Origin of the sequence: Bradyrhizobium sp. RD5-C2 (assembly GCF_019972155.1) — a bacterium.
GTDB lineage: Bacteria > Pseudomonadota > Alphaproteobacteria > Rhizobiales > Xanthobacteraceae > Bradyrhizobium.
In genome coordinates this window covers 530-58,200 of record NZ_BOVL01000022.1, presented here as the reverse complement: position 1 = coordinate 58,200, position 57,671 = coordinate 530, and the positions used below count along the sequence as shown (strand labels likewise).

At 65.2% G+C, this 57,671-nt stretch carries 49 protein-coding genes (1 of these 49 cut by a window edge); 26 read left to right on the top strand and 23 right to left on the bottom strand.

Annotated features, from left to right (window positions below; genetic code table 11):
- The 3 genes from BraRD5C2_RS29075 to BraRD5C2_RS29065 form a co-directional block, all read left to right on the top strand.
- A protein-coding gene (locus BraRD5C2_RS29075; protein WP_223974502.1) for a xanthine dehydrogenase family protein molybdopterin-binding subunit crosses the window boundary here: on the top strand, positions 1 to 940 show its end. It extends 1,400 nt beyond the left edge of the window; the window shows 940 of its 2,340 coding nt (coding positions 1,401-2,340); the start codon falls outside the window, past its left edge; its stop codon occupies positions 938 to 940.
- A 13-nt stretch (positions 941 to 953) separates the two neighbouring features.
- Complete coding sequence (locus BraRD5C2_RS29070) at positions 954 to 1,754, top strand: FAD binding domain-containing protein (protein ID WP_223974500.1); 801 nt, start codon at positions 954 to 956, stop codon at positions 1,752 to 1,754.
- A gap of 248 nt (positions 1,755 to 2,002) precedes the next feature.
- Positions 2,003 to 3,115 carry a CaiB/BaiF CoA transferase family protein gene (locus tag BraRD5C2_RS29065; RefSeq protein ID WP_223974498.1) on the top strand — a complete coding sequence of 371 codons (1,113 nt, stop codon included), beginning with the start codon at positions 2,003 to 2,005 and terminating at the stop codon, positions 3,113 to 3,115.
- 172 nt (positions 3,116 to 3,287) lie between these two features.
- Here BraRD5C2_RS29065 and hppD read toward each other — a convergent pair whose 3' ends face one another.
- Complete coding sequence (hppD, locus tag BraRD5C2_RS29060) at positions 3,288 to 4,406, bottom strand: 4-hydroxyphenylpyruvate dioxygenase (RefSeq protein WP_223974496.1); 1,119 nt, start codon at positions 4,404 to 4,406, stop codon at positions 3,288 to 3,290.
- A gap of 123 nt (positions 4,407 to 4,529) precedes the next feature.
- On the opposite strand from hppD, the gene BraRD5C2_RS29055 reads away from it, so the two are divergent.
- Positions 4,530 to 5,006, top strand: a complete 477-nt coding sequence (locus BraRD5C2_RS29055) for an Lrp/AsnC family transcriptional regulator (protein WP_223974494.1) — start codon at positions 4,530 to 4,532, stop codon at positions 5,004 to 5,006.
- Between the two features lie 86 nt (positions 5,007 to 5,092).
- Positions 5,093 to 5,404: a DUF1272 domain-containing protein gene (locus BraRD5C2_RS29050; protein ID WP_223974492.1), complete on the top strand. Its 312-nt coding sequence runs from the start codon at positions 5,093 to 5,095 to the stop codon at positions 5,402 to 5,404.
- Between the two features lie 104 nt (positions 5,405 to 5,508).
- Here BraRD5C2_RS29050 and fahA read toward each other — a convergent pair whose 3' ends face one another.
- The 5 genes from fahA to BraRD5C2_RS29025 all read right to left on the bottom strand — a co-directional run bounded on the left by fahA (position 5,509) and on the right by BraRD5C2_RS29025 (position 11,161).
- Positions 5,509 to 6,780 carry a fumarylacetoacetase gene (gene fahA, locus BraRD5C2_RS29045; RefSeq protein WP_223974490.1) on the bottom strand — a complete coding sequence of 424 codons (1,272 nt, stop codon included), beginning with the start codon at positions 6,778 to 6,780 and terminating at the stop codon, positions 5,509 to 5,511.
- Positions 6,781 to 6,966: 186 nt separating this feature from the next.
- Positions 6,967 to 8,313: a homogentisate 1,2-dioxygenase gene (gene hmgA / locus BraRD5C2_RS29040; RefSeq protein WP_223974488.1), complete on the bottom strand. Its 1,347-nt coding sequence runs from the start codon at positions 8,311 to 8,313 to the stop codon at positions 6,967 to 6,969.
- Between the two features lie 2 nt (positions 8,314 to 8,315).
- A complete protein-coding gene (locus BraRD5C2_RS29035; RefSeq protein ID WP_223974486.1) occupies positions 8,316 to 9,269 on the bottom strand; it encodes an MBL fold metallo-hydrolase in 954 nt (317 codons plus the stop codon).
- Positions 9,270 to 9,297: 28 nt separating this feature from the next.
- Positions 9,298 to 9,525, bottom strand: a complete 228-nt coding sequence (locus BraRD5C2_RS29030; RefSeq protein ID WP_223974485.1) for a DUF2783 domain-containing protein — start codon at positions 9,523 to 9,525, stop codon at positions 9,298 to 9,300.
- Between the two features lie 10 nt (positions 9,526 to 9,535).
- Positions 9,536 to 11,161: an FAD-dependent oxidoreductase gene (locus BraRD5C2_RS29025; protein WP_223974484.1), complete on the bottom strand. Its 1,626-nt coding sequence runs from the start codon at positions 11,159 to 11,161 to the stop codon at positions 9,536 to 9,538.
- A 176-nt stretch (positions 11,162 to 11,337) separates the two neighbouring features.
- Between BraRD5C2_RS29025 and BraRD5C2_RS29020 the strand changes: the two genes are divergently transcribed.
- Entirely contained in the window at positions 11,338 to 11,898 is a 561-nt protein-coding gene (locus tag BraRD5C2_RS29020; RefSeq protein ID WP_223974483.1) for a MarR family winged helix-turn-helix transcriptional regulator, read from the top strand.
- 286 nt (positions 11,899 to 12,184) lie between these two features.
- Here the strand turns inward: BraRD5C2_RS29020 and BraRD5C2_RS29015 are convergent, their stop codons facing one another.
- Positions 12,185 to 13,120, bottom strand: coding sequence for an NAD(P)-dependent oxidoreductase (locus tag BraRD5C2_RS29015; RefSeq protein WP_223974964.1), 936 nt, complete (start codon positions 13,118 to 13,120; stop codon positions 12,185 to 12,187).
- A gap of 8 nt (positions 13,121 to 13,128) precedes the next feature.
- Positions 13,129 to 13,935 carry an N-acyl homoserine lactonase family protein gene (locus BraRD5C2_RS29010; RefSeq protein WP_223974482.1) on the bottom strand — a complete coding sequence of 269 codons (807 nt, stop codon included), beginning with the start codon at positions 13,933 to 13,935 and terminating at the stop codon, positions 13,129 to 13,131.
- A 380-nt stretch (positions 13,936 to 14,315) separates the two neighbouring features.
- Between BraRD5C2_RS29010 and BraRD5C2_RS29005 the strand changes: the two genes are divergently transcribed.
- The 4 genes from BraRD5C2_RS29005 (at position 14,316) to BraRD5C2_RS28990 (ending at position 21,033) form a co-directional block, all read left to right on the top strand.
- Complete coding sequence (locus tag BraRD5C2_RS29005; RefSeq protein WP_223974481.1) at positions 14,316 to 15,908, top strand: caspase family protein; 1,593 nt, start codon at positions 14,316 to 14,318, stop codon at positions 15,906 to 15,908.
- A 142-nt stretch (positions 15,909 to 16,050) separates the two neighbouring features.
- Entirely contained in the window at positions 16,051 to 16,698 is a 648-nt protein-coding gene (locus BraRD5C2_RS29000; RefSeq protein ID WP_223974480.1) for an OmpA family protein, read from the top strand.
- Between the two features lie 254 nt (positions 16,699 to 16,952).
- Positions 16,953 to 17,870 (top strand): efflux RND transporter periplasmic adaptor subunit, encoded by a 918-nt coding sequence (locus tag BraRD5C2_RS28995; protein ID WP_223974478.1) that lies wholly within the window; start codon positions 16,953 to 16,955, stop codon positions 17,868 to 17,870.
- A gap of 13 nt (positions 17,871 to 17,883) precedes the next feature.
- Positions 17,884 to 21,033 carry an efflux RND transporter permease subunit gene (locus BraRD5C2_RS28990; RefSeq protein ID WP_223974476.1) on the top strand — a complete coding sequence of 1,050 codons (3,150 nt, stop codon included), beginning with the start codon at positions 17,884 to 17,886 and terminating at the stop codon, positions 21,031 to 21,033.
- A gap of 388 nt (positions 21,034 to 21,421) precedes the next feature.
- Here the strand turns inward: BraRD5C2_RS28990 and BraRD5C2_RS28985 are convergent, their stop codons facing one another.
- Genes BraRD5C2_RS28985 through BraRD5C2_RS28965 form a run of 5 tightly spaced genes read right to left on the bottom strand, consistent with a single transcriptional unit; the run spans position 21,422 to position 27,190 of the window.
- A complete protein-coding gene (locus BraRD5C2_RS28985; RefSeq protein WP_223974475.1) occupies positions 21,422 to 22,057 on the bottom strand; it encodes a pyridoxamine 5'-phosphate oxidase family protein in 636 nt (211 codons plus the stop codon).
- Positions 22,058 to 22,081: 24 nt separating this feature from the next.
- Positions 22,082 to 23,785: a dipeptide ABC transporter ATP-binding protein gene (locus BraRD5C2_RS28980; protein WP_223974474.1), complete on the bottom strand. Its 1,704-nt coding sequence runs from the start codon at positions 23,783 to 23,785 to the stop codon at positions 22,082 to 22,084.
- The gene (locus BraRD5C2_RS28975) at positions 23,782 to 24,615 is read right to left on the bottom strand and encodes an ABC transporter permease (RefSeq protein ID WP_223974473.1); all 834 of its coding nucleotides are present in this window, start codon (positions 24,613 to 24,615) and stop codon (positions 23,782 to 23,784) included. The genes BraRD5C2_RS28980 and BraRD5C2_RS28975 overlap by 4 nt, the downstream gene beginning before the upstream one ends.
- Positions 24,615 to 25,616: an ABC transporter permease gene (locus BraRD5C2_RS28970; protein ID WP_223974472.1), complete on the bottom strand. Its 1,002-nt coding sequence runs from the start codon at positions 25,614 to 25,616 to the stop codon at positions 24,615 to 24,617. Before BraRD5C2_RS28970 ends, BraRD5C2_RS28975 begins: the two co-directional genes overlap by 1 nt.
- Positions 25,613 to 27,190, bottom strand: a complete 1,578-nt coding sequence (locus BraRD5C2_RS28965; RefSeq protein ID WP_223974471.1) for an ABC transporter substrate-binding protein — start codon at positions 27,188 to 27,190, stop codon at positions 25,613 to 25,615. The genes BraRD5C2_RS28970 and BraRD5C2_RS28965 overlap by 4 nt, the downstream gene beginning before the upstream one ends.
- A gap of 228 nt (positions 27,191 to 27,418) precedes the next feature.
- Between BraRD5C2_RS28965 and BraRD5C2_RS28960 the strand changes: the two genes are divergently transcribed.
- A complete protein-coding gene (locus tag BraRD5C2_RS28960) occupies positions 27,419 to 28,237 on the top strand; it encodes an AraC family transcriptional regulator (protein WP_223974470.1) in 819 nt (272 codons plus the stop codon).
- Positions 28,238 to 28,481: 244 nt separating this feature from the next.
- On the opposite strand, the gene BraRD5C2_RS28955 is transcribed toward BraRD5C2_RS28960, so the two are convergent.
- Positions 28,482 to 29,156, bottom strand: coding sequence for a Crp/Fnr family transcriptional regulator (locus tag BraRD5C2_RS28955; protein WP_097675829.1), 675 nt, complete (start codon positions 29,154 to 29,156; stop codon positions 28,482 to 28,484).
- A 211-nt stretch (positions 29,157 to 29,367) separates the two neighbouring features.
- On the opposite strand from BraRD5C2_RS28955, the gene BraRD5C2_RS28950 reads away from it, so the two are divergent.
- The 6 genes from BraRD5C2_RS28950 (at position 29,368) to BraRD5C2_RS28925 (ending at position 37,255) form a co-directional block, all read left to right on the top strand.
- Complete coding sequence (locus BraRD5C2_RS28950) at positions 29,368 to 31,434, top strand: AsmA family protein (protein ID WP_223974469.1); 2,067 nt, start codon at positions 29,368 to 29,370, stop codon at positions 31,432 to 31,434.
- Positions 31,435 to 31,571: 137 nt separating this feature from the next.
- Positions 31,572 to 34,019 carry an adenylate/guanylate cyclase domain-containing protein gene (locus tag BraRD5C2_RS28945; protein WP_223974468.1) on the top strand — a complete coding sequence of 816 codons (2,448 nt, stop codon included), beginning with the start codon at positions 31,572 to 31,574 and terminating at the stop codon, positions 34,017 to 34,019.
- A gap of 214 nt (positions 34,020 to 34,233) precedes the next feature.
- The gene (locus tag BraRD5C2_RS28940) at positions 34,234 to 34,443 is read left to right on the top strand and encodes a cold-shock protein (protein ID WP_029084280.1); all 210 of its coding nucleotides are present in this window, start codon (positions 34,234 to 34,236) and stop codon (positions 34,441 to 34,443) included.
- Between the two features lie 226 nt (positions 34,444 to 34,669).
- Positions 34,670 to 34,915, top strand: coding sequence for a hypothetical protein (locus BraRD5C2_RS28935; RefSeq protein WP_223974466.1), 246 nt, complete (start codon positions 34,670 to 34,672; stop codon positions 34,913 to 34,915).
- 545 nt (positions 34,916 to 35,460) lie between these two features.
- Positions 35,461 to 36,369 (top strand): alpha/beta fold hydrolase, encoded by a 909-nt coding sequence (locus tag BraRD5C2_RS28930; RefSeq protein ID WP_223974464.1) that lies wholly within the window; start codon positions 35,461 to 35,463, stop codon positions 36,367 to 36,369.
- Between the two features lie 7 nt (positions 36,370 to 36,376).
- On the top strand, positions 36,377 to 37,255 hold the full coding sequence (locus tag BraRD5C2_RS28925) for an efflux RND transporter periplasmic adaptor subunit (RefSeq protein ID WP_223974462.1): 879 nt from the start codon (positions 36,377 to 36,379) through the stop codon (positions 37,253 to 37,255).
- A gap of 186 nt (positions 37,256 to 37,441) precedes the next feature.
- Here the strand turns inward: BraRD5C2_RS28925 and BraRD5C2_RS28920 are convergent, their stop codons facing one another.
- Positions 37,442 to 38,296: a caspase family protein gene (locus BraRD5C2_RS28920; protein WP_223974461.1), complete on the bottom strand. Its 855-nt coding sequence runs from the start codon at positions 38,294 to 38,296 to the stop codon at positions 37,442 to 37,444.
- Positions 38,297 to 38,666: 370 nt separating this feature from the next.
- Between BraRD5C2_RS28920 and BraRD5C2_RS28915 the strand changes: the two genes are divergently transcribed.
- The 8 genes from BraRD5C2_RS28915 to BraRD5C2_RS28880 all read left to right on the top strand — a co-directional run bounded on the left by BraRD5C2_RS28915 (position 38,667) and on the right by BraRD5C2_RS28880 (position 50,311).
- Positions 38,667 to 40,394, top strand: coding sequence for a hypothetical protein (locus BraRD5C2_RS28915; protein ID WP_223974460.1), 1,728 nt, complete (start codon positions 38,667 to 38,669; stop codon positions 40,392 to 40,394).
- Positions 40,395 to 40,658: 264 nt separating this feature from the next.
- The gene (locus BraRD5C2_RS28910; protein WP_223974459.1) at positions 40,659 to 41,384 is read left to right on the top strand and encodes a thermonuclease family protein; all 726 of its coding nucleotides are present in this window, start codon (positions 40,659 to 40,661) and stop codon (positions 41,382 to 41,384) included.
- A gap of 210 nt (positions 41,385 to 41,594) precedes the next feature.
- The gene (locus tag BraRD5C2_RS28905; RefSeq protein WP_223974458.1) at positions 41,595 to 42,431 is read left to right on the top strand and encodes an LssY C-terminal domain-containing protein; all 837 of its coding nucleotides are present in this window, start codon (positions 41,595 to 41,597) and stop codon (positions 42,429 to 42,431) included.
- Positions 42,432 to 42,567: 136 nt separating this feature from the next.
- Positions 42,568 to 43,752 (top strand): pyridoxal-phosphate-dependent aminotransferase family protein, encoded by a 1,185-nt coding sequence (locus tag BraRD5C2_RS28900; protein ID WP_223974457.1) that lies wholly within the window; start codon positions 42,568 to 42,570, stop codon positions 43,750 to 43,752.
- 262 nt (positions 43,753 to 44,014) lie between these two features.
- Positions 44,015 to 45,067, top strand: coding sequence for an ABC transporter ATP-binding protein (locus tag BraRD5C2_RS28895; protein WP_223974962.1), 1,053 nt, complete (start codon positions 44,015 to 44,017; stop codon positions 45,065 to 45,067).
- 23 nt (positions 45,068 to 45,090) lie between these two features.
- A complete protein-coding gene (locus BraRD5C2_RS28890; RefSeq protein WP_223974456.1) occupies positions 45,091 to 46,155 on the top strand; it encodes an ABC transporter substrate-binding protein in 1,065 nt (354 codons plus the stop codon).
- A 163-nt stretch (positions 46,156 to 46,318) separates the two neighbouring features.
- On the top strand, positions 46,319 to 48,034 hold the full coding sequence (locus tag BraRD5C2_RS28885) for an ABC transporter permease (RefSeq protein ID WP_223974454.1): 1,716 nt from the start codon (positions 46,319 to 46,321) through the stop codon (positions 48,032 to 48,034).
- Between the two features lie 168 nt (positions 48,035 to 48,202).
- Positions 48,203 to 50,311 carry a S9 family peptidase gene (locus BraRD5C2_RS28880; RefSeq protein ID WP_223974453.1) on the top strand — a complete coding sequence of 703 codons (2,109 nt, stop codon included), beginning with the start codon at positions 48,203 to 48,205 and terminating at the stop codon, positions 50,309 to 50,311.
- Between the two features lie 207 nt (positions 50,312 to 50,518).
- Here BraRD5C2_RS28880 and BraRD5C2_RS28875 read toward each other — a convergent pair whose 3' ends face one another.
- The 3 genes from BraRD5C2_RS28875 to BraRD5C2_RS28865 form a co-directional block, all read right to left on the bottom strand.
- Positions 50,519 to 51,238 (bottom strand): ribonuclease activity regulator RraA, encoded by a 720-nt coding sequence (locus BraRD5C2_RS28875; RefSeq protein WP_092121813.1) that lies wholly within the window; start codon positions 51,236 to 51,238, stop codon positions 50,519 to 50,521.
- 132 nt (positions 51,239 to 51,370) lie between these two features.
- Positions 51,371 to 53,110: an L-arabinonate dehydratase gene (gene araD / locus BraRD5C2_RS28870; protein ID WP_223974452.1), complete on the bottom strand. Its 1,740-nt coding sequence runs from the start codon at positions 53,108 to 53,110 to the stop codon at positions 51,371 to 51,373.
- Positions 53,111 to 53,363: 253 nt separating this feature from the next.
- On the bottom strand, positions 53,364 to 53,996 hold the full coding sequence (locus BraRD5C2_RS28865; protein WP_092121810.1) for a response regulator transcription factor: 633 nt from the start codon (positions 53,994 to 53,996) through the stop codon (positions 53,364 to 53,366).
- Positions 53,997 to 54,150: 154 nt separating this feature from the next.
- On the opposite strand from BraRD5C2_RS28865, the gene BraRD5C2_RS28860 reads away from it, so the two are divergent.
- Positions 54,151 to 54,453, top strand: coding sequence for a hypothetical protein (locus BraRD5C2_RS28860; RefSeq protein ID WP_223974451.1), 303 nt, complete (start codon positions 54,151 to 54,153; stop codon positions 54,451 to 54,453).
- Between the two features lie 174 nt (positions 54,454 to 54,627).
- Here BraRD5C2_RS28860 and BraRD5C2_RS28855 read toward each other — a convergent pair whose 3' ends face one another.
- The 5 genes from BraRD5C2_RS28855 to BraRD5C2_RS28835 all read right to left on the bottom strand — a co-directional run.
- On the bottom strand, positions 54,628 to 54,945 hold the full coding sequence (locus BraRD5C2_RS28855; RefSeq protein ID WP_223974450.1) for a PilZ domain-containing protein: 318 nt from the start codon (positions 54,943 to 54,945) through the stop codon (positions 54,628 to 54,630).
- A 3-nt stretch (positions 54,946 to 54,948) separates the two neighbouring features.
- The gene (locus BraRD5C2_RS28850) at positions 54,949 to 55,806 is read right to left on the bottom strand and encodes a CheR family methyltransferase (RefSeq protein ID WP_223974449.1); all 858 of its coding nucleotides are present in this window, start codon (positions 55,804 to 55,806) and stop codon (positions 54,949 to 54,951) included.
- Between the two features lie 35 nt (positions 55,807 to 55,841).
- Positions 55,842 to 56,231 carry a response regulator gene (locus tag BraRD5C2_RS28845; protein ID WP_223974447.1) on the bottom strand — a complete coding sequence of 130 codons (390 nt, stop codon included), beginning with the start codon at positions 56,229 to 56,231 and terminating at the stop codon, positions 55,842 to 55,844.
- Positions 56,232 to 56,274: 43 nt separating this feature from the next.
- Positions 56,275 to 56,748, bottom strand: coding sequence for a chemotaxis protein CheW (locus BraRD5C2_RS28840; RefSeq protein WP_223974446.1), 474 nt, complete (start codon positions 56,746 to 56,748; stop codon positions 56,275 to 56,277).
- Between the two features lie 22 nt (positions 56,749 to 56,770).
- Positions 56,771 to 57,671, bottom strand: a 901-nt coding sequence (locus tag BraRD5C2_RS28835; protein ID WP_223974445.1) for a response regulator, incomplete at its 5' end; no start/stop codon positions are given.

Here is a 57,671-nt window from a genome sequence, read left to right as displayed (position 1 = left end):
CGCGCCGTCGAAGGCGGTCGGCAGTCTCGGCGCCGGCGTCGGTCTGTGGGAATCGGCGGAGATCCGCGTCAACCCGGTCGGCACCATCGAGGTGCTCACCGGCTCGCACAGCCACGGCCAGGGCCACGAGACGACGTTCTGCCAGATCATCGCCGAGCGGCTCGGCGTGCCGATCAGCCAGGTCTCGATCGTCCATGGCGACACCGACAAGGTGCAGTTCGGCATGGGCACCTACGGCTCGCGCTCGATCGCGGTCGGCGGTGCGGCGATCGTGAAGGCGATGGAGAAGGTCGAAGCCAAGGCCAAGAAGATCGCGGCGCATGCGCTCGAGGCTTCCGAGAGCGACATCGTGATCGAGAACGGCGAGTTCAAGGTCACCGGCACCGACAAGGCGATCGCGCTGCCGATGGTCGCACTCGCGGCCTACACCGCGCACAACCTGCCCGACGGCATGGAGCCCGGCCTGAAGGAGACGGCGTTCTACGACCCGACCAACTTCACCTTCCCGGCCGGCGCCTATATCTGCGAGCTCGAGGTCGATCCCGGCACCGGCAAGACCACCTTCGTCGACTTCGTGGCGGCGGACGATTTCGGCCGGCTGATCAACCCGATGATTGTCGAGGGCCAGGTCCATGGCGGCCTTGCGCAGGGCATCGGCCAGGCGCTGCTCGAGGGCGCGGTCTATGACGACACCGGTCAGCTCGTGACCGCGTCGTTTATGGACTACACCATGCCGCGTGCCGACGACCTGCCGTCGTTCCAGCTCTCCCACACCACGACGCTGTGTCCGGGCAACCCGCTCGGCGTCAAGGGCTGCGGCGAAGCCGGCGCGATCGGCGCCTCTGCTGCCGTGATCAACGCGATCACGGACGCCATCGGCAACAACAAGCTGGAAATGCCGGCGACGCCCGATCGCGTCTGGCACGCCATTCACGGTTGAGGGAGGAAGAGCCATGTACGAGACCACTTATCACCGCGCTTCCTCGATCGACGATGCTGTGGCGCAATTCGCCAAGGGCACGGAGTCCAAGTTCCTGTCCGGCGGACAGACCTTGCTCCCCGTGATGAAGCAGCGCCTTGCTGCCCCATCCGATGTGATCGACGTCGCCAAGATCAAGGACATGATCGGCATCGACGTGTCCGGCGACACCGTCACCATCAAGGCCGCGACCACGCATTACGACGTGGCGCAGAGCGACGCCGTGCAGAAGGCGATCCCTGCGCTTGCCCATCTGGCGTCGATGATCGGCGATCCCGCCGTGCGTCATCGCGGCACAATCGGCGGCTCGCTCGCCAACAACGACCCGGCGGCGGATTATCCGGCGGCGGTGCTGGCGCTCGGCGCGACGGTCAAGACCAACAAGCGCTCGATCGCGGCGGATGACTACTTCAAGGGCCTGTTCACGACGGCGCTCGAGGATGGCGAGATGATCACCGCGGTCTCGTTCCCGATTCCGGCCAAGGCGGGTTATGCCAAGTTTCCGAACCCGGCCTCGCGCTTCGCCCTGACTGGCGTGTTCGTCGCCAAGACCAAGTCGGGTGACGTCCGCGTCACCGCGACCGGTGCGTCGCAAAGCGGCGTCATGCGGGTGGCGCCGATCGAGCAGGCGTTGAAGGCGAACTGGGCGGCCTCGGCGCTCGACAGCGTCACGATTCCGGCGAGCGGCCTGCTCGCCGACATCCACGGCTCGGCGGACTATCGTGCCAACCTGATCAAGGTGATGGGACAGCGGGCGGTGACTGCCGCCGGCTGATAGCGCCTAAACACAAGTCGAGCGGCGGCGCGCAGCGATGCGCGCCGTTCGCGTTTTGCAGGCACCTCGTTTTACCGGCGCTTCCTGGCAAAAGACGCTTGCCTCATCGCGCGTTCGGCGAGACAATTTAGCTAATCAGCTAATTAAAAATACCGTCCCACGGACGGCTGGGGGAACGCATGACATTCGGCACCAAGCCAGCCGTAAGCACCTCAGCCGCTTAACGCCCACAACGAACGGATAACAACGTGCTCGATAAACCCGCCTCCCAAACCGCTGCCCGCACCTCGGGCCCGCTCGCCGGCTTCCGCATTGTCGAATTCGCCGGCATCGGCCCCGGCCCGTTCGCCTGCATGCTGCTCGCCGACATGGGTGCCGAGGTCATCACCCTCGATCGGGTCGGCGCGGGCAAGAATTTGAAGGCGGTGGCAACCCGCGGCCGCAAGGTCATCGAGCTCGACCTCAAGAACAAGGCGGCGATCGCTGAAGTGCTCGACCTGCTCAGCCATGCCGATGCGCTGATCGAAGGTTTTCGTCCGGGCGTGATGGAACGCCTCGGCCTCGGCCCCGATGTCGTGCTCGCACGCAATCCGAGGCTGGTCTTCGGCCGCATGACCGGCTGGGGCCAGGAAGGCCCGCTGGCCAACGCCGCCGGCCACGACATCAACTACATCTCGATCACAGGCGCGCTGGCCGCGATCGGCACCAAGGAGAAGCCGGTGCCGCCGCTCAATTTGGTCGGCGATTTCGGCGGCGGTGCGCTCTATCTCGTGGTCGGCGTGCTCGCTGCGCTGCTGGAAGCGCAGAAGTCCGGCAAGGGCCAGGCGGTCGACACCGCGATGTGCGACGGCGCGGCCTCGCTGATGTCGATGTTCTACGACATGGCGGCGCAGGGCCGCTGGAGCGGCGGCCGCGACCAGAACTTCCTGGACGGCGGCGCGCATTTCTACGGCGTCTACGAATGCTCCTGCGGCAACTTCATCTCGATCGGCTCGATCGAGCCGCAGTTCTATGCGCTGCTGCGCAAGCATGCCGACCTGACCGACGCCGACTTCGACGCCCAGATGGACCGCAAGGCCTGGCCGGCGCTGAAGGCGAAGCTGGAGAAGGTGTTCAAGAACAAGTCGCGCGCCGACTGGTGCACAATCATGGAAGGCACCGACATCTGCTTCGCCCCGATCCTGACCATGGAAGAGGCTCCGAAGCATCCGCACATGGCGGCGCGCCAGGTGTTCGTCGAGCGTCACGGCGTCACCCAGCCCGCCCCCGCGCCGCGCTTCTCGCGCACGCCGTCCGCGATCCGCGAGCCGGAGTTGGCGAGCATCGGTGACGTGACGAGTGCGTGGAAGGCGGGGAAGTAGCTCCGTCGTCCCGGCGAAGGCCGGGACCCATAACCACGAAACGTGGTTATGACGCGCGATCTTTCCGCGGGACTACCATCCCGCATGCTCGATCAATTCCGCGGTATGGGTCCCGGCGTTCGCCGGGACGACACCTGTTGGCGGTACGCTAGCGCGGCACGCTACGCTGTGCCTACGCCGCGTGATCGACCTTGAGCACGCCGCGGCGGATCTGGTCTTCCTCGATCGATTCGAACAGCGCCTTGAAGTTGCCTTCGCCGAAACCGTCGTCGCCCTTGCGCTGGATGAATTCGAAGAAGATCGGCCCGATCGCGTTCGCTGAGAAGATCTGCAGCAGCACCTTGGTCTGGCCGCCATCGACCACGCCCTCGCCGTCGATCAGGATGCCGTTGGTCTTGAGCCTCGCGGTGTCCTCGCCATGCTGCGGCAGGCGGGCATCGATCCGCTCGAAATAGGTCTCGGGCGGCGACGGCATGAACGGCAGGCCGTCGGCGCGCAGCGTCTCGACCGTCGAATGGATATCGCGCGCGCCGCAGGCGATGTGCTGGATGCCCTCGCCGCGATAGATGTTGAGATATTCCTCGATCTGTCCGGAATCGCCGGCATCCTCGTTGATCGGAATCCGGATCTTGCCGTCAGGGCTGGTCAACGCGCGGGAGAACAGGCCGGACGCGCGGCCCTCGATGTCGAAGAAGCGGATCTGGCGGAAGTTGAACAGCTTGGCATAGAAGCCGGTCCAGACATCCATCCGACCGCGATGGACGTTGTGGGTGAGGTGATCGACGTAATAGAGGCCGGAGCCCGCGGGGCGCGGGTTGGCGGCGCCCAACCACTCAAATTCGGCATCATAGGCCGAGCCCTTGGCGCCGTAGCGGTCGACGAAATAGAGCAGGCTGCCGCCGATGCCCTTGATCGCGGGCACATCGAGCGTCTTCTCCGCGGACGACACCTCCGCCGGCTCGGCGCCGAGCGCGATCGCGCGCTCATAGGCATGCTTCGCATCGACCACGCGGAACGCCATCGACGGCGCGCAAGGGCCGTGCGCGGCGACGAAGTTGAAGCCGTGAGTGCTCGGCTCTTCGTTGACGAGATAGTTGATGTCGCCCTGACGATAGACCGTGATCTTCTTGGTCTTGTGGTGGGCGACCGCGACAAAACCCATCAGCTTGAACAGGGCATGCAGCTCGCCGGGGTTGGGGTGGGCATATTCGACGAACTCGAAACCGTCGGTGCCCATCGGGTTCTCAACGCTGATTTCGGCCGGCGGCGCATCGTGCGGAAACGGACCCATGACGGTAACTCCCTGATTTGTCTGGAGATCAGTTTCCGTCACCTGCTGCGCAACGTGCGTGCAAAATAGCCCCTGATTTGCTAGAATTGCGCACGATCCGTGCATGAAATGGACCATTCGCGCATGCCAGACGTCGATGCCTTCGACCTTAAAATGCTCGCCGCGCTGCAAGACGACGGCCGGCTGACCAACCAGCAACTCGCCGACCTGGTCGGGCTCTCCGCCTCGCAATGCTCGCGGCGGCGGATGCGGCTGGAGGAGGAGAAGGTGATCGCGGGCTACCACGCCGACCTCGCCGGCGAGGCGCTTGGCTTCGGCCTGATCGCCTTCATCCACATCACGCTTGCGACCCACTCGCCCGACAACGCGAAGCGGTTTCGCGAACTGGTCAACCGCGTCGACGACATCCAGGAAGCCTATGCGCTGACCGGCGATGCCGATTACGTGCTCAAGGTGATGCTGCGCGACCTCAAGAGCCTGTCCGACATCGTCAACAACGTGCTGATGCCGCACCAGAGCGTCGCGCATGTGCGCTCCTCGATCGTGCTCGACCGCCTGAAGGAGAGCACCAGGCTGCCGTTGAAGGCTCTGCAAACCTGAGCTGGCGCAAATCGAGGGAAATCCGTCATTCGCTTTCCCCGCCCGATTTGCGATCATTCCTCCAACATCCCGCAAGAGAGACGACCATGGCGCTGCAGCTGCGACCGAACTGCGAGTATTGCGACAAGGACCTGCCACCGAGCGCGCTGGAGGCGCGGATATGTTCGTACGAATGCACGTTCTGTGCGGACTGCGCAGAGACCAAGCTCGGCAATGTCTGCCCGAACTGCGGCGGCGGCTTCGCACCGCGGCCGATCCGCCCGGCCAAGCCGTGGCGCCCCGGCGTCTGCACCGTGAACCAGCCGCCGTCAGACAAGCGGGTGCATCTGAAATACAGCCTCGAGGACTGCGCGGCGAACACGGCGCGGCTGAGGGATGTCAGGCCGGAGGAGCGGTGAGTTTCCGCTCGTCATTGCGAGCGAAGCGAAGCAATCCATCCTCTCTATTCGGGGATAGATGGATTGCGTCGTCGCTTCGCTCCTCGCAATGACGGAGAAACAACTTACTCCGCTGCGACGATCGTACCTTCGACCTCGCCAAAGCCGACGCGGTAGCCGTCGCCCTGGCACCAGCCTCGCATGACCAGCGAGTCGCCGTTTTCGAGGAACGAGCGCGTCACACCGCTGCCAAGCTCGACCGGCTCGGTGCCGTTCCAGCTGATTTCCAGGAGGCTGCCGCGCTGGTGCTTTTCGGGACCGGAGATCGTGCCGCTGCCTAAGAGGTCGCCGACGTTCATCGCGCAGCCGCTGGAGGCGTGGTGCACCAGCTGCTGCACCGACGACCAGTACATGTATTTGAAGTTGGTGCTGCAGATTGTCTTCGCTTCGTTCATCGCACCGGCGCGCAAGCTCACATCGAGCTGCATGTCGTAATTGTTCGGCTGGGTCTGCTTCAGGTACGCCAGCGGCTCCGGCTGCTGCGCCGGGCCCTGCATGCGGAACGGCTCCAGCGCCTCGCGCGTCACCACCCACGGGCTGATCGAGGTCGCGAACGCCTTGGCCTGGAACGGCCCGAGCGGCACGTACTCCCACTGCTGGATGTCGCGCGCGCTCCAGTCGTTGAGGATGACGAAGCCGAAGATCATTTCTTCAGCCTGCTTCTCGGTCAGCATCTCGCCCATCGCTGACGCCTGGCCAACCACGACGCCCATCTCGAGCTCGAAGTCGAGCCGCTTGCAGGCGCCGAAGCTCGGCACGTCTGCGGTCGGCGGCTTCAGCTGCCCGCGCGGCCGCCGCACCTTGGTGCCTCCAACCACCACGGTCGAGGCGCGGCCGTTGTAGCCGATCGGCATGTGCAGCCAGTTCGGCTGCAGCGCATTGTCCTTGCCGCGGAACATGACGCCGACATTGGTGGCGTGCTCCTTCGACGAATAGAAATCGGTGTAGCCCGAGACGGCGAACGGCATGTGCAGCCTAACGTCAGCCATCGGTACCAGCGCCCGCGCCCGCAACTCCCTGTTGTCGCGCAGCTCCGGATGATCGGCGCGCAACAGCTCGCTGATCCGCGCCCGCGTCGCCGACCACACCTTCGGCCCGAGCGCCATGAACGCGTTGAGCGACGGCTGCGAGAACACGCCGAGCGGCCCAACATCGAGCCGCGAGTCCTGCTCGAGCTCCCAGAGGTCGAGCACATAGTCGCCGATCGCAACGCCGACACGCGGCGCAAGGCCGTCCTTCGACGAGAACACGCCATACGGCAGGTTCTGGATCGGGAAGTCGGAGGTCGGCGCGACGTCGATGAAGGAGCGGAGTTTTGGGTCGTTGGGGTGGGTCATCGTTTTCTCGATGCAATGATGGTGGTGCCACTTTCGCCACCCTCCCCTGGAGGGGAGGGTCGGCTCGCATGGAGCGAAGGGTGGGGTGATCCCTCCACTCGGGTACTGCCTCAAGGGAGAGACTGTCACCCCACCCCGCCGCTCATTTCATTCGCGTCGACCCTCCCCCTCCAGGGGAGGGTAAGGTCACGGCTTGGTCGGGTCGAACTTCTTCTCCAACCCCTTCCAGCAATCCGAGTAATCGTCCTGCAGCGTCGATGACGTCGCGGCGTGCTGCGTCACGCGCTGCGGGTAGCGGGTCTCGAACATGAAGGCCATCGTGCCGGTCAGCTTCACCGGCTTCAGCTCGCTGTTGCTCGCGTGCTCGAAGGCTTCGCGGTCGGGACCGTGCGGCAGCATCATGTTGTGCAGGCTGATGCCGCCCGGCACGAAGCCCTGCGGCTTGGCGTCGTAGACACCGTAGATCAGGCCCATGAACTCCGACATGATGTTCATGTGGTACCACGGCGGACGGAAGGTGTTGTCGGCCACCATCCAGCGCTCGGGGAAGATCACGAAGTCGATGTTCGCGGTGCCCGCGGTCTCCGACGGCGACGTCAATACCGTGAAGATCGATGGATCGGGATGATCGAACGCGATCGCCCCGACCGGCGAGAAGGTGCGCAGGTCGTATTTATAGGGCGCGTAATTGCCGTGCCAGGCGACGACGTCGATCGGCGAATGCGGCAATGTGGTCTTGAACAGCGCGCCGCCCCACTTCACGTAGAGTTCGGTCGGAGTGTCCTTGTCCTCGTAGGCAGCTACCGGCGTCAGGAAGTCGCGCGAATTCGCCAGGCAATTGGCGCCGATCGGGCCGCGCTCCGGCAGTGTGAAGGCGCCGCCGTAGTTCTCGCAGAGATAGCCGCGCGCGGGGCCATTCGGAATCTCGACGCGGAATTTCACGCCGCGCGGGATCACCACGATCTCGCCCGGCTCGGCATCGATGCGGCCGAATTCGGTGACGAGGCGCAGATTGCCCTGCTGCAGCACAAACATCATCTCGCCGTCGGCATTGTAGAAATGCTGATCGACCATCGATTTGGTGATGAGATAGATGTGCGCCGCCATGCCGGCCTGCGTATTGGCGTCGCCGGCTGTGGTCATGGTCTGCACGCCCTGCAGGAAGGTCATGTCTTGCTTCGGGATCGGCGCGGGATCCCAGCGCAGTTGCGCGATCGGCATGTCGTATTCGTGGCAAGGCGCGGTGCGCCACAGCCCGCTATCTGCCTTGGCGAAGCGGCCGGAGTGCCGCACGGATGGACGGATGCGGTACAACCATGAGCGCTCATTGGTGCCGCGCGGCGCCGTGAACGGCGAGCCCGACAGCTGCTCGGCATAGAGCCCATAGGCGCAGCGCTGCGGCGAGTTGCGCCCCATCGGCAGCGCGCCGGGCAGTGCCTCGGTCTCAAAGCTGTTGCCGAAGCCGGACATGTAGCCCGGCGTGACTTGCCCCGAGCTGCGAACGATCTGATCAGGCGAGGTGTTGATGTTCATCGCTATCCTCCTTGCAGGGCGGCCCACATTTCCTGGTCGCGCTTGTCGGTCCAGATCACGGGATCGTCGATCCCGGACGCTTCGTCGTAGGCACGCGAAACATTGAACGGCAGGCAGTGCTCGTAGATCGCGAATTTCGAGAACTTCGGATCCATCACCTCACGCGTCGCCGCCATTGATTCCTTCAGGCTGCGGCCCTTGGCGACGGAGGATTCGGCGGCGCCGTAGAGCGTGGTGACGAAATCGCGGGTCATCGCGATGGCATCGCGCCCGGTCTCGAGGCCCTTCAGCGCATCGCCGCGGCCCGGCGCGATCGCCTTCGGATTGAAGGCGCGGATCTCGTTCAAGGTCATCGGCCATTCGCGCAGATGCGCATCGCCGCAATAGCAGGCCGAGTGATATTCGATCAGGTCGCCGGAGAACATCACCTCGGCATCCGGCACCCAGGCGACGATATCGCCCGAAGTGTGGCCGGCGCCGAGCTGCATCAGCCGCACCTCGCGCTTGCCGAGATAGATCGACATCTCGCCCTCGAAGGTCAGCGTCGGCCAGGTCAGTCCGGGAATGCTCGCGGCATCCTGGAACAGCCGCGGGAAGCGGCCGTATTCGGAATCCCAATCCTGCTGGCCGCGCTCCTGGATCAGCCGGTGCGTCTCCTGCGAGGCGACGATGCCCTGTGCGTGATAGGCCGAGGCGCCGAGCACGCGCACCGCGTGATAATGCGACAACACGACGTACTTGATCGGCTTGTCGGTGACGGTCTTGACCCGCTCGATCACCTTGTTGGCCATCGCGGGCGTCGCCTGCGCGTCGAACACCAGGCAGCCGTCCTCGCCGACGATAACGGCGGTGTTGGGATCGCCCTCGGCGGTGAAGGCGTAGAGATCGGTGCCGATCTCGGAGAAGGTGACTTTCTTTTCCGCGAGATCCGTGGTCGATGCGAAACCTTTGGCCATCAGTTCAATCCTGTCCGTTTGATCAGTGCTATTGTTGTTGCTGTTGTTGCTGCTGGCTCGCGTCCAGCGTCCGCCGCTTCGCCAGCGTAATCGCCTCGCGCAGCACGTCGAGATCGCCGATGTGGTTGGCGAGCACCAGAACCAGCGCGGCATCGAGATCGGCGCTCTGCGCCTCGGTGAGCCCGCGATGCGCCTCGACGATGGCGCGGAAGGCGTCATCGGGCTTTGCAAAGTTCGAACTGGTCGACAGCGCCATCGCAAAATCCTCAGTTCAGGCCGGCGGCGCGCGCCAGCGCCGCATCGAGTGTCGGCCGCGCGGCGTTCCGGAAGCGCGCCGCGACATAGCCGTCCGGCCGCAGCAGATAGGCGGTGCCGGGCTCGGCGTCGTAGCGCTTGCCGGCAAGGCCCTGCGCGTCGACCAACCCGCCCTCGCCGCCAACGCGGATCGTGCCGACGCCGTCAGGGACATCGACAGCCGCGCCATTGCCAAACTCCAGCAGCGTGAAACGCGTTCCCTGCCTGATAAAAACGTCGGTCAGATAGCTGGAACCGCCGCCCTGCTCGGTCACCGGCGCGTCCAGCATCGAGGCGCCCGGCCGCGGGCCGCCGCGCCAGCTGTCGCGGTCGCCGCTCGACAGCGGCGTGTCGTAGACCGACGGCACCGACAGCCGGCCGCCATTGACCATGCGTTTGCCGAACTCGGTGTCCTTGGCGAGCGAGAGCACCGCTTCGCGGAGCCGCGCCTCCTGCCGCGTCACCGGCGCCATGAAATCGGTCGAGCGGGTGGACTCGCGGATGTTCTCATCCGCCGCCGCACTGCGCTCGATGTGATAGGTCTCCAGCAGGCCCTCCGGCGACAGCCGGCGCAGCACGCGGTCGAGCTTCCACGCCAGATTCTCCGCGTCCTCGAGCCCGGAATTGGCGCCGCGCGCACCGAACGGCGAGACCTGGTGCGCGGAATCGCCGGCGAAGATCACGCGGCCGTGGATGAATTTTGCCATCCGGCGGCACTGGAACTTGTACAGCGAGATCCATTCGAACTCGAACTTGTCATGCCCGAGCATGCGCTCGATCCGCGGCCGGACATTCTCGGGCTGCTTCTCGGCCACCGGATCGGCATCCGGATTGAGCTGCAGATCGATCCGCCAGATGTCGTCCGGCTGCTTGTGCAGCAGCGCCGAGCGCCCCGCATGGAACGGCGGATCGAACCAGAACCAGCGCTCGGTCGGGAACGCCGCGGTCATCTTGACGTCGGCGATCAGGAACTGGTCCTCGAACACCTGCCCCGCAAAATCCGCACCGACCATCTGCCGCAGCGAGGAACGGGCGCCGTCGCAAGCCACGACGAAGGAGGCGTGTACCTGGTACGCGCCTTCCGGGGTCGCGATGGTCAACGCGACGCCATCGTTGCGGCTCTCCAGCGCGATCACCTTGTTGCGCCAGCGCAGATCGATTTCAGGCAGCTGCTCGACCCGGTCGACCAGATAGGCCTCGGCGTAGAACTGCTGCAGATTGATGAAGGCGGGCCGCTTGTGGCCCTCTTCGGGCAGCAAATTGAACTGGTAGAGCTGCGAGGCGCCGTGAAAAATCTTGCCGACGCTCCACACCACGCCCTTCTCGACCATGCGGTCGCCGACGCCGAGGCGATCCCAGAATTCCAGCGAGCGTTTCGAGAAGCAGATCGCGCGCGAGCCTTCGCCGATCCGGTCGGCATCGTCGAGCAGCACCACGCGCTGGCCGCGCTGCGCAAGATCGATCGCGAGCGACAGCCCCACCGGCCCGGCGCCGACCACCACGACCGGGTACTCCGCCACATTGGCGCCCGACCGCTCCTGGTCGGGATGACGGCGATAGCCGAACTGGGTTTTGGCCTGTGCCGTGTTGGCTGCCATTGCTTGACCCTGGATGTTCCCTGGCGCCGGCCCTTGTCCGTGGCTCGGACTGCGGCTTGTGTGACCGGCTTGCGACAAGACCTTGCGGGCCGGCCGCGACCTTGCTAAATTAGTCTCACTTGCAACTATCTTAAACTCCCAGTCGGGCTCGCCGTCAACTCAAATTGGAGGAATTTTTGGCCAGGACCTCTGCAAGCCAGCCTCCGATGCGGCCGCGCAGCGCCGTGGAAGCGGATGCGCGCGACAATACCGCGCCGACCAAAAAGCGCCTCGACCTCTTCCACTTCATGCCGTTCCGCCTGAACCGGCTGGCGGCCGAGGTGTCCTCGGCGCTATCGAGCGAATATCAGGCGCGTTACGGCCTCGATATTCCCGAGTGGCGCGTGCTCGCGACGCTCGGTTTCCGCAATGATCCCTGCAGCGCGCAATACATCGCGCATTGCACCCGCACGCATAAATCCACCATCAGCCGCGCGGTGTCGGCGCTGATGGAGCGCGAGATCGTGGAGCGCGTCGAGAACGCCGACGACCGCCGCGAATTCCGCCTGCGACTGACCAGGAAGGGCCAGGCGCTGTATGAAGAGCTGATCCCGCGCCTGCTGCGCAAGGAGCAGGAGATCCTGTCCTGCCTGTCCGCACAGGAGCGCCGCGATCTCGCGCGCCTGCTCGGCAAGGTCGAGACCAGCCTCGAGCTGGTGCAGACCAGCGAAGAAGCCGACGCCAAGGACGTGTATTAGGCTCACTCAACCCGTCATCCTGAGGAGCGCGTAGCGCGTCTCGAAGGATGCACGGCCCGGCTGGTGGCCGTCGACCCTTCGAGACGCGCGCAAGAGCGCGCTCCTCCAGCGACAACGGCGATGCCGTTGCGCGGGGGTGACGGTGTGGAATGTTTGCCCGCGGCTCCCTCCGATTTCATTCCGGGGCGCGCGCAGCACGAGCCCGGAATCCATCGAGCCGCATTACTCGTGGTGGAATGGATTCCGGGCTCTCGCTTCGCGAGCCCCGGAATGACGATGGAGGGATTTACGCCCCGCCGATATGCTTCGCGATCACAGGGAAATAATTATCCTTCGATCCCTTGTCGATCGCCTCCTGTAGCACGGTGCCGATCAGCTCCGCGCCGCGGATCTTGATGCCGGCGTCGGCGGCGAGCTCCAGCGCGTAGGACAGATCCTTCAGCGCATATTCGGTCGAGAACGCGCGCTCCGGAAACACGCCGGGCACGATCGCCTTCATGCCGTGGTTGCGCAGCGCAAAGCTGTCGGCCGAGCCCTTCGACAGGGTTTCCAGCAAGAGCTTCGGATCGACGCCATTGTGCTTCGCCACCGCAACCGCCTCAGCCAGCGCGTTCACGGTCTCGAACAGCACCATGTTGTTGAGGATCTTGGTCACCTGCCCTGCGCCGACCTCGCCGCAATTGGTGACGTCGGTGGCAAAGCAGCGGATCAAGGGCTCGATCGCGGCATAGAGCACGGGCACCGCACCGACCATCACGCTGAGCGTGCCGTCCTGCGCCGCCTGCCGGGTGCGCGCGATCGGCGCGTCGGCCCAGGCCGCGCCCTTGGCTTGCAACTGCCCGGCGAAGTCGCGGGTCTGGCTGACCGAAGACGTACCGAGATCGACCACGACCTGGCCGGCCCTCGCATTCTTCAGGATGCCGTCACCCTCGAACACCGCGCGCACATGTTTCGCGCTCGGCAGGCAGAGGAACAGCACGTCGCTCTGCTTGATGACATCGGCGACCGTTTCAGCCACATCGGCGCCGTCAGCGCGTAGTCGTTGCAGCGGCTCAGCCGCGAGGTCGAACACCACGACGCGCTTGCAGCTCTTCTTGACCAGGTTGCGGCAAATCGGCTCACCCATCACGCCGAGGCCGATGAATCCGAGAGTCTTGTATGCAGTCATATCGCTTCTTCTTTTTGACGTTTCTTGAGGTGTTGCAGATACGCCTTGCCCGATCGGCGAGGCTATTTCGCGAACGATCGCGACGGCGCCAGATGCAGCGCGAACGCATCGACCTTGTCGCTGGCGCGCGGATAGATCTCGCTGACGATCGGATCGTGGCCTGGAATGAAGCGGTCGGGATGACCGGCAAGCCGCTCGACGGTCTCCCAGCCCTGCGCCATGTCGCCGACATTGTAGACGATCGGGAACGGGCTCTTCTTGTGCAGGTTCGCATAATAATGCGCGGCGTCCGACGCCAGCACCACCGGGCCGCGCGCGGTATCAACCCGCACCACCTGCAGGCCGTCGGAATGGCCGCCGACGCGATGCACGGTGACGCCGGGCGCGATCTCGCCGTCGCCGGAATGGAAGGTGACGCGCTCGCCGTAGACATGGCGCACCATCTGCGTGACGTGTTCAATGGAGAACGGATGGCGCAGCATGCCGTTGCACATGCAGCGGCCGGTCGCGTAGCTCATCTCGCGTTCCTGCAGATGGAATTTGGCGTTCGGGAAGCGATCCAGATTGCCGGCGTGGTCATAATGCAGATGGGTCACGATGACGTCGCGGATCGCATCGGCACTGACACCGAAGGCGGCCAGCGCATCGACCGGGTTGAGCGTCAGCTTGCGGGCGCGCGCCTTGGCCTCCTCGGCGTTGAAGCCGGTGTCGACCAGGATGTCGCGGCCGTGGCCGCGGATCAGCCAGACGAAATAATCGAGATCCTGCGCCGTGGTGTCGTGCGGATCGGGCACCAGGAAATTGAGGTGGGGCGTGCGCGGCGACATCGTCGCATAGCGCAGGGCGTAGATTTCGTAGGCGTTTCCCATCGGTTTCGCTCTTGTTGGCTGTTCTTGAATGGCTTGGCGTCCCGACCACAAAGCCATCGCCTCGCGCAAAGGTCAAACCGCGCAAAGTGCGACGAGCGCATGACAGGTCGGCCCAAACCACTGCACAAGCCTCTGTGAATGCAATCACACTATCCGGTCGCATGAACCTGCACCATGCCACGGAGGCGATGGCCGCCATGATCGCGGCTGTTGCACTGCGGCCTCGTTACCGCCGCCGCGATTAGCGATGGTGCCGCAGGCCGTTGACGGGGGTTTGACCGTGGTTTGATAATGGATTTTCGCTAGAGTAAGGTCCCCGGGGCGCAGGCTGAAAGCGGCGCCATTTCATTGCAATGCCGCGATCTGGATTAGCCGCGATTATGAAAATCCGCCTTGCCTTGCTCGCCACGCTGATTTTTTCAATCGCGTCGCCCACCCTGTCCGTCGCTGCCGGCGATCGTTTCGCGCTGGTCATCGGCAATGCCAAATATCCCGACGCCGACGCGCCGCTGAAGGAGCCGGTCAACGACGCCCGCGACGTCGCCGACGAGCTCAAGCGCGATGGCTTCACCGTCGAGGTCGGCGAGAACCTGACCGGCGATGGCATGCGCCGCGCCTTCGACCGGCTCTATGGCAAGATCAAGCCGGGCTCGGTCGCGCTGATCTTCTTCTCGGGTTACGGCATCCAGTCGAACCGGCAGAGCTACATGATCCCGATCGATGCCCAGATCTGGGCCGAGGCCGACGTCCGCCGCGACGGCTTCAGCCTCGAGACCGTGCTCGGCGAGATCAATAGCCGCGGCGCCGGGGTGAAGATCGCCCTGGTCGACGCCTCCAGGCGCAACCCGTTCGAGCGCCGCTTCCGCAGCTTCTCGGCGGGACTCGCCCCGGTGATCGCCCCCAACGGCACGTTGGTGATGTATTCGGCCGCGCTGTCGTCGGTGGTCTCGGACAATGGCAGCGACCGTAGCCTGTTCGTGCGGGAACTGCTGAAGGAGATCCGCACCCCCGACCTGATGGCGGAGGAAACGCTGAACCGCACCCGCGTCGGCGTCACCCGCGCCTCGCGGCAGGAACAGGTGCCGTGGATCTCGTCGTCGCTGGCCGAGGATTTCTCGTTCAGTCCAGCCGGCGCAGCCACGCCAAGCGGCGCAGCCAGTCCAGGCGGCGCACCGGGACCGTCGAGCGCTGCGCCCGCGCCCGCAGCATCGCCGTCGCCCGAGGTGGCAACGGCACCGCCGGTCTCGCCGCCGCCCGCTCCGCCAGCCCCACCCGCTGCAACGCCGAAGCCGACACCCACGCCCCCGGCTGCAACCGCGCCGACGCCGCCACCGGCGCCGCCGAAGCCGGTCGCGACAGCGCCGGCGGCACCGCCGCCTCCCCCAAAGGGACCCGAGATCGCGCTGCCGCCACCCGCGCCTCCGCCGCCGGTGGTGATCCAGCCGACGCCGGCCCCGAGCAATTCGCCTGTTCTCGCGGATGATCCGACGATCAAGGGCCTGAACGAAAAGCTCGACAAGAACCCGGATGACGCGGCTGCGCTGTATCGCCGCGGCCAGGTCTTTGCCAGCAAGGGCGCCTACGACCTCGCGGTGAAGGATTTCACCAATTCGCTGCGGCTGAACCCGAAGGATGTCGAGGCCTATAACAACCGCTGCTGGGTCCGCACCGTGATCGGCGACCTGCAGGCCGCCCTGAAGGACTGCAACGAGGCGCTGCGGCTGCGCCCGAATTTCGTCGATGCGCTCGACAGCCGCGGGCTGATGAATCTGAAGGGCGGGCAGAACAAGAACGCCATCGCCGATTTCGACGCCGCGCTGAAGATCAACCCGCGGCTGACCTCGTCGCTGTACGGGCGCGGCCTTGCCAAGAAGCGCAGCGGCGCGGTCGCGGAAGGCGATCTCGACATCGCCAACGCCAAGGCGATGGACCCGAATATCGTCAAGGAATTCGCCGACTACGGCGTGCAATGACACATGAAACCGGGGCCTGCCTGCGGCTCGAACCGCTGATGAAATTGCGCGACTAATCAGAGGGTGCGTGCCGGGCAGCGATGCCCGCGATCAATCCAAAGAGCTGCATGGAACCGCGCCAGCCGGCGCAGGAGGAACCGAAATGTTCAAGCCGTCGGCAAGGGCCGCGATGCTTTCGATCGTGACCGTCGGCGCCGTGCTGTTATCAGGCATGGCGGCCGCCCGCGCTGGTGACGTGACCGAGGACCAGATCATCAAGGCGCTGACGCCCGAGAAGAAGCCGCTGACCCGCGGCCTCTCGGCCGGCCCGCAGACCGCGCCCGGACTGAGCGCCGACCAGGCCAAATTCGTGCAGAGCGTCCGCGGCCGCGCCACCCGCTCGCTGTCCTCGACCGAGCGCGAGGAAATCGCGACCATCGTCCAGGACAAGCCGAAGATCGATCTCGAGATCAACTTCGACTACAACTCCGCCGACGTCAGCGCGAAGTCGCTGCCCTCGGTGCAGGCGCTCGGCCGCGCCTTGACCAATCAGGACCTGAAGGGCTCGACCTTCGTGGTCGCCGGCCACACCGACGCTGCCGGCGGCGAGGACTACAATCAGGGCCTCTCGGAGCGCCGCGCCGACGCTATCAAGCGCTATCTGGTCGACAAATATGGCATCAACGGCACCGATCTCGTCACCGTCGGCTATGGCAAGAGCAAGCTGAAGGACCCGAGCCACCCGATGGCGGATGTCAACCGGCGCGTGCAGGTCGTGAACATGGAAAACAAGGACACCGCCGCCAAGTGATCCAGAGGCGATGGGCGGTGGCGTGGCCCCTTTTTGAGGTTACAATGCGTCCCGCACCCCGGCGGGGCGCATTTGCTTTGGCGCGAACGCCCAAAGCGGCCTACAGGTGACCCGCCTCACATGACGTCAGGGCATGATCCGGAACAATGGACCCGGCCTTCCGATGCCCGCACACTACGACGGCAAGATGAGACTTCGACGAGCGCCCAAGACAATCACTGTCGATACGCGCCAAGTGCTGGATTGATCAGGCGATGCATTTTTCCCAATACCTCAAGCCTGCGCTCGGCACCGTGGTGTTCCTCGCGCTGGCGATCGCCTATTACGCGTTCGAGCACCGCTCCCATCCGGAGGAGAAGGAGACGCCGGGCCAGGCGCTGGTCGTGGTGACGAAATCGACCAATGCCTGCTTCTCCGACATGGTTCGCGTCACCGGCTTCATTGTGCCGCGCCGCGAGGCGCAGGTGAATGTCGACCAGGACGGCTCCAAGGTTACCGACGTGCTGGTTCGCGAAGGTGACATTGTGACCGAGAACCAGGAACTGGCGCGGCTGACCCCGCCGCCGCAGCAGGCGGCGCAGGGCAATGCCAAGCCGATCGTGCTGCGCGCGCCGGCCGCCGGCCTCGTCACCGAGGTCCGCACCGCGCCCGGCGCCCCGGCCTCGCCGCAGGCTCCGGCGATGTTCAAGATCTCCGTCAACAACGAGATCGAGCTCGACGCCGAGGTGCCGAGCTTCCAGCTCCTGAAGCTCAATCCCGGCGCCAATGTCCGGATCAGCCGCGACGATGCGCCCGATATCGTCGGCAAGGTCCGCCAGATCTCGCCGCAGATCGACCGCGCCACCCAGCTCGGGCACGTGCGCATCACCATCAACAACAATCCGACGCTGAAGGTCGGCATGTTCGCGCGCGCCAATATCGACGCCAAGCGCTCCTGCGGCGTCGCGGTGCCGCGCACCGCGATCGACCGCCTGACCCTGCAGGTCGTGAAGGGCAACACGGTCGAGACCCGTAGGGTGCGCGTCGGGCTGACCTCCGACACCTCGACCGAAATCCTTGAAGGCCTCGACGTCGGCGAAATCGTCGTGGCCGATGCTGGCACCTCGCTGCATGACGGCGACCAGATAAAGACTATGTTCGCCGACGAACTCGATCGCACGCGATCACGCTAATTCGGATACGCTAATGGCTTTGAACATCTCGGCATGGTCGATCCGGAACCCGCTTCCCTCGATCGTCTTCTCGATCATCCTGCTGGTGCTGGGCTGGGTCTCCTTCACCAAGCTCGCCGTGACGCGGCTGCCGAGCGCCGACATTCCGGTGATCTCGGTCGCGGTCTCGCAGTTCGGCGCCGCGCCTTCCGAACTTGAATCGCAGGTCACCAAGACGATCGAGGACGGCGTCTCCGGCGTCGAGGGCGTGCGCCATATCTCCTCCTCGATCACCGATGGCCTGTCGGTGACCACGATCCAGTTTGCGCTGGAGACCAACACCGATCGCGCGCTCAACGACGTCAAGGACGCCGTGACGCGGGTGCGCGCCAACCTGCCGCAGAACGTCACCGAACCGTTGATCCAGCGCGTCGACGTGATCGGTCTACCGATCGTGACCTATGCCGCGATCTCGCCCGGCAAGACGCCGGAGCAGCTCTCTTACTTCGTCGACGACGTGGTCAAGCGCGCGCTGCAGGGTGTGCGCGGCGTCGCCCAGGTCGAGCGCATCGGCGGTGTCGAGCGCGAGATCCTGGTCTCGCTCGATCCCGACAAGCTGCAGGCGGTGGGGCTCACCGCGGTCAATGTCAGCCAGATCCTGCGCGGCACCAATGTCGACGTCGCCGGCGGCCGCGCCGAGATCGGCAAGAACGACCAGGCGATCCGGACGCTTGCCGGCGCCAAGACGCTAAATGAGCTCGCCGGGACGATGATTCCGCTGTTCGGCGGCGGAGAGATCCGGCTCGACGATCTCGGCACCGTCACCGACACCATCGCCGACCGCCGCACCTTCGCCCGCTTCAACGGCGAGCCGGTGGTGGCGCTCGGCATCAAGCGCTCCAAGGGCGCCAGCGATGTCGTCGTCGCGGCCGCGGTGCAGAAGCGGATCGACGCCCTGAAGGTTGCCTATCCCGACGTCGACCTCAAGCTGATCGACACCTCGGTCGAGTTCACCAAGGGCAATTACGAGGCCGCGATCTCGACCTTGTTCGAGGGCGCGATCCTCGCCGTCATCATCGTGCTGCTGTTCCTGCGCGACATGCGCGCCACCATCATCGCGGCGGTCTCGCTGCCGCTGTCGATCTTCCCGGCCTTCTGGGCGATGGACCTGCTCGGCTTCTCGCTCAACCTGGTCTCTTTCCTCGCCATCACGCTGTCGACCGGCATCCTGGTCGACGACGCCATCGTCGAGATCGAGAACATCGTCCGCCACATGCGGATGGGCAAGACGCCCTACCGGGCCGCGCTTGAGGCCGCCGACGAGATCGGCCTCGCGGTGATCGCGATCTCGCTCACCATCATCGCGATCTTCGCGCCGGCGAGCTTCATGTCCGGGATCGCCGGGCAGTTCTTCAAGCAGTTCGGCATCACCGTGTCGGTGCAGGTGTTCTTCTCGCTGCTCGCCGCGCGCTTCGTGACGCCGATGCTGGCGGCCTATTTCCTCAAGCATCACGACCACGACGACCCGCCGCCCGGCCGCATCCTGCGCGGCTATCACGGCCTCGTCACCTGGTCGGTGAAGCACCATTACATCACCGTGCTGATCGGCTTTGCGGTGTTCGCCGCGTCGATCTGGAGCATCACGCTGCTGCCGCAGGGCTTCCTGCCGGCGCAGGACACCGCGCGCTCGCTGCTGGCGATGGAGCTGCCGCCGGGCTCGCAGCTTGCCTATACCGAGAAGGTCACCGAGGAGATCGTGGCGCGGCTGCGCAAGCGGCCCGAGGTGCGCAGCGTATTCGTCGACGGCGGCCGCGTGCCGCCGGGTATCCAGGAAGTGCGCCGCGCCGCGTTGATCATCAACTACACGCCGAAGGCGGACCGCAGGATCACCCAGCGCGAGCTGGAGCTGTCGATCGGCAAGGAGCTCGATAACGTCCCCGATATCCGGTTCTGGTTCCTCGACGAGAACGGCCTGCGCGCCATCTCGCTGGTGGTCACCGGCACCGACAGCAACATCGTCAACAACGTCGCCAGCGAGCTGGCGACGCAGATGAAGCGGATCCCGATCATCGCCAACGTGATCTCGGAGACCGCGCTCGACCGGCCCGAGCTGCGCATCCGCCCACGCGCCGAGCTCGCGGCGCGGCTCGGCGTCTCGACCGAAAGCCTGTCGCAGACCATTCGCGTCGCCACCATCGGCGACGTCGGCCCGGCGCTGGCCAAGTTCGACGCCGGCGAGCGTCAGGTGCCGATCCGCGTCCAGCTCGAGGACAATGCGCGCAGCGATTTGCAGATGCTGGAGCAGCTGCGCGTGCCGCTCGGCCAGCGCGGCGAACGCGGCGGCGTGCCGCTCTCCGTCGTCGCCGACATCCAGCTCGATCAGGGCCCGACCAGCATCAACCGCTACGACCGCGAGCGGCAGGCCACCGTCGCGGCCGACCTGGTCGGTAATGCCGCGCTCGGCGATGCCACCAAGCTGATCTACGATCTGCCTGTGATGAAGAGCCTGCCGAAGGGCGTGAGGGTCAGCCCGTCCGGCGACGCCGAGAGCCTCGCCGAACTGTCCGACGGCTTCGCCACCGCGATCACCGCCGGCCTGATGATGGTCTATGCCGTGCTGGTGCTGCTGTTCGGCACGTTCCTGCAGCCGATCACCATCCTGTTCTCGCTGCCGCTCTCGATCGGCGGCGCGATCGGCGCGCTGCTTCTGACCGGCAAGCAGCTCACCACGCCGGTGTGGATCGGCATCCTGATGCTGATGGGCATCGTCACCAAGAACGCCATCATGCTGGTGGAATTCGCGGTAGAGGCGATCCGCGACGGCAAGGCGCGCGAGGATGCGATGATCGACGCCGGCATGAAGCGCGCCCGCCCGATCGTGATGACCACGATCGCGATGGCCGCCGGCATGATGCCCTCGGCGCTGGCGTTCGGGGCCGGCGGTGAATTCCGCTCGCCGATGGCGCTCGCGGTGATCGGCGGCCTGATCTTCTCGACCGTGCTGTCGCTGGTGTTCGTGCCGGCGATGTTCATGGTGATGGACGATATCGGCAACCTGATCTGGCGCTTCGGCAAGCGGCTCGTGGTCTCGCATGCCGACCACGAGCTGACCCCGAGCGAGCCCGAGGCTGACAAGGCCAAGAAGCCCGGCCCGCCGAGCATGATCTCGCCCGCCGCAGAATGAATTGAGGCGCGGCGCGTCAGCGCACGAAGGGGCGCTCACCAAAATATCGAAAACAACCCCATGCACAGTAGCCGGCGGCCACCGCGTTCGACACGGCAACTTGACTCGTCGGGCAACTCAGGGGTATTTTTCCATTATCCAGAAATCGTGCAGACGTCCCTTCAGCTTGCTCAGTGTCATCACCCGCGCATGCGGGTGATCCAGTATTCCAGAGACCGCGGTGCTTGAGCCGAGGGGGCGCGGCGTACTGGATCGCCCGGTCGAGCCGGGCGATGACAGCGTTGGACTGGGATATACGTCTTGTTTGGCGGCTCAACTGTAGAGCCGCCTCATGGTGAGCAGCGCCGTTCGCGGAGCGTCTCGAACCACGAGGCCAGCCTGTCGCGCTCTAATACAGCCGCGTGCGATAGGCCTCCTCCATCGTCCTCTCGGCAACCTCGACCTCGACCGCCGCGGTCTGCTCGGCGATGATGCGGCCGAGCGTTGGGAAGCTGTGGCGCTCGACCTGCGCGGCGGGATTCCAGAGCTTTGAGCGCATCAGCGCCTTGCCGCAATGGAAGTAGGTCTCATCGACATGCACCTTGATGCCGATGACCGGCGTGACGTTCTGCACCGTCAGGGGCGTCAAGAGATCCGGCTCCTGCGAGATCTCGGCTCGCCCGTTGATCCGCAGGGTCTCGTTGATGCCGGGCACCATGAAGATCAACCCGATCCCGGGTGAAGCGATGATATTGCCGAACGTATCGACGCGGTTGTTGCCGCGGCGATCCGGAATCAACAGCGTCTTGTCGTCGAGCACCGAGACGAAGCCCGGCGCATCGCCGCGCGGGCTGGCGTCGGCGTGGCCCTTGCCGTCGCTGGAGGCGATGACCAGGAACGGCGACAGCGCGATGAAATCGCGGCAGAACTTGTCGAGATGGTTGAGCACCTTCTTCTCGGCGAGCGGGCTCAATTGCCCGAAATGCGCGCGAAGATCCTCCTGCGACTTGACCGGCGGCTTGCCGCCTGCGCCCTCGTGACCCATAGCGAACCTCCCTTTGTTGTTAGTCTATACCGCGTCGATGCCGGTGGCGATCCTTGCCGCATTGCGTGGATCAGCCGCGGCTGCAAAGCCCGGCTGGTCGAAGAAATCGCGGCCCGGGATCGCATCGAGCAGGTCGCGCGTGTAGGCCTGACGCGGCGCGGTGAAGACCTCGGCCGTGGTGCCTTCCTCGACGATGCGTCCTTTCTGCAGCACGATGACGCGGTCGGCGATCTCGGCGGCGATGCGCAGATCGTGGGTGATGAAGAGCATCGCCAGCCGCATCTCCTGGCGCAGCTCGGCGAGCAGCGCCAGCACCTGGGCCTGCACCGAGACGTCGAGCGCCGACACCGCCTCATCGGCGATCAAGACCCGCGGCTTGAGCGCGAGCGCTCGCGCGATGCAGATGCGCTGGCGCTGGCCGCCCGAGAACTCGTGCGGATAGCGATCTGCTGTCGTCTCCGACAGGCCGACCCGGACCAGAAGCTTCCGCGCCTGCGCCATCGCCTCGGCGCGCGAGGTGCCGTAAGCCATCGGGCCGCGCGCGACGGCATCGCCGACCTTCTGGCGCGGATCGAGACTGGCAAACGGATCCTGGAACACGATCTGAAGCTGCCGCCGCGCCTGGCGCAACGCCTCGCCGCGCAGCTGCCGGAGATCGGCGCCGCCGAAGCGGATGGCGCCGGCATCCGGTTCGGTCAGTCGCATGATCATGCGCCCGAGCGTCGACTTGCCGGAGCCGGATTCACCGACGACGGCTAGCGTCTCGCCCTCGTGCAGGGTCAGCGAGATGCCATCCGCGGCGACGACTTCACGCGGCGGCTGCAACCAGCCGCGCTTGACCCGAAAGGTCTTTTGCAGGCCGACGACTTCGAGCAGCGGCTCAGGTCGCACGATGGTGTCGTGGATATCGGCGAGCCGGGCCTTCGGCACCGCGTCGATCAGTTCGCGCGTGTAGGCGGCCTGCGGATTGCGCAGCACCTCGCTGGCCGTGCCCTGCTCGACCAACTTTCCGTGGCGCAGCACCACGACGCGATCGGCGACATCGGCGACGACGCCGAAATCATGGGTAATCAGCAACACGCCCATGCCGCGCTCGCGCCGGAGATCGTCGATCAGGCGCAGGATCTGGCGCTGGGTCGTGACATCGAGCGCGGTGGTCGGCTCGTCCGCGATCAAGAGCGCGGGCCGGTTGGCCATCGCCATCGCGATCATCACGCGCTGACGCTGGCCGCCGGACAGCTCGAACGGATAGCTCTTTTCCAGCAGCTGAGGATTCGGCAGCCCGACCTGCGTCAGCAACGTCTGCACCCGCGCGCGGACCTCCGCCACCGACGGCGTCGGCCGCTGGTGCGCCAGGATCATCTCCTCGATCTGCTTGCCGACCCGCTTGAGCGGGTTGAGCGAGGACAACGGCTCCTGAAAGATCATCGCGGCATTGCCGCCGCGCAAGTTCCGCAGACCACGGCCGTCGAGCTTCGACGGATCCTGTCCCGCGACCGTCACGGTGCCGGACACGATATCGACGCCGCGCGGCAACAGCTGCAGCACAGCATGGGCGATCATCGACTTGCCGGAGCCGGATTCGCCGACCAGACAGACCACCTCGTTCGGCTTGATCTCAAACGACACATTCTCGACCGCGAACGGCCGGTCGCCGCCTTTAGGAAGCGCGATCGAGAGGCGATCGACGGTCAGGACGGGCGCGCTGGACTGCATGGTCTCGCTCATGACCGGCGCCTCGAGACGCGCGGGTTGAGAACATCGGACAGGCCCTCGCCGAACAGGTTGATCGCGAGCACCGTGACGAGGATGGCAAGGCCGGGAAACACGCTCATCCACCACGCATTGCGGATTGCGGTGCGCCCCGCGCCGATCATGAAGCCCCACGACATCAAATTGGGATCGCCGAGCCCCATGAAGGACAGCGCGCTCTCCAGCAGGATCGCGGTCGCCACCGTCAGCGACGTCACGACCAGGATCGGCGAGATCGCATTCGGCAGGATGTGGCCGAGCACGATGCGCCAGGTGCGCTCGCCCTGGCACAGCGCGGCCTCGACGAATTCGCGGTGGCGCAGGCGCAGGAACTCCGCCCGCGTCAGCCGCGCCAGGGGCGGCCAGCTCACCGCACCTATGGTGAGAATGATCGTGAGCAGCGACGGATTGAAGGTTGCGACCAGCAGGATCGCCAGCACGAAGGCCGGAATGGTCTGGAACAATTCCGTCATCCGCATCAGCACCAGATCGACCTTGCCGCCGAAATAACCCGAGATCGCGCCGACCACGACGCCGATCGCCATCGCAGCGAGCGCCGATGCGATGCCGATCAGGAGCGAGACACGCGCCCCGTAGGCGACGCCGGCTGCGACATCGCGGCCGAGCGTATCGCCGCCGAGCCACAAACCGTCCTCGCCGGGTGGCGTGAACGGCGCCCCGACCATCTCCCAGGGCGAGACCGGAAACACAATCGGCGCGATGATCGCGACGACAACAACGATCAGCAGCAGGACAAGCCCGATCATGCCGCTGGGATGACGCAGGAAGGCGCGTACCGTCTCCATCACGCCGCTCCCGTGGTCATGCGCGGATCGATGAGCCGGTAGACCAGGTCGGTCAGGAGGTTGAGCGCGATCACGACAATCGAGAGGATCAGGAAAATGCCGAGCAGGACCGGATAGTCGCGTTGCAGCAGCGCCTCGAAGGTCAGGCGGCCGAGGCCGGGCCAGGCAAACACCGTCTCGATCACCACGGCGCCGCCGACCAGCGCGCCGGCCTGCATGCCGGCAACGGTGACGACCGGCACCAGCGCATTGCGCAGCATATGACCGACCACGATGCGCGTTCCGGACAGGCCCTTGGCGCGCGCCGTCTTGATGAAATCCTGCTGCGCCACCTCGATGATCGAGGAGCGCATCAGCCGCGCATAGATCGCGAGGTAAATCGCCGCCAGCGACGCCACCGGCATGATCATGTGCTTGATGATGTCGAGCGCGTGCTCGATCGGCGAGAGCTGCACGTTGATGGTCTCGTAGCCGAACGGCGGCAGCCAGCCGAGCGTCACCGAGAACACCAGCACCAGCATCAGGCCGAGCCAGAACACCGGCGTCGCGTAGAGCACGAGCGAGAGCACGGTGAATACCGTATCGAGCACGCTGCCCGCCGCGAGCCCCGCCAGCGCACCGAGCGCGGTGCCGATCAGGAGCGCGAGACAGAACGCCGTGACCGTCAGCAGCAGCGTCGCCGGAAGCCGTTCGAGGATCAGATCGACCACCGGGCGGCGCTGGCGATAGGAATAACCGAGGTCGAGCCTGACGACGCGGCCGAGGTGACTTACGAGCTGCACGAAATACGGCTTGTCGAGCCCGTATTCCTTGCGCAGATCGTCGAGCAGTTTTGGATCGGACGCGCCGGATTGCCCGGCCATCACCTGGGCCGGATCGCCGGGGGCGGCCCGCACCAGCACGAAGTTGAACGTCGCGATGACGAGGATCACGGCGACGAGCTGCGCGATACGGCTGATCGCCCGGAGCCCGATCGCCGCTGCGCTCCCGAGTGGCGTCACGATTTGTAGACCGACCCGAAGGTTTCGTGCGAGCCGATGCCCGTCGTCACGATGTTCTTGAACGCCTTGTCGTAGATGATGGGATATTCGATCTCGAGCGTCCAGGCGACCGGCACGTCCTCGACCAGGATCTGTTGCACCTTGCTGTAGAGCTCCTGCCGCTTGGCTTCATCGAGCGTGATTGCGGCTTCGTCGAACAGTTTGTCGACCTCGGGATTCGAGTAGCCTTGCGTGTTCGAGAACAGGATGCCCTTCTTGATGTTCGACGAAATATAGGTGCGGGCGACGCCGAGCGCGGGATCACCGAGCTGATAGAGCAGATTCTGGGTCATCTCATAATCCCAGTTGCCAACCTTCTCGGCCCAGCCGGCCATGTCGGTGCCGACAAGCACGAGGTCGATGCCGACCCGTGCAAAGCTCTGGCGGAAGAATTCGCCGGCGCGCTGATAGGACTCGCCATAGGGCGGCACGATGTACTTGATCTCGGCCCGCTTGCCGTTGGCGCCTACCTTCAATCCCATGTCGTCGAGCAGCGCCTTGGCCTTGTCGACGGAGAACTCGTAGCGCTTCACGTTCGGATCGTAGAACCGCGTCTTCGACGAGATCGGACCGGTCGCGACCTTGGCATTGCCGAAGTACACGCGCTTGCTGAACGCCTCGCGATCGATCAGGTGCATCACCGCCTGCCGGAACCGCTTGTCGTTCATCGGCGCGATGCGGTTGTTCATTTCGAGCCATTGATGCGGCGCGAAATACTCGTAGCCCTTGGTGGTGAATTCGAGGTTCTTCTGCGTCTTGAAGCGTTGCACGTCGTAGAATTCGACGTCGGACCATTGCACCAGCTGCACCGTGCCGTTTTCGAGCGCGAGCGCGCGCGACGCCGCATCCGGAATCACGCGATAGACGATCTCGTCGAGGTAAGGCTCGCCCTTCAGATAGTAGCCGTCGTGGCGGACGAGGTGAACGTGCGAGCCGCGCACCCATTCCTTGAGCTTGAAGGGGCCGGTGCCGATCGCCTTGTCGTTCTCCGGGTTCTTGCGATAGTCGGTGCCGTCGTAGATGTGCTTGGGCACGATCGGCGCGGACGTACAGTCGAAGCAGCCGATGAACGGGGCGAACGGCTGCTTCAGCTTGAACACGACGGTGAGCGGATCGGGCGCTTCGGCCGATGCGACGCGCGAAAAATTCTGCCGCGCGCGCGGATGGGTCTCCACCAGCAGCTTCATGCAGCTGAAGACCACGTCCTCCGAAGTCATCGGCTTGCCGTCGTGGAAGGTGATGCCGGGAAACAGCTTGAAGGTGTAGGTCAGGCCGTCCGGCGAGATCTCCCAGGACTGCGCCATGCCGGGCATCGGCTTGAGGTCGGCGCCGTATTTCAGCAGGCCTTCATAGATCTTGCCGCCGAGCGTCAGGGTCGGCTGCTGCTGGTTCAGCGCGGTCACGAGAACCGGCGGCTCGGGCTGGATGATGGTGTTGAGCGTTCCACCGCGGGTCTGGCCCGCTGCCCGCGTGATGCCGAACGGGATGGCTGCACCGCAGGCCAGCATCGCCTTGGTGAATTCGCGTCTGTTCATCGGACCTCTCCGTCGCCGCGCGTCAGGCATTCGATTTCGGCGAATGTCGCGGGGTGGGGCATTGTTGCCAAACGCCGTATCCCGCGCTACCTGAATGGGGACAACAACCATCGCGATCGGGCCAACTGGCCCGGAAGATGCATGAGCACCCTGCGAAAACGACGATCGATCAGGAGCTCACGACACTTGAAAGTCGCAGCGCGACGAAATGACACCGCCGGTTTGCGCGTGTGCCGCAAGCAAGCCGGTCCCGTAGCCGCCGCGCATTATGCCGGACAATTGCAACAGGTCGAACGGCCGCTCGCGGCGATGGCGGCCTCCTATCCGAACGAAAGCACGAGCGCGCGACACGCCCATCGCCGCGATCAGTTCATCCTTCAGACCGCAGGCGTGACCTCGATGATGACCGAGCGCGGTCATTTCGTCGTTCCGCCCGGCCACGGCCTGTGGATTCCGGCCGGCGTTGCGCACCAGTCGCGCGCATGGGGCGAGGTCGAGATCCAGACCATCTATGTCACGCCGGATCGCGTGCGGAATGCGCCGGCAACCTGCCGCCTGATCAGGGTCTCCGCGCTGGTCGAAGCACTGATGGAAGAAGCGGTGCATATGCCGACCCGCTACGACCCGGAAGGGCGCGATGGCCGGCTGGTCGATTTCCTGCTCGATGAGATCGGCAGGATGCCCGAAGTGTCGTTGCATGTGCAGGTGCCGCCCGATCCGCGGCTCGCCGCGATCTGCGAAGCGGTGCTGGTCGATCCGAGCTCCGATCTCACACTCGACGAATGGGCCGATCGCAGCCAACTCAGCCGGCGGACCTTGACGCGCCTGTTCCGGCGCGAGACCGGACAGAGCTTTGCCGCCTGGCGCCAGCGGGTGCGGCTGCTCGAAGCGCTGGCGCGGCTCGGCGCCGGCGAAGCCGTCACCTGCGTTGCGCTCGACGTCGGTTATGACAGCCCGAGCGCATTCGCTGCGATGTTCAAGCGCGAGCTCGGCACTGCGCCGCGCCAGTATCTGCGCTGGGCCAATCCCGACGTGGTGATGAGGTAAGCGAATTCGCGTCACGCATCCACTGAACGCAAAACCCCTGCGGTCAACGGGAAAGACCGCAGGGGTTTGCAGGTGGATGGCGTGAGGCCAGCAAGGCTGGGTGTCACCCCAAGGACCGGCAGGCGGATGAAAGCGATACCCGCCTCGTCATGCAAGCAAGTCTTTTAGGCAGGAGTGCGTCAACATTCGCAAGCAAGGCGCGCGAGAGGACGGCGATCCTCGCGCGCGCGTTGCATGCAACCGTTTAATCGTTGCGTGCGACCGCCGTCAGCTTGGTCATGTTGTGCAGCATGATCCGGCCGCGCTGCAGGTCGACGATGCCGTCCTTGCGCCAGGTCTGCAGTTGCCGGTTGACGCTCTCGCGCGCGGCGCCGACGAAGATGCCGAGTTGTTCCTGCGAGATGTGTACCTCGGAACCGAAATCCTCGGCCAGCGCGCACAGCCGGCGTGCGAGGCGGACCGGCAATGGCTGCAATACGGATTCTTCCATCCGCTCGCTCTGCCAGCGGATGCGCTGGCACAGCAACTCGATCAGGCGGACCGCGACCTTCGGCTCGCGCTCGAGGAAGCCCAGGAAATCCTCCCGCCGCAGGACGAACAATTCGGTGGGTTCGCCCGCAGTCGCATCCGCGGTGCGATCCTGACCGTCGAGCACGGCGACTTCGCCGAACAGATCGCCGGATCCCATGAAGTTCAGTGTGAGCCGGCTGCCGTCGGAGGCGCCGGTTTCGATGCGCACCTGGCCGCGGCGAACCCCGAACAGGGCATCGCCGGGATCGCCTTTCTGGAACAGCACCTCGCCGGAGGCGAGTTGCTGGGTGTGGCAGAGGCCCGAAAGCCGCGCCAGTTCGTCCGCACCGAGATCGGCGAACATAGGGTTCATTTTCAGAATGACCGCAAATTCGGCCTGTTTGCTCATTGTATTGCCTTCCAAATCGATCCGAGCGGTCCCCTCCGCCCGGTTAGCAACAATCACCCTCATAAGAGTGTGTGAGAGGTCACATAAGTTCATGCTGGTAACGGATTATTTTTCGCCTCGTTGGAGCGAGGTCCCGTTTGCGGGATAATCTCATGCGATCGGCCGTGCCCTTCCGCGGCGGAACCCTGTCTGCCCGGCCTGGAATATCGAGATGAGAGCACTGAAATTCGCCGGGGCTGCCATCGCTGTCGTGATCGTGATCATCGCGCTGGTGGCCGCGGTCGGGATCCCGTCCTCCTTCCTCACATCGGCCATCACCGAGCGGGTCGAGCGCGAGACCGGCTACACGCTCAGCATCAATGGCGGCGCCAAGGTTAGTCTCTGGCCGATCGTCAATTTGACGCTACGCGACGTCGTGTTGCAGGACCCGCGCGAGCGCGAGACCAGCACCCGGTTCGCGGCCGATCGGGTCGAAGCCGAGATGACACTGTCGAGCCTGTGGTCGGGCCAGCCCGACATCACCGACCTCGTGATCGTCAAGCCGGTGGTCAACCTGCCGCTGCAGCGCGAGCGCACCCGCGACCATCATCCGCCGGCGAAGTCGTCCGCGCCCGACAACGGCGGCATCACGATCCGGCATGTCAGCGTCAGCGGCGGCACCATCGTGTTCGCCAATGTGCGCGACCGGGTCGAGAACCGGATCGAAACGCTCAATGCCGATGCGACCATCGGCGCCGACCGCAAGATCGTCGTCACCGGGAGTGCGAGTGCCAGCGACAAGCCGCTGAAGTTCGAGATCCGCGCGACCGCGCCGCAAGCGCCGCTGGAACGGCAGAGCGTACCAGCCGAGTTCAACATCGATGCACCCGGCCTGTTACCCGTGGCGATCAAGGCCAATGCGGAAGTGCGCCTGAACGGCACTGTGCTGATGTTCAACGGCGTGTCCGGCATGCTCGGCGATGGCGGCTTCACCGGCTGGGCCTCGGTCGACTTCGCCAGCAACAAGCCGCTGGTGAAGCTCGATCTCGACTTCCAGCGCGTCTCGGTGGCGATGACGCCGCGCCAGTCCGATGCAGCACAGCCATTGGGCAGCAACATTTGGAGCAACGCGTCGATCGACCTCGGCGGGCTCAACTATGTCGACGCGCAGGCGCGCATCTCGGCTGCGGAGCTCGTGATCGGCGACGGCCGCTTCGCGCAGGCGGCGATCGATGCATCTGTTGACAGCGGCGTGCTGAAGGCCCGGCTCGCCGATCTCGGCGCCTATGAAGGCACCGCCAATGGCGACGTCACGATCAACGCCAGAGCCGCCGCTCCGACCTACGCGCTGCGGCTCGATCTCGCCGGCGTGCGCGCGCTGCCGGTGCTGAAGAGCCTCGCCGAGTTCGACAAGCTCGACGGCAAGATGCAGGCGAAGATCGCGCTGACCTCGCAGGGCACCAGCGAACGGGCCATCGTCGGCAATCTCGGCGGCTCGGCGTTCGTCGTATTCCAGGACGGCAAGATCCTCGGCCTCAACGTCGCGCAGATGATCCGCAACCTCACCACCGGCACCTTGTCGGGTTGGCAGCAGAGCGAGGCGCTGTCGACCGATCTCAGCCAGCTCTCGGCTTCGTTCAAGCTCGACAAGGGCCAGGCCGTCACCACCGATCTCAACCTGATCGGCCCGCTGGTGAAGATGGGCGGGGTTGGCACCATCGATCTCAACACCCGCCAGATCGGGTTCCGCGTCGAGCCGCAGCTCGTGATGACCACCGAAGGCCAGGGCCGCGCCGGCAATCCGGTCGGCCTCGGCATCCCCGTGATGATCGAGGGGCCGTGGGTGTCCCCGCGGATCTATCCGGAGATGCAGGGCATCCTCGACAATCCCCAAGCCGCCTACGCCAAGCTCAAGGAGATGGGCAAGGGCCTGTTCGGGGCGAATGGCCAAGCCCTGAGCCAGGGCCTGAATGGACTGACCAACCTCCTCAACGGCGTGCAGGGCGGCGAGACCGGTGCGCAGCCCGGCACGGGCCAGGCGCCAGCCGGCGCGGCGGCCGACCAGAACAACCCGCTCGGCGGACAGCTCGGCGACACCATCGGGAACCTGCTGCAGCAGGGCCTCTCCACTCTCAATCAGGGCAACGCCTCCCGCCCGAGCCGCAGCCTGGCCCAGCCCGCGCCGGACGCGCCGGCGGCCGCCGCGCCGCCACCGCCTGCCCCTCCTCCGGCCGACACCACCGAGCAGCACGACAATCCGGCGATGAACGACGTGCTGCGGCAGCTGTTCAACCGCTGAATATTCCCGGATATCCCCCGCTGGAATGCAGGGCTAACCATGCGACGGGAGGCCCCGCTTTGCCCCACCGATCCGTGCTAAACAGCAGCGGATACAGTGGCGCACCCGACTGATCGGAGGGGAACGGACGAGGCTGGATGAACGGGGCACCGGACAAGGGCAAGAACTGGTTCCTGCGCGGCGGCCTGTTCGCCAAATACGTCCTCGCGCTGGTCGGCCTCGTTGTGTTCGTGCTCGCGGTCAACGGCGCGCTTGAGACCTGGATCAGCTATCGCGGCATCAGGACCACGCTGACGGACGCGATGAGCGAGAAGGCGGACGCCACCGCCAAGCGCATCGAGCAATCGATCGCCGACCTCGAGCGACAGATCTCCTGGGTCACCCGCGCCTCCTCCAACACGATCGAGCTGCGCCGCGCCGACTATGCCCAGCTGCTCGGCCAGGTGCCGGCGGTGAGCCAGCTCACTTTGATCAACGGCCAGGGCCGCGAGGTGCTGCGGCTGTCGCGCCAAACCGTCACGCTGAACTCCAACGCCGACCTCTCCCGCGACTTCCGCTTCACCGAGGCGGTCGAGCGCGGCACCGCCTACGCGCCGGCGTACTTTCGCGACGAGCGGCCGTATATGTCGATCGGCGAGCAGCATTCCGGCTTCAACGCCGGCGTCACCGTGGCCGAGATCGACCTGCGCTTCCTCAATGACTATTTCGGCGATTCCCAGGTCGGCCGCAGCGCCTATGCCTATCTCGTCGACGCCAAGGGCCGCGTGCTGGCGAGCTCGTCGAAGGGCCCCGAAATCGGCAAGGATCTCGCCGCGCTGCCGCAGGTCGCCGCGGTGCTGTCGCGGAGCGGCAGGCCGGTCGCCTCCGGCAAGGATGTCGACGGCAACGCGGTGCTGACGACCGCGACGGCAGCGCCGGACCTCGGCTGGCACGTGTTTGTTGAGCAGCCGACGGCGCAGGCGCTGTCGCCGATCCGCGACCAGCTGGTGCGCATCGCGCTTCTGATCGCGCTCGGCCTCGTGGTCGCGATCATCGCCGGCACGATTTTGGCGCGGCGCATGCTGGTGCCGATCACGGCGCTGCGCACCGGCGCGCGGCGGTTAGGGGCCGGCGATTTCGGCCACCGCATCGAGGTGAAGACCGCGGATGAGCTGGAGGAGCTCGCCGGGCAATTCAACAGCATGGCCTCGCAGCTTGCCGAGACCTACTCCGGCCTCGAAGGCAAGGTGAAGGAGCGCACCCGCGACCTCGCGCAATCGATCAACGAGCTGAAGGTGCTGGAGGAGGTCGGCCGCGCGGTGGCGTCCTCGCTCGACCTCAACGCCGTGTTGCCGACAGTCGCCGCTCGCGCGCTCGAGATCACCCATGCCGACGCCGTGTTGATCTATGGCTATGACGCGGCACAGCGCACATTCAACCTGACGCAATCGATCGGCATCGACGCCGAAGCCGAAGGCCATCATCGCGCGATCGACGCGGCGAACAGCCCGCTTGCCGAGGCCGCCGCCAAGGGCGAGCCGCTGGCGTTTCCCGATCTCGCCGCAAGTCCTGATGATCCGGCCGATCATCCGCTGCGCGATATCGTGGTCGGCGCCGGCTTCCACTCCGTGCTTGTCGTGCCGCTGGTCGACCAGCAGGGCGTGCTCGGCTCGCTGGTGGTGTTGCGCAAGACGGCGGGCGATTTCCCCGCGAGCCTGATCGGCCTGATGAAGACTTTTGCGCACCAGGCTGTGCTGGCGATGCGCAATGCGCGGCTGTTCACGGAAGTGGACCAGAAGAGCCACGCGCTGGAAGAGGCCAACACCACCGTGCGCGAGCAGGCCGACAAGCTGCGCGAGCAGACGGAAGCGCTCAAGGACTGGAACAAGTCGCTGGAGCAGCGGGTCGAGACCCAGCTCGGCGAGATCGAGCGCATCCGAAGGCTCGAGCGCTTCCTGGCGCCGCAGGTGGCGCAGCTGATCGCCTCCTCCGACAATCCCGAGGGCCTGCTCGACAGCCACCGCCGCGAAGTGACCGTCGTGTTCTGCGACCTGCGCGGCTTCACCGCCTTCACCGAGGCGACCGAGCCGGAAGAAGCGATGAACGTGCTGCGCGAATATCACGCAGCGCTCGGCAAGCTGATCTTCAAATACGAAGGCACGCTCGACAAATATGCCGGCGACGGCGTGATGATCCTGTTCAACGCGCCGATCCAGCTCGCCGACCACACCGCGCGCGCCGTGCGGATGGCGGTGGAGATGCGCGACACGGTCGGCCCCCTAACCGAGAAGTGGCGCAACCGCGGGCATACCCTCGGCTTCGGTATCGGCATCGCGCTCGGCTACGCCACGCTCGGCCAGGTCGGCTTCGAGCAGCGGCTGGAATATGCCGCGATCGGCAGCGTCACCAACCTCGCCTCCCGCCTGTGCGGCGAGGCCAAAGCCGGCCAGATCGTGGTGAGCCGCCGTGTCTTCGGCATGGTCGAGCCCCACGTCGAAGGCCGCGCCATCGATGACCTCGTGCTGAAGGGCTTTAATCACCCGATCCTCGCCGCGGAAATCCTGAGCTGGAAGGGCGAACCATCAGCGGAGGCGGCGGCGGAGTGATCCGCGCTCCCTCCATTCCCATAATCCGAGCGGGAACCCGGTACCGTCAGAACCTTGCATTCGCGGGGAAAGTGTGTATAGTGTGGCCATTCGATTAGCCGTTGCGCCTTGTTGAATGGTCAGAACGGCCCTCCTCCAAAGACATCGTCAGTTGAATGGATGGCGCGCGATTCTGCGCAACACATGCGCAAACGCGCAATTTGGAGAAGAGAAGATGGCGACAGGTACTGTGAAGTGGTTCAACGGTCAGAAGGGTTTTGGTTTCATCGAGCCGAGCGACGGCAGCAAGGATGTGTTCGTTCACATCAGCGCAGTCGAGCGTGCCGGTCTGACTGGCCTCGCTGAAGGCCAGAAGGTCTCGTTCGAGCTGAAGACCGACAAGATGCGCGGCAAGACCAGCGCCGAGAATCTTCAGATCGTCTGAGGTTCTTGCTTCGGCATGATTTCCGCGCAAACGCGTTCCGCGTTTGCCGCGATCATGCCAGTTCGTCATTCCACGGATGTACTGGGATGACGTCGCGACCCGCTCGGTCCACCGGATTGGGCGGGTTTTTGCGTATCTTTTTGCGCGTGATCCTGCCGGGCGCCGCGCCGGCGCGTGCGACGAATGCGAACCTCCACGCAGGGATCGCGCTTTAAAGAGGATGCCGATGAGCGCCAGAAAGCCCGACCCATCGCCCGCAAGTCTTGCGAGGGCCGACCGCCAGCGGCTGGCGGCCGAGGAAGGCGCGCGCGCCATCGCCGAAGTCGAGCGTGACGCGACCGCGATCCGCAAGAACATGGAGCGCCTGCGCGCACTGCGCGAAGCCCGCGAGGCCAAGGCTGCGGCCGAGGCCGAGCTGGCGCCGGCACCCATCGCCAAGAAGAAGGCTCGCGTGAAGCGCATCGTGCGCTGACGCTGCGCTGTCGTCGCCTCCGCACCGCTAGCAGTCCCGTCATCCTGAGGTGCGAGCGCAGCGAGCCTCGAAGGATGCACGGCCACCAGCCGGGCCGCCGACCCTTCGAGACGGCCGCGTCGCGGCCTCCTCAGTGTGACGGCGCTGCACCCAATCTAGTCCCCGACCAACATTGTCAAGCAGATGAAGAATATGCGTTCGCGATCTTGCGGCATGTTGCGCCCGAGGGATGCGATCAACTCACCCTCATTGATCGTGAGAGGGCGCAGGGAAGGCCAAGCGCTGAGTTGGGATGTCAAAGCAACTTCTGATAATCAGAATAATGGAAGCGGCTTAAAAATCGCAACTGTTACGACATTGCTTTCATTTCCGCGAACTCTCACAAGCTTCAAATCACCATCCAGTGAATCCGCTTGCCTCCGCAATCACGATCACGACCCCACCCGCCCCTCCCAGGAATAACCCACCCCCCTCCTCGCTCGCGTCATGACGGGCGCGCGGGAACCGCGTGCTCTGAGAACAAGAACACGCGAGGCATGGGTTTGATGACAGGATTGGACGGGACGCACGCGGCGGCGTCGGTGGTGGCGCTGCACTGCTCGCTGGGGTCGGGACGGCAATGGACGAAGCTTGCGGGCGCGCTCGGTGGCACGCCGTTCATGGCGCCGGATATTTCCGGCTATGGCGTCGCCGCCTGCGGGCGCGACTGGCCGCGGACGCTGGATGGCGAGATCGCGCGGCTCGAGCCCTGGCTCGCCAAGGCCACGGGGCCGATCCATCTGGTCGGGCATTCCTATGGCGGCGCGATCGCGTTTCGGCTCGCGACCATTGCGCCTTATGCGCACCGCATCCGCAGCCTCACGCTGATCGAGCCTGTCTTGCCGACGTTGCTGCGCGATGGCTCCGCCGACGTGCGGCTGTACGATCGCTTCGCGCGGATCGCGCAGGTGGTGTCGCAGGATATTTTCGACGGCGCGGTGCTGGAGGCGGTCGAGGCGTTCACGGCGTTCTGGGCCGGCTCCGGCCCGCGCGAGCAGTTCTCGCCGAGCGGACGGCTGCGGATGATCGAGCAGGCGGACAAGCTGCCTTACGATTTCAACGCCGCGCTCGATCTCGACGGCGTGGCGGCCGCCGCGCGCGCCTTGCGGGTGCCGACGCTGCTGGTGTCGGGCGGGCTGTCGCCCTATGTGACGCAGCGCATTGTCGCAAAACTCGCCGCGATCATTGATGGCGCCGAGATGCGGCATCTGCCGGCGGCCGGCCACATGCTGCCGGTGACGCACGCCGAGCGGGTCAATCCGGAGATCCTGCGGCACATCTGGCGCGCCGAGGAGCTGGCCAAGCTAGAGCTCGCCGCGTGTGCCGGCCCGGCCGAGGCGGTGGCCGCCGCTGCGCAGCCGGCTGGCTCGGCGAGGCCGCATCTGGTATTCAGGAGGCCCTCATTTTGGGAATAGTTTGCCGATGATTTTGCCTCGCCTGCGCGCTGCCGCCCTCGCCGCTTCCGCGCTGCTTCTGCTCGCGGCTTCTCCCGCGCTTGCCGCGGGCGAGGCTGATGCCGTGCCGAAGGGCGCGGCGGTGACAGTGCTGAAGGCCTCGAAATTCTGCTTCGGCAACATCGTCGAGGTCTCCGGCATCGTGCTGCCGCGCGACGAGCAGCAGGTCCGGCCCGATCGGTTCGGCTTGAAGGTGGCGGAGGTGAAGGCCGATCCCGGCGACACCGTCACCGCGGGCCAGGTGCTGGCGCGGCTGACCGACGGCACCAATTCGATCAACCTCACCGCGCCGGTGGCGGGCACGATCTCGGCGTCCTCGGCGATCGTGGGCGCGCCGGCATCAGGCAAGGATGCGCTGTTCTCGATCATCGCCAGAAACGAATACGACCTGGTCGGCATGGTGCCGACCCGCGATATCGCCAAGCTGAAGACCGAGCAGACCGCGCGGCTCAAGATCATCGGCGCCGGCGAGATGGACGGCAAGGTGCGGACGATCGCGCCGACCATCGAGCCGAACAGCCAGCTCGGCCAGGTGTTCGTCGGCATCGGATCGAACCAGCGGCTGCTGGTGAATTCGTCCGGCCGCGCGCAGATCAAGACCGGGCAGAGCTGCGGCGTCGCGGTGCCACTGACCGCGATCCTCTATTCCACCGCCGGCACCGTGGTGCAGGTGGTGCGCGGCGGCCGTGTCGAGACGCGGCGGGTCGAGACCGGCTTGATGTCGGCCGGCCAGGTCGAGATCCGCGACGGCATTTTGGAAGGCGACATCGTCGTCGCCCGCGCCGGCGCACTGCTGCGCGAAGGCGATCCGGTGCGGCCGGTGGGCGCGAGCGCGGACGCGAAGTAGACGGCGTTCCATCCACGGCGTCGTCCCGGGCAAGCGAAGCGCGACCCGGGACCCATAACCACCGGCAGAAATTTTGCGAAGATTGGCAGTGAATGCGCGCCGCGGTACACGCAGCACGCTTCATCGATAGATCACGCGGTATGGGTCCTGGCTTTCGCCAGGACGACATTGAGGAGACGGCGTGGCTCAGCCGCCGAGCTTGATGTCTTCAAGCAGCGACGACGACACGCTCGGCACCTGCTCGCCTTCAGAGGCGCGGGAGATCGCGACGCGGGTCTTGTTGAAGGCGGTCTCTGCGCCGGCCTGAGCGTTGAGGTTGTTGATCAGCTCGGAAACCAGGACGCTGTTGGGCGCTGAAGAGTCGTCGGCGACCTTGCCCGGCGTCGCCGAGGTCAGCACGATGGTGTTGTCCGGCGGGCTGATCGGGGCGAGGCCGTGCGAGAAGGCACGGAAGCGGCGCTCATAGGGATTGCGGCGCGAGGCATCGAGCACGACGAGCTTGGCTTTCGCGCCACGCTCCTTCATCGCATCGAGCACGGATTCGACGCTGACGCCGGTGCGCTTGACGTCGGCCTCCTTCCAGATCGTGGCATCGACCGGGATCATGTAGCTCTCACGACCGACCTGCACGCCGTAGCCGCCGAAGAACAGCATCACGACGGTGTCGGGCCGGATCTTGGCCTTCATACGCTCGACCGCGCGGAACATGTCGTCCTTGGTCGCGTCCTCGACCACGTCGACGTCAAAACCTTCGCGGCGCAGCGCCGACGACAAAGTGCGGGCATCGTTGATCGGCTGGACCAGCGGCGCGGCGGCGTCCGGATAGTGGCCGTTGCCGATGATCAGCGCGAGGCGGGAGGCGCCGGCCGCAACGCTGCCGGTCTGCCCGGTGGCGACGGAGCCGGTGACAGTCTCCTTGGCAACATCCGGTGTCCGCTTGTTGAGCGCGGCATGGGCGCCAATCGCCAGCGACACCGTGCCGGCCACCGCCACGCAGACGGCGATGGTGCGACGGGATATCTGAAGCTGCCTAAGGTTCATAACGTTCTAGTCCCAATCTCTATCCCGATGGCGTTCGAGCGAAATCGCGCCAGTTAGTCGCGTCAGTGACGATCAGGTTTAATGGGGTTGAGGTGTGTGTGGCCGTTGAATTGATCTCAATTTGCGGCGCCGCAACAAACACTCCCTTAACCCGGCCGGACCGCCGGAGCAACCCGGTTTGCGGCATGCTGCCGCCCGGCAGAGGCCATTGACGCCGTTAAGATCCCGTTACGTGACTTCGGTCACATTTGTATTTCATACGGATTCATGTAGCTTTCCAAAGGCTTGCGAGTTTGGGGGAGGACCGGGGGAAACACCGCCGCGGCGGCGGCGTTAACCGGTTCCTTGAGAAAGGCACGCTTTGAGCTACTTGGGCCTTCACGAAATCGCCGGGACGGTGTGCCGGGCGCTGACCGCCAGGAAGGACGGCCCGTCGCTTTACGACGTCTGCGACCCCGTGCTGCAGGCCTATTGCGGCGGCGACGTCCATCTCGGAAAATTCTACCGGACCGCGCTCGGCAATCCGCCGCTGCGCGCGCTGCTCCGCCGCACCGGCCTGCCCGCCCTCAACGACCCCGACCGCCTGGCGAGCCTGCGCGCGGCGCTGGTCCAGGCGCGCGACGCCGCGGCGCCGGACTGGGCCGCGATCGGCGCCCCGGTCGCCGACCTGATGGACGGCATCGCCGTGCGCCACCCCGCCCCGCCGGCCGCGGCCGTCCCTCACCACTCGCCCGCGATGGCCGAGATCGACCGCGTGATCCGCGTAACCGGCGCGCATCTGCTCGGTTCGTTCACCAAAAACGGCTTCATCCCGACCTATGCTGCCTTCAACCTGATTGGCGACCCCGACATCAGCGGGCGCGAGATGCTGATGGCGCTGACCGGGCTGAATGCGCGCGGCTACAAGAACTCGACCTTGCTGTTCAGCCTGGCGCGGATCTTCATCGCGCATTCGCCGGCGCGCACGCTGATCAACCCGCCATGGCGCGGCATCGCCGAGCCGATGTGGGAGCCGGTGCAGATCCGCCACCGCTCGGCCTATTACGACGCCTTCTTCACCGAGGCCCTGCTGAGTTTTGTCGAGACCGGGCTCGCGTCATCGGATGAGGCCGGCGCGGCGCGGCGCGCGATCGCCGAGATGGTGGACTTCTGCCTGAAGACCAGCGCCGAGGAGGTGCCGTCGCATGACGGCTCGGTCGTAAAGGTGATCACCGCGCTGGCGCCGGGGCGGCATCCGCGCTTCTCGCGCTTCTTCGCCCAGATCAAGCAGGACCTCGGCTTCGGCGTCTATGTGCCCGACTGCGACACCACGGCGTGTTCGTTCTCGGCCGCCACACAAGCCGGCTCCGACGATCCGATCCTCAAGCAGCCGCTGCTGGATTTCTACCGCGGCTACCAGGTGCGATCAGGCGCCAACGAGCCGCGCGTCACCGTGCCGCTCAACGATAATATCGATTACGAAGGCGGCGTCGTCACCTGGATCGATAATCTCAGGGGCGAGCGGCCCTATGGCAACGACCTCGATCCGACGCTGAACCTCGACATCCTCGAGGTCTCGTTTCGCAACCTCGCCCGCTGGCAAATCGTCGAGACGCCGCAGCGGCTGGAGACGGTGCATCGCATCATCGCGTTCCAGAAGAATCTGGTCGAAAGCGGCGCGTTCAGGAATCCGCGCTCGCATATCTATTATTTGCCGGAGCTCTATTCGGCCTATTTCGGCCGCTGCTACGCCGCCTTCATCGCGCTGCCGCTGCCGGCGCAGCGCGTCATCGATCCCGGCAATGTGTTCGCGCTGATCCGCGCCCGCGTGCTCGGCTATGTCCAAAGCGAGCTGATCGCGCATGAGATGAACCCGTTCGACGCGGCGCTAGCGCTGATGGCGCTGGCCCATCTTGGCGCCGAGGTTTCGAGCTTCACGCCGGCGCTGCACTGCATCGTGCAAGGCCTCGGCGAGGGCGGCCGCAAGGGGCCTTACAGGGCCTATGAATGGAATAAGATGAAGACCCCGACGCGGATCCTGGTCGGCGGGCCCGAGGTGACGTCGGCCTTCGTGCTGATGGCCCTCGCGCTGGCCAGGAAGCGAATGGTTGCGGTGTAGTCGCGTAGCCCGGATGGAGCGCAGCGAAATCCGGGGACCATCTTTCAACGGAAACACTGTCCCGGATTGCGCTTCGCTCCATCCGGGCTACGGACCTCAAGGGGCAAATGGCGCAGACGCACGGGGATGACGCGAAGTTGAAACTGGCGGAAACACGACACCACTGGCAGGGTTGCCCAATTGCTCGCACAATCCTTGACGATCCTTTGCCTTGCCGATCCTTTGGACCTTAAACGCTGAACGAAAACCTGGCCGGGAATGCCAATGCTCAAGACGCTGCTCACTGCTGGCCTGCTGCTGTCGCTGCCGACGCTGGCTGTCGCCGCCGACATCACCGGCGTGCCGAAGATCCGCGACGGCGACCAGCTCATGATCGGCAGCGTCAAGATCCGGCTCGGCGGCATCGACGCGCCGTCGACCGACCAGCTCTGCCTCAACACCAAGGGTGAGCGCTGGACCTGCGGCATTGCCGCGCGCGACGAGCTGATCAAGTATGCGGGCCACAAGAGCTGGACCTGCCACGCCCGCTCGGTCGATCGCCGCGGCCGCACCATTGCGCGCTGCGAGGTCGACGGCGAGGACATCCAGAAGTGGATGGTCAGCAATGGCTGGGCGCTGGCCTATACCCGCATCTCGCATGACTACGAGCCGGACGAGAAAGCGGCGCGCGAGGCCAAGGCCGGGATGTGGCAGGGCGCATTCATCGCGCCGTGGGACTGGCGCGTGCGCAACAAGAAGACCACCGTGCTCGGCACCGTGAAGCCGCCGGAAGGCGCCAACGCGATCCTGCTCGCCTCGGCCTCCGGCCCGGTGGCGCCCTCGCCCGACTGCACCATCAAGGGCAACGTCAACCGCTCCGGCGAATGCATCTTCCACCAGCCGACCAGCCGCTGGTACGCCAAGATCGAGATGAAGATATCAAAGGGCACACGCTGGTTCTGCTCGGTCGAGGAAGCCGAGGCCGCCGGCTGCCGCGAGACGCGGCGTTAAGCGGCACGACTGATACTCGACATAGTTCGATGGAATGAGACTCAAACGTAGCGGCGTCGGCAGCACGCCCCCTCTCCCGCTTGCGGGGGAGGGCTGGGGTGGGGGTGTCACTGCTTGCGATGCTCGTTATGAGGAGAGAGCCCCCACCCGGATTGCATCTTCGATGCAATCCGACCTCCCCCGCGAGCGGGAGAGGTGAAGGACCGCGGCATGACTGACGTCGAAATCATCCCGCCTGCGGCGCGCCGTCGCAAACGCGTGCGCTATCTGCAGCTGTTGCTGTTCGTCCTGGTCACCTATCTGATCGTGGCCTATCTGGTGCTGCCGGCGCTGTGGACGCACTACGAGCACCAGAAGGGCCTCGCCAATCTGCCGATGGTGACCCGGACCGCGCAGGGCATTCCCGGTGACCCCATGAATGTCGGGCTGATCGGCGACACCAAGGACGTGGTCTGCGCGATGCATGAGGCCGGCTGGTTCCCGGCCGACCCAGTCACGCTGAAATCCTCGATCGAAATCGTAGGCTCGGTGCTGCTCGACCGTCCCTACAAGGATGCGCCGGTGAGCAACCTGTTCTATCTCGGCCGCCGCGAAGACCTCGCCTTCGAGCGGCCGGTCGGCGCAAGCGCGGATCGCCGCAATCATGTCCGTTTCTGGCGGGTGCTCGATCAGGGCGAGGAAAAGCGCCCGGTGTGGCTCGGCGCCGCGACGCTCGACCGCAGTGTCGGCATCAGCAGCTACACCGGCGCGGTGACGCATCATATCGCGGCCGATCTCGATGCCGAGCGCGCGCTGCTTGCGACCGACCTCGAATCCGCCGGCATGGTCACCGCGAAATACCAGGTCACCGGCATCGGCCCGACCTTTGACGGGCATAATGGCGGCGGCGACCTCTATTACACCGACGGTGAAATCTGGGTGGTGCGGCTGGTCGAGGCCTGCCGCAAGAACGACGGCAGCGTCGAGCAGATTCCAAGCCCTGCCGCGACCCAGTTCAAGGACCAGATCTGGCGTTCCGTGGTCGAGACCATCGACAAAGACAAATAAGGCCGGCTGTGTCCCGCGCTTTTGGAAACGCTGGATTGCTTGGACCTGCTCGCAATCGCGGCCACGATGGCATATCCTCCACCCTTGACCCCTCAGACGCATGATTTGCGTAGCTTTACCCAAAAGGAACAGGACGATGACCGTTCGCGCGGGCCGGGAATTTCTGGCCATCCCCGGGCCCACCACGATGCCCGATCAGGTGCTGCAGGCGATGCATCGCCCGGCGCTCGATATCTACTCCGCCGAGATGCTCGAACTGACCGAAAGCCTGCTGCGCGATCTCTCGAAGCTGTTCGCCACCATGGGCAAGTCCTACATCTACATCGCCAACGGCCACGGCGCCTGGGAGGCGACGCTCTCCAACGTGCTGTCGCGCGGCGACAAGGTGCTGGTGCTGGAGAGCGGGCGCTTTGCGATCGGCTGGGGCCAGGCGGCGGCCGCGATGGGCGCCGATGTCGAGGTGCTGAAGGGCGACTGGCGCCGCGCAATCCGCCCGGCAGAGGTCGAGGAGCGGCTGCGCCGCGACAAGGAACACAAGATCAAGGCGATCCTCGCCGTGCAGGTCGACACCGCGTCGGGCGCCTATAACGACATCGAGGCGATCGGCAAGGCGATCAAGGCCGCGGGCCATCCCGCGCTGTTCATGGTCGACACCGTCGCCTCGCTCGGCTGCATGCCGTTCGAGATGGACAAATGGTATGTCGACGTCGCGATGTCCGGTTCGCAGAAGGGCCTGATGACGCCGCCCGGCCTCGGCTTCGTCGCCGCCAATGACCGCGCCTGGGATGCACACAAGAAGGCCGACCTGCGCACGCCGTATTGGGACTGGACCGAGCGCGAGGGCTCCGAGCACTACCGCAAATATGCCGGCACCGCGCCGGTGCATCTGCTGTTCGCGCTGCGCGAGGCGATCAACATGCTGCACGCCGAGGGCCTGGAGAATGCCTTCGAGCGGCATCGCCTGCTCGGCGAAGCGGTGCGCCGCGCCGTCGCCGTCTGGGGCGAGGGCCAGGTGCTCGGCTTCAACATTGCTGAACCAGCCGAGCGCTCCAACACGGTGACCACCGTGACCGTGAAGGGCGCCGATCCCGCCGCGATCCAGCGCTATGCCAAGGAGAAATGCGGCGTGGTGCTCGGCACCGGCATCGGCGATTTGCAGGGCCAGGCATTCCGCATCGCGCATATGGGCCACGTCAACGCGCCGATGATCCTCGGCACGCTCGGCGTCGTCGAGGTCGCGCTCACCGCGCTGAACATCCCGCACGGCAAAGCCGGCGCCGACGCCGCGATCCAGTGGCTCGGCGAGAACGTGAAGGCGTAATGCGACGCCTCCACGTCATTGCGAGCGAAGCGAAGCAATCCATGGCTCCGGATAAGTGGAGCTATGGATTGCTTCGTCGCTATCGCTCCTCGCAATGACGGCTGCAGCGATTGCTCATTTTGGGATAATGGAGCGAAGAGCTCCCTCGACTTTATGACGGGGCCTCAACACTTTTCGTCGTCATCGTTTTCCGCTTTACTGCCGGCAACAGCCGGGCACGGATCCCTGCAACAGAACAAGATGGAGGGATCGCTTGGCATCGGTGGAACTGCGTGGCCTGGTCAAGCGGTTTGGATCGTTTGTCGCGGTTGATGACGTCTCGCTCACAATCGACCACGGCCAGCTGGTCTGCCTGCTCGGGCCGTCCGGTTGCGGCAAGACCACGACGCTACGGCTGATCGCCGGGTTCCTCGAACCGTCCGGCGGCGAGATCCGCGTCGGCGACCGTGTCGTGTCGTCGAAGGCGCGCACGCTGCCGCCCGAGCAGCGCAACATGTCGATGATCTTCCAGAGCTACGCGCTGTGGCCGCACATGACGGTGGCCGAGAACATCGTCTATGGCCTGCGCCTGCGCAAAATGGATCGCGACACCATCGCGAAAAAGCTCGCCGCGATTCTGGCGACCACCAAGCTGGAGCCGCTGGCGCAGCGCTATCCGGGCGAGCTCTCCGGCGGCCAGCAGCAGCGCGTCGCGCTGGCGCGCGCGCTGATCGTCGGCCCCGAGACGCTGCTGCTCGACGAGCCGCTGTCCAATCTCGACGCCAATCTGCGCGAGGAGATGCGGTTCGAGATCCGCCGCCTGCACGACGAATATCGCTACACCACGGTCTACGTCACCCACGATCAATCCGAGGCGATGACCACCGCCGACCTGATCGCGGTGATGAATGCCGGCAAGATCGACCAGCTCGGCAGTCCTGAGGACATCTATGCGCGGCCGGAATCCGAGTTCGTCGCGCGCTTCATCGGCGCGGCCAACGTGATCAAGGGTACCGCGCGCGATGCGACCCACGTCGAATTCGCCGGCGCTGTTCTCGCAGTGGTCGGCGCCAGGCTCACGGCCGGCCAGAGCGCGCCGGTCGCGATCCGCCAGCATGAAATCCAGCTCTCGACGCAAGCGCCCGCTATGGCGCAGAACACGCTCAAGGCCATCGTAACGCGGCAGGTCTATCTCGGCATGAACCGCGACTACATGGTGGAAACCTCTGACGGCACCTCGCTGCGGGTGACCACGCCGACGGAGACCGCGGTCGAGAAGGGCAGCGCGGTCTGGCTGACACTTCCGGCGGAATGCTGCCGGGCGCTCAGTCGATAACGAACAAGAAACGGAGGGACGCGATGCGGAAACAAATCTCCAGACGCCACGTCCTGAAGGGCTCTGCGGCGCTTGCGCTTGGCAAGATATTCGCGTCACCGGCACGCGCCGCCGCGCCCGAGCCGACCGCGATCACGCCCGACCTGGTGGCGGCCGCGACCAAAGAAGGCAAGCTCGTGTTCTATTCGTCGATGGACCTGCCGGTCGGCGAAAAGCTCGGCAAGGCGTTCGAGGTGGCCTATCCCGGCATCAGCGTGCAGATCGAGCGCTCAGGCTCGGAACGGCTGTTCCAGCGCGTGGCGCAGGAATTCGATTCCAACATCCATGCGGCCGATGTCGTCAACAGCGCCGATGCCTCGCACTTCATCCCATGGAAGAAGAACGGCTGGCTGATGCCGTTCGTGCCGGAGGACGTCGCCAGGCACTTTCCCGATGGATATCGCGATCCGGACGGCATGGCCGCGACCACGCGGCTGTGGCTGTCGTCGATCGCCTACAACACCAAACTGGTGAAAGCGGAGGATGCGCCGAAAAGCTTTGCCGACCTGCTCGATCCAAAGTGGATGGGCAAGATGGTGAAGGGCCATCCGGCCTATAGCGGCACCATCATGACCACGACGTTTCAGATCGTGCGCGAGCTCGGCTGGCCCTACCTGGAGAAGCTGTCGAAGCAGCGCGTGATGCAGGTGCAGTCCTCGACCGACCCACCGAAGAAGCTCTCGCTCGGCGAGCGCGCCGTGATGGCCGACGGCAATGAATACGGCATCGTGCTCCTGAAGGAGGCCGGGCAGCCGGTCGAGCCGGTCTACCCGACCGAGGGCACGCCGACGATCTCGGGACCGACCGGTATCTTCGCCGGTGCGCCGCATCCGAACGCCGCAAAACTGTTCCAGGCCTGGCTGCACACCCGCGAGACCCAGCAGTTCTTCGTCGACTTCACCGGGCAGTATTCGGTGCATGCGCAGGTGCAGCCGAAGACCGGCCGGCGCAAGCTCTCCGACATCAAGCTGATGAAGGAGGATCCGGCGGGGGTGGAGGCGATGACCGAAGAGATCAAGACGCGCTATGCGCGGCTGTTTCGGGTGTGAGCATGCGCTGCATCGCCACATCCACCATCGTCATTCCGGGGCGCGCGCAGCGCGAGCCCGGAATCCATAACCACGATCGTGAGTACGGATTCCGGGCTCATCGCTTCGCGATGCCCCCAGGTGCGCAATTGCGCACCGCGAATGACGGGGAGAGAGTCTTCAAATGACAACCACCACCTCCCCCGTCGGCCGCCCCCGCATCGACTGGACGCGCCCGGTCCTGTGGCTGTTCGCCGCGGTTCTCATCCTCCTCATCCTGCTGCCGCTGTCGTGGCTCGCGGTCTACGCCTTCACCGACAAAAATCGCCATCCGACGCTGCAAAACTTCGTCACGCTGTTCAGCAATCCGGATTTCCTCGATCCCCTGCTGACCACCGCGATCATCGCGACGACCTCGGCGCTGATCTGCTGCATCGTCGCGGCGCCGCTCAGCTGGCTGGTGTCGCGCACCGACATGCCGGGCCGGCAGACCATCCGCGCGCTGGTGACGGCCTCGTTCGTGACGCCGCCGTTCCTCGGCGCGGTCGCCTGGGAGTTGCTTGCGGCACCGAATTCGGGGCTGCTCAACCAGCTCTACCGGCTGTTCGCAGGCGAAGATGCCGACGCGCTGTTCAACATCTATTCGATGACCGGGATCGTCTTCGTGATCTCCTGCTACACCTTCCCGTTCGTGTTCGTGCTGGTGGCCAATGCGCTCGACACCATGCCGGGCGAGCTGGAAGACGCCTCCGCGATCCTCGGCGGCAATGCCTGGACCACGGCGCGGCGGGTGACGATCCCGCTCGCGCTGCCCGCGCTGGTCGCTGGCGCGCTGATCGCGTTCCTGCAAGCGATGACGCTGTTCGGCTCGCCGGCGATCCTGGCACTGCCGGCCGGCTTTCACACCATGACGACCAAGATCTGGAGCCTGTTCCAGTATCCGCCGAAGCTCGAGCTGGCGGCGGCCGCTGCGGTGCCGCTGCTGGCGTTGACCATCCTGCTGCTGCAGGGACAGAAGGCGCTGCTTGGCCGCCGCGGCTATTCGGTGATCGGCGGCAAATATGGCGCGCCGCGCCGGGTCGAGTTGCGCGGCTGGCGCTGGGCCGCGCTCGGCTTCTGCCTTTTGGTCCTGCTCAATCCCGTATTCCTGCCTTACCTCGCGCTGCTCAACGCCGCGTTATCGCCCAACGCCACCACGCTGGTGACGCCGTCGACGCTGACCTTGCACAACATCGTCTTCGTGTTCACCGAGCTGTCGTCGACGCAACTTGCGCTGAAGAACACCGTGATCCTGGGCGCCGCGACCGCGACGATCGGCACCATGCTCGCGCTCGTCATCGCCTATGTCACGACGCGCAAGGTGATCGCGGGCCATCGCGTGCTCGGTTTCCTTGCCACCGCGCCGGTCGCCGTTCCCGGCATCGTGCTCGGCGTCGGCCTGTTCTTAAGCTACACGCGGCCGCCCTTCGTGCTGTACGGCACGCTGTGGATCCTGCTGCTGGCGTTCCTCACCATCAATCTGCCGTCGGCCTATCAGCAGCTGCAGGCGGCGTTCACGACCATTCATCCCGAGCTCGAGGAAGCCAGCCGCATCCTCGGCGCGACGCGGCTGCAGGCGCTGCGCCAGATCACCGCCCCCCTGCTGCGCACCGGGGTGATCGCGACCTGGTGCTTCATCTTCATCGGCGTGATGCGGGAACTGTCGGCCGCGATCGTGCTGTTCACCTCGCAGACCAAGGTGCTATCGGTCCTGATCTACGACCTCAACGAAGGGGGCGATCTCGCCGCGATCGCGGTACTCGGCATCGCGATGCTGGGGATCACATTCGCCGTGGTGCTGGCGGTGAACCAGATCCCGATGTCCGGCGGCAACGCCGGCGCGAAGCTGCGGAACGGGTAAGCGCTGTTTTCTCCCCGTCATTGCGAGGAGCGAAGCGACGAAGCAATCCATCCTATCCCGTCGGCGAGAGATGGATTGCTTCGCTGCGCTCGCAATGACGCCCCATCCCATCTGGCAATCGCCACATTCATCCCGATATAAAGCGGAACCCCGCACCATGAGGATCGCGTGACCAAATCCGCCACCACAACATCGCCCCCTGTCGCGCCGCGCCGGCCGCATTCCTTCACCACCCACGGCATCACGGTGACGGACGACTATGCCTGGATCAAGGATCCGAAATGGCAGGACGTGCTGCGCGATCCTGCGATCCTCGATCCTGACATCCGCAGCTATCTCGAAGCCGAGAACGGCTACACCGAAAGCCTGCTCGGCCACACCGACGGCTTGCAGAAGCGGCTGGTCAAGGAGATGCGCGGGCGGATCAAGGAGGATGATTCCAGCGTGCCGTCGCCGGACGGCCCGTTCGCCTATTTCCGCAAGTTCCGCGAGGGCGGCCAGCACGAGCTGTACTGCCGCATGCCGCGCGACGGCGGCGATGCGCACATCCTGCTCGATGGCGACGCGCTGGCCAACGACCACGAATATTTCAAGTTCGGCGGCAGCCGGCATTCCAACGACCACCGGCTGCACGCCTGGAGCGCCGACACCAAGGGCTCTGAATATTTCTCGATTCGCGTGCGCGACTGGGCAACCGGCGGCGATCTCGACGACCTCGTCGAGGAAACCGATGGCGGCGTGGTCTGGGCCGCGGATTCCAGGAGTTTCTTCTACGTCAAGCTCGACGACAATCACCGCCCGATGCAGGTGTGGCGACACAGGCTCGGCACCAGGCAGGCCGACGACACCCTGATCTATGAGGAGCAGGATTCCGGCTGGTTCACCCATCTGCACGAGAGTGCGAGCGGGCGTTTCTGCGTGATTGCCGGCGGCGACCACGAGACCTCGGAGCAGCGGCTGATCGATCTTGCCAATCCCGACGCGCCGCCGCGGCTGGTCGCGGCGCGCGAGGAAGGCGTGCAATATTCGATCGCCGACCGCGGCGACGAACTCTTCATCCTGACCAATGCCGACGACGCGATCGACTTCAAGGTCGTCACCGCGCCGCTCGCCGCGCCCGAGCGCGCCAACTGGCGCGACCTGATCCCGTATCGCGAGGGCGTCTATGTGCTCGACGTCGAACTCTATGCCGGCCACATGGTGCGGCTGGAGCGCGCCAACGCGCTGCCGGCAATCATCATCCGCGACCTCAAGAGCGGCGAGGAGCACGCGATCGCGTTCGACGAGGCGGCCTATTCGCTCGACACCATGGGCGGCTACGAATTCGACACCACCAATTTACGGTTTGCCTATTCGTCGATGACGACGCCGTCGGAGGTCTATGACTACGATATGGCGACGCGGACGCGGGTATTGCGCAAGCGGCAGGAGATTCCGTCCGGCCATAACCCCGCCGACTACGTCACCACGCGCATCATGGCGACCTCGCATGACGGCGCGCAGGTGCCGGTCTCGATCCTGCACCGCAAGGACTTTGTCCGTGACGGCAACGCGCCGCTCTTGCTCTATGGCTACGGCTCCTACGGCATGGCGATGCCGGCGTCGTTTGCCGCTAACCGGCTGTCGCTGGTCGACCGCGGCTTCGTCTATGCGATCGCGCATATCCGCGGCGGCGCCGACAAGGGCTGGGGCTGGTATCTCGACGGCAAGCGCGAGAAGAAGACGAACACGTTCGACGATTTCGCCGCCGCCGGAAGCGCTTTGATCGAGGCGAAATACACGGGTGCAAAACGCATCGTCGGCCATGGCGGCTCCGCCGGCGGCATGCTGATGGGCGCGGTCGCCAACCGCGCCGGCGAACTGTTCGCCGGCATCGTTGCCGAAGTGCCGTTCGTCGACGTGCTCAACACCATGCTCGACGACACGCTGCCGCTGACGCCGCCGGAATGGCCGGAATGGGGCAACCCGATCGAGAGCGAAAAGGATTTCCGCACTATCCTGTCCTATTCGCCTTACGACAATGTCGCGGCCAAGGACTATCCGGCGATCCTCGCGATGGGTGGCTTGACCGATCCGCGCGTCACCTATTGGGAGCCGGCGAAATGGATCGCGCGGTTGCGCGCCACGATGCGCGGCGGCGGCCCGGTGCTGCTGCGCACCAACATGGGCGCCGGCCACGGCGGCGCCTCCGGCCGCTTCAACCGGCTTGATGAGGTCGCAATCGTCTACGCGTTTGCGCTGTGGGCGGTGGGGATGGCGGACAAGGCGGAAGTGTAATGTGCCGGTTGGCTTCCGCGGTCAGCTCCCCATCGTCGTCCCGGCGAAGGCCGGGACCCATACCGCGTGATCTATCGAGCAAGGAAGTCGCAGTACCACGGCACTGCTAATCTTCGCCAAACCCCTCCCTGTGGTTATGGGTCCCGGCCTTCGCCGGGACGACGGCTGAATGCGTGGCGGTCACTCATCCAGACGACGGCGGTGGAGCTACCGCCCCTTCGCCTTCCGCCACGCTGCAAAATCCTTCAGCGTCTGCTCGTCGGTCGCGGGATAGAGGCCGAAGATGCCGCGGCCGTTCTGGACCTGCTCGGTTACGAAATCCTCGAACGCGGTCATCTCGAAGGTCTCGTTCGCGATCTCGTCGGCGAGATGCGCCGGGATCACGATGACGCCATCGCTGTCACCGAGGATCACGTCGCCGGGAAACACCGGCGCGTCGCCGCAACCGATCGGAACGTTGATCTCGATCGCCTGATGCAGCGTCAGATTGGTCGGCGCGCTCGGGCGATGATGAAACGCCGGGAAGCCGAGCCGCGCGATCTCGGCGGAATCGCGGAAGCCGCCGTCGGTAACGACGCCGGCGCAGCCGCGCTTCATCAGCCGGGTCACCAGGATCGCGCCGGCCGACGCCGCGCGCGCATCCTTGCGGCTGTCCATGACCAGCACGCTGCCGGGAGGGCAATCCTCGATCGCCTTGCGCTGCGGATGCGCGCGATCGCGGAACACCTCGATCGTGTTGAGGTCCTCGCGCGCCGGCATGTAACGCAGCGTGAAAGCCTCGCCGACCATGGTCGGTTGATCCGGGCTTAACGGGTGAACATCCTGGATCATCTGGATGCGCAAGCCGCGCTTGAACAGCGCGGTCGCAACCGTCGCGGTGGAGACGGATTTCAGCTTGTTGCGGGTGGTGTCGCTCAGTTTGGACATGACTTGCTTGCTCTCTGTTCTTTCGTCATTCCGGGATGGCCCGCAGGGCCAGGCCCGGAATCCATCGGGCCGCATAGATCGAGGCGAAATGGATTCCGGGCTCGCGCTTCGCGCGCCCCGGAATGACGGAGGTTAGTAAATCGACGGCTCGCCCACCGGTTTACCAAAACCGGTCTCGAGGAAATCGAAGTCGCAGCCCTCATTGGCCTGCTTGATGTGCTTCGAGAACATCCAGCCATAGCCGCGCTCGAAGCGCTTTTCCGGCTGCTTCCATTCGGCACGGCGTTTGGCGAGCTCCGCCTCGGACACATCGAGATTGATGGTGCGCGCGGCGACGTCGAGCGTGATGCGGTCGCCGTTCCTCACCAGCGCCAGCGGGCCTCCGATGAAGGATTCCGGCGAGACGTGCAGGATGCAGGCGCCGTAGCTGGTGCCGCTCATCCGCGCGTCCGACAGCCGCACCATGTCCCGCACGCCCTGCTTCACGAGCTTGGTCGGGATCGGCAGCATGCCCCATTCCGGCATGCCGGGGCCACCCTGCGGGCCGGCATTGCGCAGGATCAACACATGATCGGCCGTGACGTCGAGATCGGGGTCGTCGACCGCCTTCTTCATCGAGGGATAGTCGTCGAACACCAGCGCAGGTCCGGTGTGCTTGAGGAAGCGCGGATCGCAGGCGCTCGGCTTGATGACGCAGCCGTCGGGCGCGAGATTGCCTTTCAGCACCGCCAGCGCGCCCTCCTTGTAGATCGGGTTTTCGACGGTGCGGATGACGTCGTCGTTGTGGACCTCCGCGCCTTCGATGTTCTCGCCGAGCGTCTTGCCTGACACGGTCATGCAGTCGAGATGCAGATGCTGCTTGATCCGGTTCATCAGGCCGGGCAACCCGCCGGCATAGAAGAAATCTTCCATCAGATAGAGGTCGCCGCTCGGCCGCACATTGGCGATGACAGGCACCTTGCGGCTCGCGATCTCGAAATCGTCGAGCGAAATGTCCTGGCCGGCGCGGCGCGCCTGCGCAATGAGATGAATAATGGCGTTGGTCGAACAGCCCATCGCCATCGCGACCGTGATCGCGTTCTCGAACGCTTGTCGCGTCTGGATCTTCTGCGGGGTGAGATCCTCCCACACCATCTCGACGATGCGGCGGCCGGCTTCCGAGCTCATCCGGATATGGTTGGCGTCGGCCGCGGGGATCGACGATGCGCCGGGCAGCGTCATGCCGATGGCTTCGGCGATCGCGGTCATGGTCGAGGCCGTGCCCATGGTCATGCAGGTGCCATAGCTGCGGGCGATGCCGGCCTCCATGTCGACCCAGTCCTTGTCGGAGATCTTGCCGGCGCGGCGCTCGTCCCAGTATTTCCAGGCATCCGAGCCGGAGCCGAGCGTCTTGCCCTTCCAGTTGCCGCGCAGCATCGGCCCGGCCGGCAGATAGATCGCCGGCAGGTTCATGCTGGTGGCCCCGAGCAGCAGCCCGGGCGTGGTCTTGTCGCAGCCGCCCATCAGCACCACGCCGTCGACCGGATGGCCGCGCAACAGCTCCTCGGCGTCCATCGCCAGCATGTTTCGGTAGAGCATCGTGGTCGGCTTCAGCAGCGATTCGGACAGCGACAGCGCCGGCAGCTCGAGCGGAAAGCCGCCGGCCATCAGCACGCCGCGCTTCACGTCATCGACCCGGCTCTTGAAGTGCATGTGGCAGGGCTGCGCGTCCGACCAGGTGTTGATGATCGCGATCACCGGCCGGTCGCGCCACTCCTCCGGCGCGTAGCCCATCTGCATCGCGCGCGATCTGTGGCCGAAGGCGCGCAAATCGTCGGGCGCAAACCAGCGCGCACTGCGCAATTGATCCGGGGTCTTGTTCTTCTTGGTCATCTTGGATGCGCCATATGCTTCGATATTGCGTGTTTCGATATTGCTCGCACGCGCGCTGTCTCAGCGCGCACGCCCAGCGCCACGCATATACAGGATTTCCGGACGTGTCGTCCCGCGCGCGGCGCAGACGTGCCGTTCACCGCCCGCACCTGTTTCGCAAATCGGTACTGGCCCGCACCACAAGCTGAGCGTGCGGTGCACAAACGGCGCAACGTGGAAATCTGCGCGCCAACCGGCCTTGGCCGACCTTGGCTTACTTCTGCTGCGCCGTCATCACGATGCGGACGAGGTCGGCGGCATTGCGCGCGCCGAGCTTCTTCATGATGTTGGCGCGGTGATCCTCGATCGTACGCGGGCTGATCCCGAGATGACGCCCGGCCTCCTTGTTGGAGGCGCCCGCGGTGAACTGCTCGAGCACTTCGCGCTCGCGACGAGTGAGCGGCTCGCGCCCCGGAAAATGCAGCGCGGCGATGCGGGATGCCGAGGTCTCGGCCTGGCGCCTGGTGTAGGCGTCGATCGCCTCATTCAGGCGGCTGACGATCTCGTTGCCGCGGAACGGCTTCTCGATGAAGTCGAGCGCACCGTTCTTGATGGCGCTGACCGCCATCGTGATGTCGCCTTGGCCGGAGATCATGAAAATCGGTGCCGGATAATCCTCGCCGTGCAGCTCCTTCAGGATATCGAGGCCGGATTTTCCGGGAATGTGCACGTCGAGCAGGATGCAGGCCGGCGTCCGGCTGCGCGCCACCGCGAGCAGCGCGGCGCCGTCCGCAAAGCAGATCACCTTGTAGCCAGCGGTCGACAGGACCACGGAAAGCGTCTCGCGAACGGCGGGGTCGTCGTCGACTACAAAGATTTCCCCGCGAGGAGCGCCATTCTCAACCATATGCATCCGTCCATCAGTGGTGAAGCGTGCTGCCAAGACTGCACAAGACGTAACTCGACCATCTCGATCAATGGACCCGTATTTGTACGGGACGTCCGCTTAACGCACAAGTAGCACCGCGATCCCTAAAAGTGGGGGCAGTGGAGAAACATGCATGGAAAATGCAGCGGCGGACGGCGTTGCGGTGTGCCTGGACGAGGGCAGCGATCCCTACAGCCTGATCGTGACCGACCTGGTCGCGCTGATCGGCCATGTCCAGGCGAGCCTGCGGCTGATCGAGGCGGCGATTGCGCGCGAGGCATTTCTGGCCGAGCAGGACGCCAACGTCTTCGTGCTTGACGACGTCACCCCGCGCTACGCGGTGGCCTCCACGGCCCTGAAGGCCTGCGACACCGGCCTCGGCATGGCGCTCGATCGGCTGCGCGACCCAGAGGCACCGGCGCGTTTCCTGAACTGACCAGCCGGACCGGCCAGCGCCAAGTTCGGCGCCCATCATGCAGATTGTGCCGACGGCGGCCCAACCCTCGAGGCGACGATCCGTTCCATGTTCGGATTGGCGGCAGGCATTGCCCGCCCAGCCGGGTCAGGCCTTCTCCACGTCAGACCTACTTGATATCAGGTCTTGTTGATATCAGGCTCTGGCCCGCTCTTCGTCGGAGCCCGACCGCCGCTTGCTCGGCTTGCCCTTGAGGAAGCTGATGTCCATTTCGGTGCCGTTGACGCGGACCAGTTCGCAGCGGCGATAGGCGAGCCCGGTCGACGACAGCAGGAGGAAGAACTCCTTCAGGTTGAGCCCCTGAATGGAACCCTCGACGGTCAGCGCCGCGCCATTGTCGGAGATGGCATTGAGCTGGCAGTCGCGCCGCCAGGTGCCGTCGATGGCCATGATGCAGACATCGACGCCCCGGCTGAACGTGACACGCTCAATTGATTTGCCGTCCTCCGTCATCGCTCAATATCCGACCGCCATGGCAGTCCGCGGTATCGCAAGCGCCGGCCGCACTCCGCTCGGCCGGTACAGGCCCCGCCGCTCGGGAATCGGCTTGAACGTGTCGGTCAGGCCGACCACGGTTTCGGCGGCGCCGAGCACCAGGAAACCGTCGGCCTCCATCAACCGGGCAAGCCGGTTGAAGATGTTGATCTTGGTGTCCTGATCGAAATAGATCAGCACGTTGCGGCAGAAGATCACATCGAACGTGCCGAGCTGGGAGAAATCGTGCAGCAGATTGAGCTGACGGTGCTGCACCATCGCGCGCAACTCGGGATTGATCTGCCAGAGTTCGCCCGACTGCTTGAAATACTTCACCAGCATCTGGATCGGCAGCCCGCGCTGCACCTCGAACTGGCTGTAGATGCCGGCTTTCGACTTCTCCAGCACCTCCTGCGACAGGTCGGTCGCGGTGATCTCGACCCGCCATCCGGCAAGCGCCGCGCCCATCTCCTTGAGGCACATCGCCAGCGAATAGGGCTCCTGGCCGGTCGAGCCGGCGGCGCACCAGATCCGGACGCTGCGGCGCGCGGCACGCACCTTCAGGACCTCGGGCATGATGGTGTCGCGAAAATGATCGAACGGCACCTTGTCGCGGAAGAAGAACGTCTCGTTGGTGGTCATCGCCTCGACCACCTGGACGGTGTGCGTGGACGAGCCGGCCTTGATCTTGGCGATCAGGTCGGGGATACCGGACAGACCGCATTTGCGGGCCAGCGGCAGCAGGCGGCTCTCGATCAGATATTGCTTGTCCGCAGACAGATCGAGACCGGAATGGTCCTTCAGGAGCTTACGCAGATACTCGTAGTCGGGGGGCGTCACGGGAGCCTCGCAAAGACAAAGGTTGAAACTGGGTATTAGGCTTCGGCCGGCGCATCGAGCGTCAGCAGACCCACTTCCTGGAATTTCGCGATCACGATGTCCTTGTCGAACGGCTTCATGATGTACTCGTTGGCGCCGGCATGCAGCGCCCGCGAGATGTGGTCGATGCCGTTCTCGGTGGTGCAGAACACCACCTTGGGCACATCGCCGCCGGGCATGCGGCGGAGCTGCACGAGGAATTCGAAGCCGTCCATGACCGGCATGTTCCAGTCGAGCAGCACCGCGTCCGGCAGCGCCTGCTTGCAGGCTTCGAGCGCGACCGCGCCGTCCTCGGCTTCGATGACGGTGAATTCCATTCCTTCGAGAATGCGGCGTGCGATTTTTCGCACCACACCGGAATCGTCGACGACAAGACATGTCTTCATATGTTGGCCTCCTTGTAGAGTCCGCCGTCTCCGCGGCGGAGCGTTACGCTGCAGCGAGTGTTTTCGGCACCAGTTCGAGCACGCGATCGACATCGAGGACGACCATGAGCTGTCCGTCGAGGCGGTGAACGCCGCCGGCGAGCCGGGCCATGCGGGGATCGAGGTTGACCGGGTTGTCCTGGCGGCTGTCGTCGGACAGCCGCAAGACCTCGCCGATCTGGTCGATCAAGAGGCCATAGGATTCGCCGCGCTGGTCGACGCCGACCGCCATCGGCGGCTTGCCGTCGTCGGCCTTCGGCAGGCCGAGCCGGGCGCGCATGTCGACCACGGTGACGATGCGGCCGCGCAGGTTGAGCACGCCGGCGATCTCGCTGGAGGCCAGCGGCACCCGCGTCAGCCGCTCCGGCATGAACACGTCCTGCACCCGCGAGATCGGCAGGCCGAACAGCTGCCCGCCGATCACCGCGGTGACGTATTCGGCCATCGCGCCTTCACTGGTCTCGGTCTTGCTGGTCATCAATTCGTTTCCTTGCATCCGGTCACGCGGCGCGGCGCAGTTCGGCGGTCTGCTCTTTCAGGGCCGCGATCAGCCCGGGACGGTCAAACTTGGCGACATAGTCGTGGAAGCCGGCCTGACGGCCGCGCTCGATCGCCGCCGGCGACACCATCGCCGACAGCGCGATGATTGGCAGCCCGACGAGGTTGTGGTCGCTGCGGATGTTCTCGGCGAACTCAAAACCGTTCATCTCGGGCATCTCGATGTCGGTCAGCACGACGTCGAAGGCCTGTCCCGAGCGCAGTGCGGCGAGCCCTTCCTGCGCATTCGGCGCGGTCCGCACCTTGTAGCCGGCGGCTTTGAGCACCGGCGCCAGCATGTTGCGGAAGAACGCGCTATCGTCGACCAGCAGCACCGACTGCGCCGAGGCCGACGGCCGCATCTCCTTGCGCGAGAACCAGTCGGCAAACGCCATCGGCAGGAAGTGGCCGACATCGATCACCTCGGTGGCCTGGCCCTTGATCACGGCCGAACCCAGAATGCCGTCCTGGCTGCCCGCGACCTCGATGTTGAGCCGCTCCTCGACGATGTCGATGATCTCGTCGACCACGAGCCCCATCGAGCGGCCGTCGTCGGCGAACACCAGGATCGGCTGCGCGCCCTGGGTCTGCACCTCGACGCCTATCATCTGCACCAGCGGCATCAGCTGCTCGCGGTACTGCACCATGTAGCGGCCGTTGGAGAGCTCGATCTTGTCGGTTGCGATCTCCTCGAGCCGAGTGACGAGGCCGAGCGGCACCGCCTTGGGCTGCGAGGAGCCGGCGCGGAACACCAGCAGCGAGGTGAGCTGCTCGCCGCTCGATGCATGCGCCGCGGCATTGTCGTCAGCCATGTCATGGGCCGAGGAGCCGGACGCGCCGAGCGCTTTTGCGATGCCGTTGGGG

Bases quoted from the DNA above. Each gene is read 5' to 3' on its own strand.
- BraRD5C2_RS28945 (WP_223974468.1), top strand. From the start codon at position 31,572: ATGAACGGGGCACCGGACAAGGGCAAGAACTGGTTCCTGCGCGGCGGC.
- BraRD5C2_RS28875 (WP_092121813.1), bottom strand. From the start codon at position 51,238: ATGTCCAAACTGAGCGACACCACCCGCAACAAGCTGAAATCCGTCTCC.
- BraRD5C2_RS28885 (WP_223974454.1), top strand. From the start codon at position 46,319: ATGACAACCACCACCTCCCCCGTCGGCCGCCCCCGCATCGACTGGACG.
- BraRD5C2_RS28860 (WP_223974451.1), top strand. From the start codon at position 54,151: ATGGAAAATGCAGCGGCGGACGGCGTTGCGGTGTGCCTGGACGAGGGC.
- fahA (WP_223974490.1), bottom strand. From the start codon at position 6,780: ATGACCCACCCCAACGACCCAAAACTCCGCTCCTTCATCGACGTCGCG.
- BraRD5C2_RS28980 (WP_223974474.1), bottom strand. From the start codon at position 23,785: ATGAGCGAGACCATGCAGTCCAGCGCGCCCGTCCTGACCGTCGATCGC.
- BraRD5C2_RS29050 (WP_223974492.1), top strand. From the start codon at position 5,093: ATGGCGCTGCAGCTGCGACCGAACTGCGAGTATTGCGACAAGGACCTG.
- BraRD5C2_RS29030 (WP_223974485.1), bottom strand. From the start codon at position 9,525: ATGGCGCTGTCGACCAGTTCGAACTTTGCAAAGCCCGATGACGCCTTC.
- BraRD5C2_RS28990 (WP_223974476.1), top strand. From the start codon at position 17,884: ATGGCTTTGAACATCTCGGCATGGTCGATCCGGAACCCGCTTCCCTCG.
- BraRD5C2_RS29035 (WP_223974486.1), bottom strand. From the start codon at position 9,269: ATGGCCAAAGGTTTCGCATCGACCACGGATCTCGCGGAAAAGAAAGTC.
- BraRD5C2_RS28965 (WP_223974471.1), bottom strand. From the start codon at position 27,190: ATGAACAGACGCGAATTCACCAAGGCGATGCTGGCCTGCGGTGCAGCC.
- BraRD5C2_RS29010 (WP_223974482.1), bottom strand. From the start codon at position 13,935: ATGGGAAACGCCTACGAAATCTACGCCCTGCGCTATGCGACGATGTCG.
- BraRD5C2_RS28855 (WP_223974450.1), bottom strand. From the start codon at position 54,945: ATGACGGAGGACGGCAAATCAATTGAGCGTGTCACGTTCAGCCGGGGC.
- BraRD5C2_RS28940 (WP_029084280.1), top strand. From the start codon at position 34,234: ATGGCGACAGGTACTGTGAAGTGGTTCAACGGTCAGAAGGGTTTTGGT.
- BraRD5C2_RS28955 (WP_097675829.1), bottom strand. From the start codon at position 29,156: ATGAGCAAACAGGCCGAATTTGCGGTCATTCTGAAAATGAACCCTATG.
- BraRD5C2_RS28840 (WP_223974446.1), bottom strand. From the start codon at position 56,748: ATGACCAGCAAGACCGAGACCAGTGAAGGCGCGATGGCCGAATACGTC.
- BraRD5C2_RS28865 (WP_092121810.1), bottom strand. From the start codon at position 53,996: ATGGTTGAGAATGGCGCTCCTCGCGGGGAAATCTTTGTAGTCGACGAC.
- BraRD5C2_RS29055 (WP_223974494.1), top strand. From the start codon at position 4,530: ATGCCAGACGTCGATGCCTTCGACCTTAAAATGCTCGCCGCGCTGCAA.
- BraRD5C2_RS28900 (WP_223974457.1), top strand. From the start codon at position 42,568: ATGACCGTTCGCGCGGGCCGGGAATTTCTGGCCATCCCCGGGCCCACC.
- BraRD5C2_RS29025 (WP_223974484.1), bottom strand. From the start codon at position 11,161: ATGGCAGCCAACACGGCACAGGCCAAAACCCAGTTCGGCTATCGCCGT.
- BraRD5C2_RS28975 (WP_223974473.1), bottom strand. From the start codon at position 24,615: ATGGAGACGGTACGCGCCTTCCTGCGTCATCCCAGCGGCATGATCGGG.
- araD (WP_223974452.1), bottom strand. From the start codon at position 53,110: ATGACCAAGAAGAACAAGACCCCGGATCAATTGCGCAGTGCGCGCTGG.
- BraRD5C2_RS29070 (WP_223974500.1), top strand. From the start codon at position 954: ATGTACGAGACCACTTATCACCGCGCTTCCTCGATCGACGATGCTGTG.
- BraRD5C2_RS28935 (WP_223974466.1), top strand. From the start codon at position 34,670: ATGAGCGCCAGAAAGCCCGACCCATCGCCCGCAAGTCTTGCGAGGGCC.
- BraRD5C2_RS28920 (WP_223974461.1), bottom strand. From the start codon at position 38,296: ATGAACCTTAGGCAGCTTCAGATATCCCGTCGCACCATCGCCGTCTGC.
- BraRD5C2_RS29005 (WP_223974481.1), top strand. From the start codon at position 14,316: ATGAAAATCCGCCTTGCCTTGCTCGCCACGCTGATTTTTTCAATCGCG.
- BraRD5C2_RS28905 (WP_223974458.1), top strand. From the start codon at position 41,595: ATGACTGACGTCGAAATCATCCCGCCTGCGGCGCGCCGTCGCAAACGC.
- BraRD5C2_RS28845 (WP_223974447.1), bottom strand. From the start codon at position 56,231: ATGAAGACATGTCTTGTCGTCGACGATTCCGGTGTGGTGCGAAAAATC.
- hmgA (WP_223974488.1), bottom strand. From the start codon at position 8,313: ATGAACATCAACACCTCGCCTGATCAGATCGTTCGCAGCTCGGGGCAA.
- BraRD5C2_RS28950 (WP_223974469.1), top strand. From the start codon at position 29,368: ATGAGAGCACTGAAATTCGCCGGGGCTGCCATCGCTGTCGTGATCGTG.
- BraRD5C2_RS29000 (WP_223974480.1), top strand. From the start codon at position 16,051: ATGTTCAAGCCGTCGGCAAGGGCCGCGATGCTTTCGATCGTGACCGTC.
- BraRD5C2_RS28995 (WP_223974478.1), top strand. From the start codon at position 16,953: ATGCATTTTTCCCAATACCTCAAGCCTGCGCTCGGCACCGTGGTGTTC.
- BraRD5C2_RS28985 (WP_223974475.1), bottom strand. From the start codon at position 22,057: ATGGGTCACGAGGGCGCAGGCGGCAAGCCGCCGGTCAAGTCGCAGGAG.
- hppD (WP_223974496.1), bottom strand. From the start codon at position 4,406: ATGGGTCCGTTTCCGCACGATGCGCCGCCGGCCGAAATCAGCGTTGAG.
- BraRD5C2_RS28890 (WP_223974456.1), top strand. From the start codon at position 45,091: ATGCGGAAACAAATCTCCAGACGCCACGTCCTGAAGGGCTCTGCGGCG.
- BraRD5C2_RS28925 (WP_223974462.1), top strand. From the start codon at position 36,377: ATGATTTTGCCTCGCCTGCGCGCTGCCGCCCTCGCCGCTTCCGCGCTG.
- BraRD5C2_RS28910 (WP_223974459.1), top strand. From the start codon at position 40,659: ATGCTCAAGACGCTGCTCACTGCTGGCCTGCTGCTGTCGCTGCCGACG.
- BraRD5C2_RS28930 (WP_223974464.1), top strand. From the start codon at position 35,461: ATGACAGGATTGGACGGGACGCACGCGGCGGCGTCGGTGGTGGCGCTG.